This is a genomic window from Pseudomonas sp. GQ91, assembly GCF_059758795.1.
Genome location: NZ_JCAXED010000025.1, coordinates 1 through 42,543, shown reverse-complemented (window position 1 = coordinate 42,543; position 42,543 = coordinate 1). Strand labels below are relative to the sequence as shown.

The window sequence follows — 42,543 nt, the reverse complement described above, 5'->3', positions numbered from 1 at the left end:
AGCGGCGGCGCCGGCACCGTCGAGGCGATCCATGTTGGCTTCGGTGGCGTGGCCGGCGTTGGCGCCTTTAGTGGCTACTTCGCCTTCTTCTTCTTTGTCGAATTCGTCCCAGCTCAGCATGACGTGTCGTCTCCTGCGTGAGGGCCAAAGGTGCCCGTGTGAAACCGCGTGGTTGGGTGTTCACACGGCCCAGAGGCCGCGGTGGATCTTTAAGGAATCGTTTGTTGCAACAGCTAGCGCAGGCATTAAACGGAATAGGGCTACGGGTGTTCTGCTCGAGGCTTGAGGGGCGGAGCGATGCTTGCTGGCTCCAGCGGGGCCTCAGGTCTGGCTCTGTGTCCCATGTAAAGGGATATTGCAGGCCCGATTTACCCGCGCATTATAGGGAAAAATTCGGCTTTGTGTTGCGGCGGATGGCCTCAGTCGAGGGGCAAAATGCTGTCTTTTCGAGCCGGAGCGCGGGTTTACAAGGGTTTGCCGGAGCAGGATTTTTTTGACGGGCGGTGGGGGAGCGCCACGAATCAATATCGGACTACGGTCGTCGTGGTTGAACGGGGTGCCGAAGATCAAAATCAAAGGCACGGCGGCCTGGCAGCCGACCTGGTTTTTTGTGAACTGCAGGAGCGAGCGTGCTCGCGAAGAACGTTAACGATGATGCGGGCTATCTGACTCCCCGAGGCGCCCTCAGGGTTTTCGCGAGCAAGCTCGCTCCTACCTATTTAGTAGGCGGCGTTGCTCTGCACTGGTTTTTGATCGCCATTGCCATGGGGATTTTGCAGGTAGTCCCTGGCCGCAAGAACGATTTCTTGCGGCGTACAGCGCCAGGGCAAGTTTTAACTAACAACGTATTTAACCGTTAGAGCAACCATCACCCATGACTTTGTAATTGAGAATATGCCGCTGGCCTTGATGATCTTCATACTCCATGCGCGCCGGAACAACTTCACAGACATCCGGGATTGCACTCATGGAGAGTACTTTAGCGATATCCAAATGACTGGAGTAGGTGTATTCCTCGACTGCGGCAGTCTGCTGGCTGGCGACGTCAGTCGGGATCTCGTCGGCCAAAGCCGCGGTAGCGCATACGCTGGTAAGGACCATTACCCATAAAGCTTTCATTTCTATCATTACCTTTTTAGGCTCGAGTGGGATCACGGGGCCCTTGTGAGGCCGCGTGTGTAACTTGATTGGAGAGTTCGGATTAACGTGCCTTCGTGGGGGCTGCAACTTGGTTAATCACGGTGCCTTGTTGGCGAGATTGATTTTAGGCGCCTGTGTTTTATTCATATACCCGTGCTTTTGATAAACACTATTGGCGGTTTTTGTAACAATCACCTCGGCCGAAGGTATTTTTACTTTGCGAAAAAATGCTGAAAGCCGCGGAACAGAGCGGTGCGCAGGCAAGGTAGGGCAATTTGTAGGGGCTTGTTACTACCATCGTCGAATGGTTCTATAGGTCCGCCCCGGCTACAAAAGGGCCATACAACAACAACTATTGTCACCGAGGTAAGAAAGATGAGTGCGGCTTCCCTGTACCCCGTTCGCCCCGAAGTAGCAGCCAACACGCTGACCGACGAGGCGACCTACAAGGCCATGTACCAGCAATCGGTGGTCAACCCCGATGGTTTCTGGCGTGAGCAAGCCAAGCGACTTGACTGGATCAAGCCTTTCACCACGGTGAAACAGACTTCGTTCGACGATCACCATGTCGACATCAAGTGGTTCGCTGATGGCACCTTGAACGTTTCCTACAACTGCCTGGACCGTCACCTCGCCGAGCGTGGCGATCAGGCCGCAATCATCTGGGAAGGCGATGACCCTTCCGAAAGCCGTACCATCACCTATCGCGAGCTGCATGAACAAGTCTGCAAATTCGCCAACGCCTTGCGTGGCCAGGATGTGCACCGCGGCGACGTGGTGACTATCTATATGCCGATGATTCCCGAAGCCGTGGTCGCGATGCTGGCCTGTACCCGGATCGGTGCGATTCACTCGGTGGTGTTTGGCGGATTTTCGCCAGAGGCGCTGGCCGGACGTATCATCGACTGCAAATCCAAAGTGGTGATCACCGCCGACGAAGGCATTCGGGCCGGCAAGAAAATTCCGCTCAAGGCGAATGTTGACGACGCCTTGACCAACCCGGAAACCAGCAGCATCCAGAAAGTCATTGTGTGCAAGCGCACCAATGGCCAGATCAAGTGGAACCAGCACCGCGACATCTGGTACGAAGACCTGATGAAGGTCGCCGGTACCGTCTGTGCACCTAAGGAAATGGGCGCCGAAGAAGCGCTGTTCATCCTGTATACCTCCGGTTCCACCGGCAAGCCGAAGGGCGTGCAGCACACCACGGGCGGTTACCTGTTGTACGCGGCCCTGACCCACGAACGCGTGTTTGACTACCGCCCAGGGGAAATCTACTGGTGCACCGCCGACGTTGGCTGGGTCACTGGTCACACCTATATTGTCTACGGCCCGCTGGCCAATGGCGCGACCACGCTGCTGTTCGAAGGCGTACCGAATTACCCGGACATTACCCGGGTGGCAAAAATTGTCGACAAGCACAAGGTCAACATTCTCTACACCGCGCCAACCGCAATCCGCGCGATGATGGCTTCCGGCACCGCCGCCTGCGAAGGCGCTGACGGCAGCAGCTTGCGCCTGTTGGGATCGGTGGGTGAGCCGATCAACCCGGAAGCGTGGGATTGGTATTACAAGAACGTCGGTCAATCCCGTTGCCCGATTGTCGATACCTGGTGGCAGACCGAGACTGGCGGCAACATGATGAGTCCGTTGCCGGGTGCTCATGCACTCAAGCCGGGTTCTGCGGCGCGACCGTTCTTCGGCGTGGTGCCGGCGCTCGTGGATAATCTGGGCAACCTGATTGAAGGTGCTGCCGAAGGCAACCTGGTGATCCTCGACTCGTGGCCAGGTCAGGCGCGTACGCTGTTTGGCGACCACGACCGCTTCGTCGATACCTATTTCAAGACGTTCCGTGGCATGTATTTCACTGGCGACGGCGCGCGGCGTGACGAAGACGGCTATTACTGGATCACCGGCCGCGTGGACGATGTGTTGAACGTGTCCGGCCATCGCATGGGCACCGCTGAAATCGAAAGCGCCATGGTTGCTCACCCGAAAGTCGCGGAAGCGGCGGTGGTGGGTGTGCCGCACGACATCAAGGGTCAGGGCATTTATGTCTACGTCACCCTGAAGAATGGCGAGGAGCCTAACGAAGCGTTGCGCCTGGAATTGAAAAACTGGGTGCGCAAGGAAATCGGGCCGATTGCTTCGCCGGATGTGATCCAGTGGGCGCCGGGCTTGCCAAAGACCCGTTCGGGGAAAATCATGCGCCGTATCCTGCGCAAGATTGCCACGGCCGAATATGACGGGTTGGGCGATATCTCGACCTTGGCGGATCCAGGTGTAGTCGCGCACTTGATCGAAACGCACAAGACCATGAACGTCGCCTAAGGCGGGGTAGGTGGGACAGAGCCCCATTCGGTGTGAGCCGGGTGGGGCTTTTTGATAAGCCCTCAAAAACACCGAAGATCCAATGTGGGAGAGGGGTTTGCATGGCATACCCGCCAGCTCAATAAATATCGATTTCTTTGGTAGGAACCTTCTGAATGTTACCGAATGGTGCAAATGTGTAACCCTTTGCCCGAACATGGGGCAAAGTGCTACGTCCGGGCCCTTCAAACGCCCGTTTTAGGCACCTCTGTAAATAAGATCAAACGCTACACTTGCCGTGCCAGAAGGGTTTGCGAATAATAGGCCCGCAATTTGCAATGGTAAAAGGTTTAGTGTCTTTTGTCTCTGCATAAAATTCAGAGACTGTCAATGTGTTGGAACCGCTTTCTTGGTGCTTCTGTAAATTGTTGTCGCATTGAGGAAATATCGGCTTCTGGCCTGTCGTTAGAATGCCGATCACTCGCTCGTCGTCGCTGGTCAGGACGCAGCAGCGTTATTCGGTTTCACTCAGTCGCATCGTGGGCCCTGGCTCATACTGCTGTTTTTGCCCTATACCGATGGAGTCCCAAGATGAAGAAACTCGTGCTGTTGGGCGCCCTGGCGCTGTCCGTACTGTCCATGCAGGCTTTCGCTGAAGGCAAACCCCTGAAAATTGGTATCGAAGCGGCTTACCCTCCGTTCGCCTCGAAGGCGCCGGACGGCAGTATCGTCGGTTTCGACTACGACATCGGCAACGCCTTGTGCGAAGAGATGAAAGTCAAGTGCACATGGGTCGAGCAAGAGTTCGACGGCCTGATCCCGGCGCTGAAAGTGCGCAAGATCGACGCGATCCTGTCTTCCATGTCGATCACCGAAGACCGCAAGAAGTCGGTGGACTTCACCAATCGCTACTACCTGACGCCGGCGCGCCTGGTGATGAAGGACGGTACGGCGGTCAGCGAAAGCCTGGATGAACTCAAAGGCAAGAAGATCGGCGTGCAGCGCGGTTCGATCCACGACCGTTTCGCCAAGGAAGTCCTGGCTTCGAAGGGGGCTACCGTTGTGCCTTACAGCTCGCAGAACGAAATCTACCTGGATATCGAAGCGGGTCGCCTCGACGGCACCGTGGCCGACGCAACCCTGCTGCAGGAAGGTTTCCTCGATACGCCAGCCGGTAAAGGCTACGCGTTCACCGGTCCATCCTTCACCGACGTCAAGTACTTCGGCGACGGCATAGGCATTGCCGTGCGCAAAGGCGACACGGAAAACCTGGAACGTATCAACGCCGCGATCGCCGCGATCCGTGCCAACGGCAAGTACCAGACGATCCAGGACAAGTACTTCAAATTCGATATCTACGGCGCTGACGCCAAGTAAGTCATCGCAGTTGTCTGTCCATAATGGCGCAAGCACCAGGATCTCTGACGTTTGCGCCATTTTTTCATCCGCCTTTTCGAGGACCTGAATCATGTTGAAAGGCTACGGGGCCGTTATCCTCGATGGCGCATGGTTGACGCTTCAGCTCGCCTTGTCGTCCATGGCCTTGGCCATTGTTCTGGGTCTGATCGGGGTCGCACTACGCCTGTCGCCGGTGCGCTGGTTGGCCTGGCTGGGCGACTTGTACTCCACGGTGATCCGCGGGATCCCCGACCTGGTACTGATCCTGCTGATTTTCTACGGCGGTCAGGACCTGCTCAACCGCGTCGCGCCGCTACTGGGCTACGACGACTATATTGACTTGAACCCCTTGGCCGCCGGTATCGGCACCCTGGGTTTCATCTTCGGCGCCTACCTTTCGGAAACCTTCCGGGGCGCCTTCATGGCTATCCCCAAAGGCCAGGCGGAGGCGGGCATGGCGTATGGCATGAGTCCGTTCCAGGTGTTCTTCCGGGTCATGGTGCCGCAAATGATCCGGCTGGCGATCCCTGGTTTCACCAACAACTGGCTGGTGTTGACCAAGGCGACCGCGTTGATTTCCGTGGTGGGCCTGCAAGACATGATGTTCAAGGCCAAGCAGGCGGCAGACGCCACCCGCGAACCTTTTACCTTCTTCCTCGCAGTGGCGGCGATGTACCTGGTGATCACCAGCGTTTCGTTGCTGGCCCTGCGTTACCTTGAGAAGCGCTACTCGGTAGGCGTAAGGGCGGCTGATCTATGATCTTCGACTACAACGTCATCTGGGAGGCCTTGCCGCTGTACTTCGGCGGTTTGCTGACCACCCTGAAACTGCTGCTGATTTCGCTGTTCTTCGGCTTGCTCGCCGCCTTGCCCCTGGGGTTGATGCGTGTGTCCAAGCAGCCGCTGATCAACGGTGCGGCCTGGCTCTACACCTATGTGATTCGCGGTACACCGATGCTGGTGCAACTGTTTCTGATCTACTACGGCCTGGCCCAGTTCGAAGCGGTGCGCGAGAGTTTCCTGTGGCCGTGGTTGTCCAGTGCGACCTTCTGCGCCTGCCTTGCGTTTGCCATCAACACCAGCGCCTACACCGCCGAGATCATTGCCGGTAGCCTCAAGGCCACGCCGAATGGCGAGATCGAAGCGGCCAAGGCCATGGGGATGTCGCGCTACAAGCTGTATAGCCGGATCCTGCTGCCCTCGGCCTTGCGCCGGGCGCTGCCGCAGTACAGCAACGAAGTGATCATGATGCTGCAGACCACCAGCCTGGCTTCTATCGTTACCCTGATCGATATTACCGGAGCCGCCCGCACGGTGAACGCTCAGTACTATTTGCCGTTTGAAGCCTATATCACCGCGGGCGTCTTCTACCTGTGCCTGACCTTCATTCTGGTGCGCCTGTTCAAGTTGGCCGAGCGCCGCTGGCTGAGCTACCTGGCTCCTCGGAAGCACTGATATGGAACGTATCGATCACGTGTTGCCCTGGGGGCATTTGGGCTGCGAGCGCCAGTTGACGGTGTTCCGTTTCGGCGGCGGCGAGCGCAAGGCCTATATCCAGGCCAGTCTGCACGCCGATGAATTGCCGGGGATGCGCGCCGCCTGGGAGCTGAAAAAGCGCCTGGGCGAACTCGAACAACAGGGCGCCCTCAACGGTGTGATCGAACTGGTGCCGGTGGCCAATCCGATGGGCCTCGGCCAGTTGCTGCAAGGGGCTCACCAAGGGCGCTTTGAAGTCGGCAGCGGCAAGAATTTCAACCGCGACTTCGTCGAGTTGAGCGAGCCGGTGGCCGCACGCCTCCAGGGCGAACTGGGGGATGATCCTCGCGCCAACGTGCGCTTGATTCGCCAGGCGATGGCCGAGGTACTCAACGCCTTGCCGCCGGCTGCCAGCCAGTTGCAAGGCATGCAGCGGCTGTTGCTGAGTCACGCTTGCGATGCTGACGTGGTGCTGGACCTGCATTGCGACGCCGAAGCTGCGCTGCACATGTACGCCTTGCCTCAGCACTGGCCGCAATGGCGTTCACTGTCGGCGCACCTGAATGTGAAGGTCGGCTTGCTGGCGGAAGACTCCGGTGGCAGCTCCTTTGACGAAGCCTGTTCGCTGCCGTGGCTGCGTCTGTCGCGTGCATTCCCCGAGGCGCAGATTCCCCTGGCATGCCTGGCGACGACGCTGGAGTTGGGTGGTCAGGCCGATACCGGGCGTGACGAGGCGATTTTTCACGCTGAAGGCATTCTGGCGTTTCTCGCTGAACAAGGCCTGATCCGTGGCGAGTGGCCTGCCGCGCAATTCGAACCCTGCGAAGGCGTGCCGTTTGAAGGCACCGAGTTGCTGTTCGCGCCCCATGCCGGCGTGATCAGCTATCTGCGTAAAGCCGGTGACCGGGTGGAAGTGGGCGAGCCACTGTTTGAAGTCATTGATCCCTTGACCGACCGCGCCAGCACTGTTTGCGCGGGCACGTCCGGGGTGTTGTTTGCCGTTGAACGGCTGCGTTATGCCCAAGCGGGTTTCTGGCTGGCCAAGGTGGCGGGGCGCGAAGCGCTGCGTCACGGGCGCTTGCTCAACGACTGACCAACTGTTTTTGTGAGAACCGACCGCATGTACAAACTTGAAGTCCAAGACCTGCATAAACGCTATGGCAGTCATGAAGTGCTCAAAGGTGTTTCCCTGGCCGCCGCGGCGGGTGATGTGATCAGCATCATCGGTTCCAGTGGTTCGGGTAAAAGTACCTTTTTGCGCTGTATCAACCTGCTGGAGCAACCCCACGCCGGCAAGATTCTGCTCAACAACGAAGAGCTGAAACTGGTGGCCAACAAAGACGGCGCCATGAAGGCCGCCGACCCGAAACAACTGCAGCGCATGCGTTCGCGACTGTCGATGGTGTTCCAGCATTTCAACTTGTGGTCGCACATGACCGCGCTGGAAAACGTCATGGAAGCGCCGGTACATGTGCTCGGTGTTTCAAAAAAGGAAGCCCGCGAAAAGGCCGAGCACTACTTGGCCAAAGTTGGCGTGGGGCATCGTCAGGATGCGTTCCCCGGCCACATGTCCGGTGGCGAACAACAGCGTGTGGCGATTGCCCGGGCGCTGGCGATGGAACCTGAAGTGATGCTGTTCGACGAGCCCACCTCGGCCCTCGATCCCGAGCTGGTGGGCGACGTATTGAAAGTCATGCAGGACCTGGCCCAGGAAGGCCGGACCATGGTGGTGGTGACGCACGAAATGGGTTTTGCCCGCGAAGTATCCAACCAGTTGGTGTTCCTGCACAAAGGCATCGTCGAAGAACGTGGCAACCCGCGAGAAGTGCTGGTCAACCCGCAGTCCGAACGTTTGCAGCAGTTCTTGTCCGGTAGCTTGAAATAAAACGGCCGCTACTCACCCCCTGTAGGAGCGAGCTTGCTCGCGAAAAACCTGAGAACGCCAAGGGGTGCCAGGCATTCCGCGTTATTGTTGAAGATCTTCGCGAGCAAGCTCGCTCCTACAGGTGGGCCGGTGTTCATTGTTTTTGAGATTTGTGTTGGTTTACGGGCTAGCATTGGCCTTTGTCTTCATTACTGTTACTCGTTTCGGATAGCCCTCCATGACCGCCCATCGAATTGGTTTCCTGATTTGGCCCAGCACGAAAGCACTGACGCTTGCGCTGGCTGAGGAGGCCTTGCGGGTTGCCCAGCGGGTGCATCCGGACGTGGTTTACGAGGTATCGTTTCTGCAGGCCGAGCCGCCGGTCGAAGGTGACTGGAAATTGCCCGGCGAACCCTGGGCCGGCAAGCTTGAAGGTTTCCAGAAGTTGTTCTTGCTGGCCGACGAGCCGCCGACCGTCATTGCCTCGCCACTCAGTATTGCGCTCAAACAGCTGGTCCGTGCGGGCTGCGTGATTGGAGGGTTGTCGGCGGGTGTGTATCCGTTGGCGCAGCTGGGGTTGCTTGACGGTTATCGGGCGGCCGTGCACTGGCGTTGGCAGGATGATTTTGCCGAGCGCTTTCCCAAGGTCATCGCCACCAGCCATTTGTTCGACTGGGATCGTGATCGCCTGACGGCCTGCGGTGGCATGTCGGTACTCGATCTGCTGCTGGCGGTGCTGGCGCGTGATCACGGCGCCGAACTGGCCGGTGCGGTCTCGGAAGAATTGGTGGTGGAACGCATCCGCGAAGGCGGCGAGCGCCAGCGTATTCCGCTGCAAAACCGCCTGGGCTCGAGCCATCCCAAGCTGACCCAGGCGGTGTTGCTGATGGAAGCGAATATTGAAGAGCCGCTGACCACCGACGAAATCGCTCAGCATGTGTGCGTGTCGCGACGACAACTGGAGCGGATTTTCAAGCAATACCTCAATCGCGTTCCCAGCCAGTATTACCTCGAGTTGCGCCTGAACAAGGCACGGCAGATGTTGATGCAAACCAGCAAGTCGATCATCCAGATCGGCCTGTCATGCGGCTTCTCCTCGGGGCCGCACTTCTCCAGCGCCTACCGCAATTTCTTCGGTGCCACGCCGCGCGAAGACCGCAACCAGCGTCGCAGCAGCAGCCCGTTCGAACTGTCGTCGGTGCCGTCCGAACGGGGCTGATCGGCCTTATTCCTCCTGGGGTTGCGGAACCGGCACCGGCAACGGATTACCCTGTTCGTCGCGTGCCGCTTCAGGTACCTGAAAGTCCTGCCCGGTGCGTTGGTAGTACGTCCTGAGATGCTGCAGGCTTTGCGCCGACAGCGGGTTGCCACTTAGATCGCATTCATCGAGGAGCGTCGGGATCATTTCCAGCAGGTCGGGCGGGATTGTCGAGATCTGGTTGTTGCCCAGGTCGAGAAGCTGCAGGCGCGGGAGCCGGAATACGCCGTGTGGCACGCTGCTCATCTGATTGTTACGCAGTTGCAGCGCCAGCAGGTTGTTCAGGCCGCTGACATCGGGCGCCAGGCCCAGCGGGTTATGGTTCATCCCGAGAAACTCCAAGGCACTCAGCTCCGATAAGGTGCGTGCGGTGTCGGCCGTCAGGGTAATCGCGCAATGGCTCAAGTCGAGGTAGGTGAGCTTGGGCAACTTGAACAGCGCACGCGGTAGTGAACGCAGGTAACAATGCCGCAGTTTCAGCGTCTGCAGGTTGGGGAAACAGTCCAGGGTGGCGTCAACCGCGGTGGTGGTGCCGTTGCCGGTGAAATCGAACAGCGAAATATGCTCAAAACGTGCATTTATGCGCGGCAGTTCGCCCATGAGCGTGAGATCGACCGTCAAGCGATAGGTGAGGTCTTCGCCCGGGCTGCGAATGTCCTCTTCGCTTTCACGGCGCCATGCCTGTTCCAGCAGGCGCTTGAAATCGCGACGCCGCAATTGCTCCTCTGCGCGCGAGGGTTCATCCAGCGGCACATCCAGGACTGGGTGTCGGGCGGGCACGCTGAGCACCCATTGCTGCAGGTCAGCGCCCAACTGTTGGTACTCGGCCTCGAGACGCGCCAGGTAGGTGGTGACCTCGGCCATGTCTCCCGGCAGGTTGAAGATAAAGCGGTCGGCCGCGTTATCCGACAGGCGCGGGTAGAGGGCTTTGACTCTGTCCCGTTCTGCGCGGGGGGCTTGCGCGTTGAAAAATTCGCCCATGTCCTGGCAGTAGATTTTGATCCGCTCCAGGGTCTGGGGGGACAGCGGATTGGCACTGAGATCGAAGAGCTGGGTGAGCGTCGGCGGCAAGCTGAAGCTGAAAGCCGGCAGCTCCTCGATGGCGTTGTGGCTCAGGTTGACCGCGACAGGTCGGTCCTCGATCAGCAGTCCTTCGGGGACTTCGCGCAGGCCGGTGTCCTGCAGGGATACATGACTCAAGTTGCCCAGGCCGCGAAAATCCGGCACGTGCCCCAGCGGGTTGTGGCTCAGGTCCAGATGGTCGAGGTTGCTCATGTTGCCCAGCGCCACCCGGCTGGTTTCGGACAAGCTGATCATGCAATTGGGCAGGCTCAGGTCGGTGAGTTTCGGCAAGTCGAATATTGCGCCGGGAATATCCCCCAGGCGTGCCTGTTCGATGGTCAGTGTATCCAGCTCGGCAAAGCTCCTGAGAAAGGCTCCCGGTTGCAGTGTGAGACCGTTGCCGTCGAGCTTCAGGTAAGTGATGTGCTTGAACTGCGCACTCATCGCCGGCAACTCGCCGGCCAGCGCCGAAGACAGGGTCAACGCATGGATGAAATTCCCGTCGGGTGCGGTCTCACGGCGCCAGCTGCGTTCCAGTCGTTGCTGGACCGCCTGGCGCCTGGCCCGTTCGAGTTCGGCGAGCGTGGTGTCGGATGTCCAGGCTCCCAACTCTTGCTGCAGGGTTTCCAATTCGTTCGCCAGGCGTGCCAGTTCGCGCCGGCCGGCCTCGATATCACCGGGCAGGCTGAAGATGAACTGGTTGATGTCCTGATGACTCAGGGAAGGGAACAGCAGGCGCGCATCTCGCCGGTCGACGTCCGCCGCGTCGACGATCCAATAGGTCTGATGGCGCTGGTAGTAAGCCTTGAAACGCTCGAGGGTCGGCTCCGAAAGCGGATTGCCCGCGAGGTCGAAGCGCTCGCTGGCGGAAGGCGGCAATTCGAACAGTGCTGCCGGCAGCTCGCTAAGACGGTTGTCGCCCAACAACACCACTTCCAGCGTCGGCAACTGCAGCAGGCCGGCGGGCCACTGGTCAATCCCGGTCTCCGACAGGTCCAGGTCTTCCAGGCTGGTCATGGTTCGAATATCGGGCGCTCGGCCCAACGGATTCTGGTGCAGGTTCAGGCTTTCCAGACGATTCATCGCCACCAGGCGCGCCTCGCTCTCGGCAGTGAGAACGATCTGGCAGTTGTCTAGGCTCAAGGTGCGCAGGTTGGGCATGTCGCTGAGCGCCGGCGGCAATTCGCCGAGGGCAATCTCACGGACCTCCAGGTGGCGCAGCATGGGGAAGTGTTCAAGAAAATGTGTCACCCCCTGAGTGCCATCGACACCCGTCAGCGTCAGCAGCGACACATGCGGGAACTCGCTGTTCAGGGGCGGCAGCTCACCGAGGATCGGCCAGTCCAGTTTCAGCACAACGCCGTCGCGTGCGGGGTCGTTGTAGTAGTCGTCGATCTCGGTTTCCTGGCGCCAGCACCCTTTGAGGCGCGCGGCGAAATGGCGGCGATTCTGGCGTTGATATTGGCGCTGGCGGCGGGTGAAGGGGATGCCGCTGACGGGGTGGTTGGCCGGGACATCGTCTTGCCAGGTATACAGGATCGTCTCCAGTTGTTGATAGTCGTTCTCCAGCGTGGCGATCGCGACGAGGGCGCCGCCGGGCTGCTGTTGCAGGTTGTCGATCAACTGCTGCACCTGTTCGTCCCTGAGTACCGGAAACAGCGCGCGGGTTCGCTGTTGTAAGGTCAGCAGTGGGGGCGGGGGCTCAAGCTCGCCGACATAGCCTTCGCTGTTGCCCAGCAGGCGCAGCGTTTCCACGCGCACTTCCTGAGGTGTCGGCTCGTTGAGCAGGACGCGCAACTCTTCGCGTGGCAGTGGGCGCTTGGTCAGGCGCTCTTTAAGCACAGGCCCGTCATGAATGCCGATGTTCAGTGCATCCCGCTGGGCGTCCGGCAGCGCATGCAGGATGGCGGTATACAGATCGGTTTGCCCCGACAGCGCGTCGCTCGCATCGTGGGGTACATAACGACCTGAATCGAGGCGTACCAAGGTGCGCCGAATCGGCGCGTCAGCCGGACCGATGGTGTTCCAGAGCACGCCGTCGAAGCTGCGGTGCCTGGCTTCAAGCAGGACCTGGTCCGACCAGCCGGGCAGTAATTTCAGCGAGTTGAGCGCCAGCCGATCGGTATCGATGTTGCTTTGCGAGGTCATGTGCTGGCCCTCATACGCACGATTGACGCGTACTTCATCGAGAGCGGCGCGTGCCAGATCAACCAGGCGTGACGGCGTGTGGCCCTGGTCCAATATCTCCAGTTCCTCGCCGCTGGCATGCTCGAGCAAGGTCTCGGCCACGCTGACGGGCAGGCCTGGCGCTTCCTGCAGGATTTGCTGGGTCGGGGGCGTGGGGTCAGGCAGTGAGCCGTAGCGGGAATCGAACAAGGCGGCGCGGTGGCGTTCGGCCGTTTCCGCCAGCTTTTTGCGCAGGTTGTGGGTGCGGGTTTCCAGGCTCAGTTCGGGGTCGCCGATGCGCTCTGCGAATAGCGCGCGGATTTCATCCGGGCTGAGGGATTGCAGGAAGGACTTGAGCAGTTCGCCATTTTGCAGCTGGGTTTCGAGGATCTGCATGGCGGGTTGGTTCGGGTCGCCGAAGGTCCAGGTTACCTGTCCCTTTTCATCGAGAAACTGCAGCGAGCGGGTGGGTGGCCACACGTCCTGGGTCGTCAGCAGTTGCAACAGGGCCTGCGGCTCGATGCGTGGGTATACCGCCGAATCGTCGCTGCGCAGGTTGTCGATCAATTGCTGCAGGCCGCGGTCGATGCGCAGGCGCACCAGGGTGTCCTCAAGCAGCGGCGGCATGGGCTGGCTGTTGACGTGCATCTTGCGCAGGGCGTCTTCTTCCGTCCCGCTGATGCGCAGGGCCAGCTCGCGGTCCGCCGCACTCAGGCCCCGCACTTTGTGCCCCAGGCGGTGCAGCAGGGTGGGGCGGTCCCAATGCAGAGGGCGCTCCAGCTCGGTATGCCAGGCGCCGGCACCATTGTGGCGAACCGTGGGCCTGTAAGCGTCGGGGCGGGTCGGGTGTTTAATGCGGTAGTGCTCGCTGCCTTCGGCTTTTTCCAGCGCATACAACTGGTCTTCCAGGGCCAGCACCGATTCGCCCTGCAGGCTGTGCAGACCCTGCGCGTCGACGCGCGCGCGTGGCGGCAAGGTGCCGAGATGCCGATACGGGGTGAGGTCGGGTTTCCAGTAGCGCTTATTGCCGTTGGCCAGTGTCACCGGTTTGAATCGGTCAAAAAAGGCGACTACGTCCGCCGGCAGGAGCTTGCGCAACTCGGTCACGGCAATTTTGCCGCCGACGGCAAACGTCCCCAGTTGGACCAGTGACTGGAGAACGCCCATCAGGTGGGTAAAGGCTTCGCGCGCCTCGCCCTCGGCCCAGTCGATCACCCCTTCGAACACTTCATCGAGCAACTGGTAGGCCATATAACCCAGCATCAATTCACCCAACCCAGGCACCAGCGGGGTTGCCACCAGCAGCACGGCGTTGAGGATGGATGAGGCGACCTCGACGAAAGAATCCCACAACGCCCAACGTGCCTTGCGGTCGGCACTGGCGGTGGATACGGCTTGGGTGCGGGCGTCATTCAGCAGTTTGTTGAGCGCCTGTTGGTAGAGGTGCTGCCACAGATCGGCCTCGACAGCCGTGGCGAGGAACTGCAGCCTGGGGTTTTCGATGGGTTCCTGGCGCCAAGGCGCGAGGTTACTGTCCCGGGTCGGGGGATGCCAGGTGATGTGGGACAGACGCTGGTTCAACTGCCCGAAAAACACGCCGCGATGTTCGTGGGCGACGAAGCGACTGAAAAACGCCTGATAATCCTCGCTGCGCAGTTGTCGCACCAGTTCCTTCTGAAAGGCTATCGAGGAGGAGTAGCCCTTGAGCGGGTGCTCGGGATCATCGGGCACGTAAACCACCAAGCGCTGCACCCTGCTTGACTGATTGAGGTCGGCGGCGAACACCAGGATGCCGCTGAGCGGTGTTTCCATCAGACTCAGGTCGTGGCCTTTCAGGGCGAGGTCACTGCGGCCCGCGATCACCGCTTCGATCAACTGCACATCCGCCGGCTGGATGTCTTTTTGCAACTGTGCCACTTGCAAAGCGACCCGTAGCGCGGCTTTTTGGCTGGCGCTGACTTTTTGCTGCAACGCGGCGGCGACTGCCGGTTCGTCCATGCCCAGTTGTGTGCGCAAGTAGCTTGTGTAACGGGCGCCGATGTCGAGGTCGCGGCACAGGCGGGTAAAGACGGTGATGGGCAGGGCTTGCCGGATGGCGGGTAAGGATTGGAATTGGCCGGTGGCCGAAGGTTGGGTGATATAGGTGGAGGCTGGCTCGTAGGCGTCTTTCGCGGTTTCCTGATACTCAAAGTTGTAAAGGGCTGCGTCCAGCAGGGAAACCTTCCGGGTGCGCGCACCGCCGGAAGGGAGGGTAAGCCAGGGAATGTTTTGCGGGATATACAGGTGCAAATAGACGGACTCGCTGTCCAGGCGCAGGCCAAAGCGGGTGAGCAGTGCGTCTTCAAGGATCGGTTTGGCGAAGGCCTTGGCGTCTTGCAGGTTTTGCAGCGCGCTGTCGACACTGTTCAGCGCGTGCCAATGCTCGGCATTCAGTTGATTGAGTCGGGATCGCTGGGCGCCAGGCGCTTGTAGCAATGGGCCGGACAGCAACAGTTTGGCGTCTTTCAGCGCCTGGTGACGATGGGGCGCGGCTTGGCCTAGCCACGCGGGCAGGTTCAAGAGGGGGGCGTAGGGCTGTGTATCCATGGGGTTAATCTCCAGCGGTAGACAAAGGAGATCAGTTAATCACCCGCACAGGAGCGCTAGACGCTAGATAATTAGGCCGTGGTTGCGCGTCGATCTGTGGCCTTGGGCCCTGACGTAAAACGCCTGGGCAGTTTAAACTGCGCCATTGCGACGCTATTTGTCGCATTGGCGTAAACCCGCGAAAATCAGGGGTTGGCGCTATAAGAAGTTGTCGCTTGGCGGCAAGGCCGCGCTGAAAACTGTCCTTACAATCCCTGCATCGCCCGCCAGTTCCAGGCAGGCGTTCCTCTTCAGGAGACTCCGATGTCCGTTGAGCAAGCCCCGGTGCAACGTGCCGATTTCGACCAGGTCATGGTGCCTAACTACGCGCCTGCCGCCTTTATTCCCGTACGTGGCGAAGGCTCGCGTGTCTGGGACCAGTCGGGTCGCGAGCTGATCGACTTTGCCGGCGGCATCGCGGTTAATGTCCTGGGTCATGCGCATCCGGCGCTGGTGGGGGCGCTGACCGAACAGGCCAACAAGTTGTGGCATGTTTCCAACGTCTTCACCAACGAGCCGGCGCTGCGCCTGGCGCACAAGTTGATCGACGCCACGTTTGCCGAACGCGTGTTCTTCTGCAACTCCGGCGCCGAAGCCAACGAAGCCGCCTTCAAGCTGGCGCGCCGCGTGGCGTTCGACCGTTTCGGGACTGAGAAGTACGAAATCATTGCCGCGCTCAACAGTTTCCACGGGCGTACCTTGTTCACCGTCAACGTCGGCGGCCAATCGAAGTACTCCGATGGCTTCGGTCCTAAAATCACCGGCATCACCCATGTTCCCTACAACGATCTGCAAGCCCTGAAAGCCGCCGTCTCGGACAAGACGTGCGCGGTGGTGCTGGAGCCGATCCAGGGCGAAGGCGGCGTGCTGCCCGCGGAGCTTGCCTACCTGCAAGGTGCTCGCGAGCTGTGTGACGCGAACAACGCGCTGCTGGTATTTGACGAAGTGCAGACCGGCATGGGCCGCAGCGGCAAGCTGTTTGCCTACCAGCATTACGGCGTGGTCCCGGACATCCTGACCAGCGCCAAGAGCCTGGGCGGCGGTTTCCCGATCGCCGCGATGTTGACGCGTGAAGACCTGGCCAAGCACTTGGTCGTCGGCACGCACGGCACCACCTACGGCGGCAACCCCCTGGCGTGTGCGGTCGCGGAAGCCGTGATCGACGTGATCAACACCCCACAGGTGCTGGCTGGGGTCAATACCAGGCACGACCTGTTCGTGGCCCGTCTGCAGCAGATCGGCGAGAAGTACGGTATTTTCACCGAGGTGCGCGGCCTGGGCCTGCTGCTCGGTTGCGTGCTGAGCGATGCCTGGAAGGGCAAGGCCAAGGAGGTGTTCAACGCCGCCGAGCGTGAAAACCTGATGATCCTGCAAGCCGGCCCGGACGTGGTGCGTTTTGCCCCGAGCCTGGTGGTGGACGAGGCGGATATCCAGGAAGGTCTCGACCGTTTTGAACGTGCTGTAAAAACGCTTACGCAAGTCTGATTCGCTCCGCCTTTGCCCTGTAGGAGCGAGCTTGCTCGCGAAAAACTCAAGGATGCCGCGTTCATCGAGAATGCGCGCGTTATCGTTGACGATCTTCGCGAGCACGCTCGCTCCTACAGGGAAAGGCGGTGTTTTGGCCCCCTGTTTTTTATTCTGGATTTAAGGAGTGACACCATGCTGGTGATGCGCCCCGCGCAAATGGCTGATCTGGGCGAGGTACAGCGTCTGGCCGCGGACAGTCCGATTGGTGTCACCTCCCTGCCGGATGATGTCGAACGTCTGAGCGACAAGATCGCCGCAAGCGAAGCATCCTTCGCCGCTGAAGTCAGTTTCAACGGTGAAGAAAGCTATTTCTTCGTGCTGGAAGACAGCGTCACCGGCAAGCTGGTGGGCTGTTCGGCCATTGTGGCCTCGGCCGGTTACTCCGAACCGTTCTACAGCTTTCGCAACGAAACTTTCGTACATGCGTCCCGTGAGCTGAAGATCCACAACAAGATCCACGTCCTGTCCCAATGCCATGACTTGACCGGCAACAGTCTGCTGACCAGTTTCTACGTGGTGCCGGAATTGGTCGGTTCGCCGTGGTCGGAACTCAACTCCCGTGGCCGGCTGCTGTTCGTCGCCAATCATCCCGAGCGTTTTGCCGATTCGGTGGTGACCGAGATTGTCGGCTACAGCGACGAGAACGGTGATTCGCCGTTCTGGGATGCCATCGGCCGTAATTTCTTCGATCTCAACTACGCCGCGGCCGAACGGCTGTGCGGGCTGAAAAGCCGCACCTTCCTTGCCGAACTGATGCCGCATTACCCGATCTACGTGCCGCTGTTGCCGGACGCCGCGCAGGAAGCCATGGGCCAGGTTCATCCGCGGGCGCAGGTCACCTTCGACATCCTGATGCGCGAAGGCTTTGAAACCGACCACTACATCGACATCTTCGATGGTGGCCCGACGTTGCACGCACGGGTCTCGGGTATCCGCTCGATTGCCCAGAGCCGCGTGGTGCCGGTGAAGATCGGCGAGATGCTCAAGGGTGTGGGTCGCCAGTACCTGGTCAGCAATGGTCAGTTGCAGGATTACCGTGCGGTGATGCTGGAACTGGACTACGCGCCGGGTAAACCGGTGACGCTGGACCTGGAAGCCGCCGAAGCCCTGGGCGTCGGTGAAGGTGCCAGCGTGCGCCTGGTAGCGGTTTAAAAGAGAGTTTCACGGGTGGCTTGGAATCAGCGGCCCGCTTGAGGAGATAGCATGATCGTTCGTCCCGTACGCAGCAGCGATTTACCGGCCCTGATTGATCTGGCGCGCAGCACCGGCACCGGCCTCACCACCTTGCCGGCCAACGAAGAGCGTTTGGCGCACCGGGTCGGCTGGGCCGAGAAAACCTTTCGCGGCGAAGCCGGACGCGGTGACGCGGACTACCTGTTCGTGCTGGAAAACGATGACGGCCGCGTGGTGGGCATTTCCGCCATCGCCGGTGCCGTCGGCCTGCGCGAGCCCTGGTATAACTTTCGGGTCGGCCTGACCGTCAGCGCTTCCCAGGAGTTGAACATCTATCGTGAGATTCCGACGCTGTTCCTCGCCAATGACCTGACCGGCAACTCCGAGTTGTGCTCGCTGTTCCTGCATGCCGATTACCGCAACGGCCTCAACGGCCGCATGTTGGCCAAGGCGCGGATGCTGTTTATCGCCGAGTTCCCGCAGTTGTTCGGCAACAAGATCATCGCCGAGATGCGCGGCATGTCCGACGATGCCGGGCGTTCGCCGTTCTGGGAAAGCCTGGGCCGACACTTCTTCAAGATGGAATTCAGCCAGGCCGATTACCTCACCGGCGTGGGCAACAAAGCATTCATCGCTGAACTGATGCCCAAGTTTCCGCTGTACACCTGCTTCCTTTCTCCGGATGCGCGCAACGTGATCGGCAAGGTCCACACCGACACCGAGCCGGCGCTGAGCATGCTCAAGAGCGAAGGTTTCAGCTACCAGGGTTACGTCGACATCTTCGACGCGGGCCCGGCGGTGGAATGTGAAACCACCAAGATCCGTGCGGTGCGCGACAGTCAGGCGCTGGTGCTGGCCATCGGCACGCCAGGGGACGACGCCACGCCGTTCCTGATGCACAACCGCAAGCGTGAGGATTGCCGTATTACCGCCGCCCCGGCGCGGCTGGCGGCCGGCACCCTGGTGGTCGATCCGTTGACCGCCAAGCGCCTGCAACTGGTGGCTGGTGATCAAGTACGTGGCGTACCGTTGTCCGCAGCCCGGGAGTCGAAATAATGAATTCGCTGTATATCGCAGGTAGCTGGCTGGCTGGCCAGGGTGAACGGATCGAGTCGCTGAACCCGGTGACCCAGCAAGTACTGTGGGCCGGCAACGGTGCTTCGGTCGAACAGGTCGAGTCAGCCGTGCAGGCCGCGCGCCAGGCATTTTCGGCCTGGGCCAGGCGTCCGCTGGAAGAACGTATCAGCGTGCTCGAAGCCTTTGCCAATACGCTGAAAAGCCGTGCCGATGAAATCGCCCGCTGCATTGGCGAGGAAACCGGCAAGCCACTGTGGGAATCGGCGACAGAAGTCACCAGCATGGCCAACAAGATCGCGATCTCGGTACAAAGCTACCGCGAACGCACCGGCGAGAAGAGCGGCCCGCTGGGCGACGCCAGCGCTGTGTTGCGCCACAAACCACACGGCGTGGTGGCGGTGTTCGGCCCCTACAACTTTCCCGGTCACCTGCCGAACGGGCATATCGTCCCGGCCTTGCTGGCGGGCAATACCGTGCTGTTCAAACCCAGCGAACTGACGCCGAAAGTCGCCGAGTTGACGGTGCAGTGCTGGGTCGAAGCCGGCCTGCCCGCCGGTGTATTGAATTTGCTGCAAGGCGCACGGGAAACCGGGATTGCGTTGGCGGCCAACCCGGGTATCGACGGGTTGTTCTTTACCGGTTCCAGTCGTACCGGTAACCACCTGCACCAGCAGTTCTCGGGGCGGCCGGACAAGATCCTGGCGCTGGAGATGGGCGGCAACAACCCGCTGGTGGTGGACGAAGTCGCGGACGTGGATGCGGCGGTCTACACCATCATCCAGTCGGCGTTTATTTCCGCTGGCCAGCGTTGCACCTGTGCCCGTCGCCTGCTGGTGCCGCAAGGCGCGTGGGGCGACGCCCTGTTGGCGCGCCTGGTCGCCGTGAGTTCGACGATTGAAGTCGGCGCGTTCGATCAGCAGCCGGCACCGTTCATGGGCTCGGTGATTTCCCTCGGCGCGGCCAAGGCGTTGATGGACGCCCAGGCGTTGCTGCTTGCCAATGGCGGCGTGGCGCTGCTGCAGATGACCCAGCCTCAGGCGCAGGCGGCGTTGCTGACGCCAGGCATCATCGATGTGAGCGCTGTTGCCGAGCGTGCTGACGAAGAACTGTTCGGCCCGCTGCTGCAAGTGATCCGCTACAGCGATTTTGCAGCGGCGATTGTCGAGGCCAACAACACCCAATACGGTTTGGCGGCAGGTGTGCTTTCGGATTCCGAAGCGCGCTATCAGCAGTTCTGGCTGGAAAGTCGGGCCGGCATCGTCAACTGGAACAAGCAGCTGACCGGCGCGGCGAGCACTGCGCCGTTCGGTGGCGTCGGGGCGTCGGGCAACCATCGCGCCAGCGCGTATTACGCGGCGGATTATTGCGCGTACCCGGTGGCCTCGTTGGAGACCCCGAGCCTGGCAGTCCCGGCCACGCTGACGCCGGGTATAACGCTGATCTAAATGTGTGGGAGGGGTTTGCTCCCGATAGCTGTCTGTCAGTTGATGCATCAGGTGACTGATCCAGCGCTATCGGGAGCAAGCCACCTCCCACAATGAATCTGTGGTGTGCTGAAGATTGCCTATAAAAAACAGATGTTCGTGGAGCCTCGCCGATGAAATCCTGTGAAGTCAATTTTGACGGTCTAGTGGGGCCGACTCATAACTATGGCGGCCTGTCCTACGGCAATGTCGCGTCCCAGAGCAACAGCCAGCAATCTTCCAATCCGAAGGAAGCGGCGTTGCAAGGCCTGGCGAAAATGAAGGCCTTGATGGAAATGGGCTTCGTGCAAGGTGTGCTGGCACCCCAGGAACGTCCTGATGTGGCGGCCTTGCGCAACCTCGGTTTTGCCGGCACTGACGCACAGGTGATCGAGCAAGCGGCCAAGCAAGCGATGCCGTTGCTGGTCGCCAGTTGCTCGGCGTCGAGCATGTGGGTGGCCAATGCCGCCACCGTCAGCCCGAGCGCCGACACCGCCGACGGCCGTGTGCATTTCACCGCCGCCAACCTCAACTGCAAATACCACCGCAGCATCGAACACCCGACCACCAGCCGTGTGCTGGGGGCAATGTTTGCCGATCAGCAGCACTTCGCGCACCACGCCGCGTTGCCGGCCGTGGCGCAGTTCGGTGACGAAGGGGCGGCCAACCACACGCGCTTCTGCCGTGATTACGGCGAGGCCGGCGTCGAGTTTTTCGTGTTCGGACGCAGTGCCTTTGACACGCGTTACCCGGCCCCGCAAAAGTACCCGGCGCGCCAGACCCTGGAAGCCTCCCAGGCTGTTGCGCGGCTGCACGGTCTCAGCGATGACGGCGTGGTGTTTGGCCAGCAGAACCCTGCAGTGATCGATGCCGGCGTGTTCCACAACGACGTGATCGCGGTGGGCAACGGTGAAGTGCTGTTCTACCACGAGGACGCGTTCCTCGATACTGAGCAGATGCTGGCGCAATTGCAGGGCAAGCTCGGCAAGTTGGGAGGCAACTTCCAGTCGATCTGCGTGCCACGCTCCCTGGTGGGCGTCGAGGACGCGGTGCGTTCCTATCTGTTCAACAGTCAGTTGCTGACCCGCCCTGACGGCACGATGTTGCTGATCGTGCCGGAAGAGTGTCGCAACAACGAACGTGTCTGGCAGTATCTGCGAGGCTTGACCGCTTCCGGCGGCCTGATTCGCGAAGTCAACGTCTTCGACCTCAAGCAAAGCATGCAGAACGGCGGTGGACCGGCCTGTCTGCGCCTGCGGGTGGCGCTGAATGAAACTGAACTGGCGGCGGTCAATCCAGGGGTTATCATGACGCCACCGCTGTACGACACCCTGACCCAATGGGTCGACAAGCATTACCGCGACAGCCTGCGCGAGACTGACCTGGCTGACCCGCAGTTGTTGCTTGAGTGCCGGACGGCATTGGATGAACTGACGCAAATCCTTAAACTGGGCTCGGTTTATCCTTTCCAGATCAATTAATGCCCACCGGCTGAGAGCTATTTTATGACCGACACCCTGAAACTGATTCTTGAAGACACCGACGGCACGCAACTGGAAACCTCCTGCACCCGCGTCGCGGTGGTCTGGCAGGGCAAGGAAATCTGGATCCAGCACGACGGCCGTGGCCAACTGCTGATCGGTGTCGACGTGGAAGAAGGCGATGCCGAATACGCCAACCTGCTGATGCGCCCACTGGCCACCAACCTGATGAGCCTGCAGTTGGAAATGGAACCGGCCGACGTTGAAGGCGATGACGACGATCACGTCCACGGCCCAGGCTGCAACCACTAAGGAAGCTGCTTTATGCTCGCCCTCGGCAAACTGCTTGAACTGACCCTCGCCGGTCGCGAACCGGCGCAAAAAATTCAACTGACTGTCGACGGCGTGCAACTGCGCTGGCTCAGCGAGGGTGCGCTGGAAGTGCGGCCACCCGAGGCGCGGGACAACGGCAGCGACCTGCTGCTGTCGTCCGGCATCCATGGCAACGAAACCGCGCCGATCGAACTGCTCGACCGCCTGTTGCATGGCATCGCCCGTGGGGAAATCAAACCGCGTACCCGTATTCTGTTCCTGTTCGGTAACCCCGAGGCAATACGCCGCGGCGAGCGTTATCTCGAACTTGACGTCAACCGGCTCTTCAACGGTCGGCATGAAAAAAACATCGGCCCGGAAGCCATTCGCGCTGCCGACCTGGAGCAGTTGGCGCGCAACTTTTTCAGCCTGCCAGGCCGCAGCCGCTTGCACTACGACCTGCACACGGCCATTCGTGGTTCCAGAATTGAACAGTTCGCCCTCTACCCGTGGAAAGACGGACGCAAGCATTCGCGCCATGAACTGGCGCGTCTGCGCGCGGCCGGCATGGAAGCGGTATTGCTGCAGAACAAGCCCTCGATCACGTTCACGGCCTTCACCTACGAGCAGCTGGATGCCGAGTCGTTCACCCTGGAGCTGGGCAAGGCCCGGCCGTTCGGACAAAACCAGGGCGTTAACGTGTCCCGCCTGGAAACCCGTCTGCAACAGATCATCGAAGGCAACGAGCCGGTTACCGACAGCCTGGACGGTTTGCAACTGTTCAGCGTGGCGCGGGAAGTGATCAAGCACAGCGATGCCTTCCTGATGCACCTGCCGGTGGACGTGGAAAACTTCTCGCCGTTGGAGAAGGGCTATCTGTTGGCCGAGGATCTGGCCAAGACCCGCTGGGTGATCGAGGAGGAGGGCGCGCGAATCATCTTCCCCAACCCGAAGGTGAAGAACGGTCTGCGTGCCGGGATACTGATTGTGCCGACGACGGATGCCGGCCTGGTCTGAACTAAAGGTCGATCACAACCCAATGTGGGAGCGGGCTTGCTCGCGAATGCGCTGGATCAGTCAACCTATTCGGTGACTGACACCCTGCATTCGCGAGCAAGCCCGCTCCCACATGTGTTTGTCGGTGTTGCTTAAACCGCTACCGCCCGAGGCTCGTTGCGACGCAGCGCACGAATCTTGTTCAGGGTGTCGGCGCAGGTTCTTGCCGCTTCTTCGCCCTTGTGCACGAAGTGCTCGAAGAAGAAGGTCTGGTGCTCGACGCCCGCGTGGAAATGATGCGGGGTCAGGGACACGGAGAACACCGGTACTTCGGTCTCCAGCTGAACCTGCATCAGGCCGCTGACGACCGATTGGGCGACGAACTCGTGGCGATAGATCCCGCCGTCCACCACCAGCGCCGCGGCGACAATGCCGGCATAACGGCCAGATTTGGCCAGCAGCTTGGCGTGCAGCGGCATCTCAAAGGCGCCGCCGACTTCGAAGAAGTCGATATCCGACTCCTGATAGCCCTGGGCGATCATTTCGGCGAGGAAACCTTTACGGCTCTGATCGACAATATCCTTGTGCCAGCAGGCCTGGATAAACGCGACGCGCTCGCCGTGGTGGTTTTTGCTTTTACTGTCGATTGCGGTGGGTTGCATGTTCTGACTCCTGTTTAAGAAAAAAACAGGGCGTTATGAATCGAATGGGATTCAAGGGGGCGAATCACTGCGTCATGCAAGCATGCGACAGCGTGCGGCCCTTGGATGGCAATCCCGTTCTCTCTTCATCCGGACTATGACCGTCGGCCCCGGAATCACACCGGGTCTGCTGACCTTGGCGCCGTCCTGCACAAGCAGTTCGAGGTGCCAAGCGCTCGCGGGCTATGCGCATTGCGCGCAATTACCGCCGGTGGGGAATTACACCCCGCCCTGAGAACGTTGCCGCCAGAATCCTGGCAGCGGTGAGTTTTTAACACGCTTTTCAAAAAACTGCACGGCTGCCGTATCGATTAACTATATCGGTTTGTTTGGTGGGTATTCAGTTTTCCCTTGCGGGGGTGAGCTTGATATCGTGGGCAAAAGGGCTGACCGAAACCGTTAGAGGCAAGTGTGATGAGCGTGATTGACCTGCGTAGCGACACCGTGACCCAACCTACCCCCGGCATGCGCGAGGCCATGGCGAATGCCGCCAGCGGGGATGATGTCTACGGCGAGGATCCCAGCGTCAATCAGTTGGAAGCCGAACTGGCCCGTCGCCTGGGGTTTGCGAGTGCGTTGTTCGTCCCCACGGGCACCATGAGCAACCTGTTGGCGTTGATGGCCCACTGCGAGCGGGGCGAGGAGTACATCGTCGGCCAGCAGGCCCACACCTATAAGTACGAGGGTGGCGGTGCGGCCGTGCTGGGCTCGATCCAGCCCCAGCCTCTGGACGTGCAGGCCGATGGTTCGCTGGACCTGGCCCAGGTGGCAGAAGCGATCAAGCCCGATGATTTCCATTTCGCCCGTACCCGGCTGCTGGCACTGGAAAACACCATGCAGGGCAAGGTCTTGCCGCTGTCGTACCTGGCGGCTGCACGGGCGTTCACCCGCGAGCACGGCCTGGCCCTGCATCTGGACGGTGCGCGTCTGTACAACGCGGCAGTCAAGCTGGGTGTGGATGCCCGGGAGATAACGCAGCACTTCGACTCGGTGTCGGTCTGCCTGTCCAAGGGCCTCGGTGCCCCCATCGGCTCGGTGTTGTGCGGTTCCAGTGAGTTGATTGCCAAGGCGCGTCGTCTGCGCAAAATGCTCGGTGGCGGTATGCGCCAGGCGGGCTCGCTGGCGGCGGCCGGACTGTATGCGCTTGACCATCAGGTCGAGCGCCTGGCCGAAGACCATGCCAACGCCCAATGGCTGGGCGCGGAATTGCGCAAGGCCGGTCATACGGTCGAGCCGGTGCAGACCAACATGGTCTATGTACAGGTCGGGGATCAGGCTCAGGCCTTGCAACGCTTTGCCGCTGCGCGCGGGATCACGTTGAGTGCCGCCTCGCGCCTGCGAATGGTCACGCACCTGGACGTCAGTCGGGCGCAGATCGAGCAGGTTGTCGCGACATTCGTCGAGTTTTCCCGAAAATGACAGTGCAGACCGTCTAATTGACTGTTTCTATCGCATAAACACGCTGTACCACCGGCAAAGGGCCGATATAATGCGGCCCTTTGCCGTCGCTCCGTCTGATGATGTTGCGCACTGGCCTTTGGCCGCAGCCTCCGTGGAAGAACCTAATGAAAAGCGCAGAAATCCGTGAAGCCTTCCTTCGCTTCTTCGAAGAGCAAGGTCACACCCGTGTCTCCTCCAGCTCCTTGATCCCAGGCAATGACCCAACCCTGCTGTTCACTAACGCGGGGATGAACCAGTTCAAGGACTGCTTCCTGGGCCAGGAGAAGCGCGCCTATACCCGCGCCGTCAGCAGTCAGAAGTGCGTACGCGCCGGTGGTAAGCACAACGACCTGGAAAACGTCGGCTACACCGCCCGTCACCACACTTTTTTCGAAATGCTCGGCAACTTCAGCTTTGGCGATTACTTCAAGCAAGACGCGATCAACTTTGCCTGGACCTTCCTGACTGGCGTGCTGAAACTGCCGAAGGAAAAACTCTGGGTCACCGTCTACGCCAGCGATGACGAAGCCTACGACATCTGGACCAAGCAGGTCGGCGTCCCGGCCGAGCGCATGGTGCGTATTGGCGACAACAAAGGTGCGCCGTACGCTTCCGACAACTTCTGGACCATGGGCGATACCGGCCCGTGCGGTCCTTGCACCGAGATCTTCTATGATCACGGCGCCGACATCTGGGGCGGCCCACCCGGCTCGCCGGAAGAAGACGGCGACCGCTACATCGAGATCTGGAACAACGTGTTCATGCAGTTCAACCGCACCGCCGATGGCGTGTTGCACCCGTTGCCAGCGCCGTCGGTCGACACCGGCATGGGCCTGGAGCGGATCAGCGCGGTGATGCAACACGTTCACTCCAACTACGAAATCGACCTGTTCCAGAGCCTGCTGGCCGCGGCCGCCAAGGCCATTGGTTGCAGCAACGAAGACCAGGCCTCGCTCAAGGTCGTGGCTGACCACATCCGTTCCTGCGGCTTCCTGATTGCCGACGGCGTTTTGCCGTCCAACGAAGGTCGCGGTTATGTGCTGCGTCGGATCATTCGTCGCGCCTGCCGCCACGGCAACAAGCTGGGCGCCAACGGCAGCTTTTTCTATCAGATCGTTGCGGCCCTGGTGGCCGAGATGGGCGATGCCTTCCCGGAACTCAAGCAAAACCAGGCGCACATCGAGCGCGTGTTGAAGGCTGAAGAAGAGCAGTTCGCCAAGACCCTGGAGCAGGGCCTGAAAATCCTCGAGCAAGACCTCGCCAGCCTGCAGGGCAGCGTGGTGCCGGGCGATGTGGTGTTCAAACTCTACGACACCTACGGTTTCCCGATGGACCTGACCGGCGACATCGCCCGTGAGCGCAACCTGACCCTCGACGAGGAAGGTTTCGAGCGCGAGATGGAAGCCCAGCGTGTGCGTGCACGTTCGGCCAGTTCGTTCGGCATGGACTACAACAGCCTGGTCAAGGTTGACGTGGCCACCGAATTCACCGGCTACAAGGCCACCAGCGGTTCGGCCAAAGTGGTTGCCCTCTATAAGGAAGGCCAGTCGGTTGACGTATTGAGTGAAGGCGATGAAGGCGTTGTGGTCCTCGACCAGACCCCGTTCTACGCTGAGTCCGGTGGCCAGATTGGCGACTGTGGTTTCCTCAAGGCGGCTTCCGGGCGTTTTGATGTGCGTGACACCACCAAGACCGGCGGCGCGTTTCTGCACCACGGTGTGTTGGCATCGGGCAGCCTGACCGTTGGTTCGCCGGTGGAGACTCAGGTCGACGCTGACGTGCGCCACGCCACTTCGCTGAACCACTCGGCGACGCACCTGCTGCACGCCGCGCTGCGCCAGGTATTGGGCGAGCACGTGCAGCAGAAAGGTTCCTTGGTCGACAGCCAGCGCCTGCGTTTCGACTTCAGCCACTTTGAAGCGATCAAGCCTGAGCAGATCAAGGCCCTGGAAGACATCGTCAACGCTGAAATTCGCAAGAACACCGCCGTTGAAACCGAAGAAACCGACATTGAGACCGCCAAGGCCAAGGGCGCCATGGCGCTGTTCGGCGAAAAATACGGCGACAGCGTGCGCGTGTTGAGCATGGGCGGCGATTTCTCGGTGGAGCTGTGTGGCGGCATTCACGCCAACCGCACCGGCGACATCGCCCTGCTGAAAATCATCAGCGAAGGCGGTGTGGCCTCCGGTGTGCGTCGTATTGAAGCGGTGACCGGGGCTGCGGCCCTGGCCTATCTCAATGCGGCCGAAGAACAACTCAAGGAAGCGGCTTCGCTGGTCAAAGGCAGCCGCGACAACCTGATCGACAAGCTCTCTGCGGTACTGGAGCGCAACCGTCAGTTGGAGAAACAACTGGAGCAGCTGCAAGCCAAGGCTGCCAGCGCGGCGGGCGACGATCTGTCGGCTTCGGCGCTGGACGTCAAGGGTGTGAACGTCCTGGCTGCACGCCTGGACGGCCAGGATGGCAAGGCGCTGTTGGCCCTGGTCGACCAGTTGAAGAACAAACTCGGCCGCGCAGTGATCCTGCTCGGCAGTGTCCACGAGGAAAAGGTCGTGCTGGTTGCTGGTGTGACCAAAGACCTGACTGGCCAACTCAAAGCCGGTGATTTGATGAAACAAGCTGCCGCGGCAGTGGGCGGGAAGGGCGGTGGTCGTCCGGACATGGCGCAAGGCGGTGGTGTTGATGCCGGTGCCCTGGACGCGGCCCTGGCGCTGACCGTTCCGTTTGTCGAGGCAGGTATTTAAGGCGCTGTTAATCGGCCCATGGTCTAGTCATGGGCTCGATCGGCTGCTGGAAGATTTGTTTATTGGGCGCCCCTTTACGGGCTGAGGCGGCTTAGAAATGGCTTTGATCGTACAGAAATTCGGAGGCACCTCGGTCGGCTCTGTCGAAAGAATCGAGCAGGTGGCCGACAAGGTTAAGAAATTCCGCGATGCCGGCGATGACCTGGTAGTGGTGTTGTCTGCCATGAGCGGCGAGACCAATCGTCTGATCGATCTGGCCAAGGCAATCAGTGGCGATCAGCAACCGCTTCCTCGTGAACTGGACGTGATTGTGTCCACGGGCGAGCAGGTGACCATTGCCCTGTTGGCGATGGCGCTGAACAAGCGTGGGGTGCCGGCGGTGTCCTACACTGGGAGTCAGGTGCGCATCCTGACCGACAGCGCGCACACTAAGGCGCGCATCCTGCAGATTGATGATCAGAAGATTCGTGCTGATCTGAAGGAAGGTCGGGTCGTGGTTGTCGCCGGTTTCCAGGGTGTGGACGAGAACGGCAACATCACCACGCTCGGTCGTGGCGGCTCGGACACCACCGGGGTGGCGCTGGCGGCGGCTCTCAAGGCTGACGAATGCCAGATCTACACCGATGTAGATGGTGTTTACACCACCGATCCGCGCGTGGTGCCCGTGGCTCAGCGCCTGGACAAGATCACCTTCGAAGAGATGCTGGAAATGGCCAGCCTCGGTTCCAAGGTGCTGCAGATTCGTGCGGTGGAGTTCGCCGGCAAGTACAACGTTCCGCTGCGCGTATTGCACAGCTTCAAGGAGGGTCCGGGTACCCTCATTACTATTGATGAAGAGGAATCCATGGAACAGCCGATCATTTCCGGCATCGCTTTCAACCGCGATGAAGCCAAGCTGACGATCCGTGGCGTGCCAGACACTCCGGGCGTGGCCTTCAAGATTCTGGGTCCCATCAGCGGCGCGAACATTGAAGTCGACATGATCGTGCAGAACGTTGCGCACGATAACACCACGGACTTCACCTTCACCGTGCATCGCAATGAATACGATGCGGCGGAACGGATCCTGAAAAATACCGCCCGCGAAATCGGTGCCCGTGAAGTGGTGGGCGATACCAAGATCGCCAAGGTTTCGATCGTCGGTGTCGGCATGCGCTCCCACGCGGGTGTTGCCAGCCGCATGTTTGAGTCCCTGGCCAAGGAAACCATCAATATCCAGATGATCTCCACCTCGGAAATCAAGGTTTCGGTAGTCATCGAAGAGAAATACCTGGAATTGGCCGTGCGCGCGCTGCATACCGCGTTTGAACTGGATGCGCCTGCCCGACAGGGTGAGTGATGCAATGCCAGGAAGGCGCGGTTGATCCGCGCCTTTCATTTTTTTGCCGGGTGGGTGTAGGGACCTGTTCTTTTACGCGTGCTCGACAATACTTAGGCAGATAAGGCTATGACCGTCTGGTTGTAGGTCGAATGCCTTTTTTTTGCAGACTGTTGTCCCTGAACTGAAATGCGTGAGGAGAAAGGCATGCTGATTCTGACTCGTCGATGCGCAGAAAGCCTGATTATTGGTGATGGCGAAATCACCGTGACCGTGCTCGGCGTCAAAGGCAATCAAGTACGGATCGGGGTTAATGCCCCGAAAGAGGTGGCTGTCCACCGTGAGGAAATCTACCTGCGGATCAAGAAAGAGAAGGACGACGAACCAAGCCATTAATTTTTATCGTTTTTTATGTTTGCAAACGGGGATGAAGCTGGTTAATATACGCCCCGTGTTGCGGAGAGCTGGCCGAGTGGCCGAAGGCGCTCCCCTGCTAAGGGAGTACACCTCAAAAGGGTGTCGGGGGTTCGAATCCCCCGTTCTCCGCCATTATTTGCTTAGTACGTTGCAATCTGGGTTTTTTCGGTAAGTTGTTGAAATTACTAGAAAAAATAGCTTTACATAGAGATTGAACGGCCTATAATGCGCGGCAACAAATGCACTCGTAGCTCAGCTGGATAGAGTACTCGGCTACGAACCGAGCGGTCACAGGTTCGAATCCTGTCGAGTGCACCATTTAAGAGTTAGTTGCAGTGATGCAGGTAGCTTTGCTTCAGCCAGTTGTGATCTGGTATAAAAACACAACCTGCACTCGTAGCTCAGCTGGATAGAGTACTCGGCTACGAACCGAGCGGTCACAGGTTCGAATCCTGTCGAGTGCACCATACAAACAAAAAGCCCGCCTAGTGCGGGCTTTTTGCCGTCTGGAGTATTTGTTTGGCGGCGCTGGCGTTCGGTCAACAGCGTCGCCTGCCCAACACCGTCTTGTGGCAAGTCCCGGCCTTCACCTTTTTCTTGCGCGCCATGTGTTTTCTCCGGGGCCTGGGTCGTCGCAGTTTCATAAGTTTGAGCGAAACTCAGCTTTACTTCGCAAGCGCTTGTTCTTTCCAGTTTTTTAACGTTTAAAACGGCCGGGCGGTGTATCATTGCGCTCGTCAGCCCCGCCGGGGCTTGTGGAATACCTCCATGGACTTACCCAGTAGTTACTCAGTACCCCGTTTTACCAATCATGAATTGACTGATTGATCCTTCCGGCGTGCCCCGCTGCTGGGAGTGGAGTTCGCCTATGACCGAAGTAGAAGTAAAGAAAACCCAAGAAAGCCTGCAGGATCGCCTGGCTCAAGTCGTTGAGCTGCTGCAGCGCCAGCGTGTGGTTGAAGACCTGACCCATCGCCAGGAAGGTCCTCACCAGGATCGGGTCGAGAACCTGGTCCACCGGCAAAATCTCGTCGAGCTGCAGCGCAAGCTCGATGACCTGCACTCCGCCGACGTCGCCTATATCCTTGAAGCCTTGCCGCTGGATGATCGTCTGACCCTTTGGCAGTTGGTCAAGGCGGACCGCGACGGCGACATTCTCCTCGAAGTATCCGACTCGGTACGTGAAACGCTGATCGCCGACATGGACGATCACGAGCTGCTGGCGGCCGCCAAGGAAATGGACGCCGACGAACTGGCCGACCTCGCGCCTGAGCTGCCGCGTGATGTTGTCCATGAGCTGATGGAGACCCTTGACGGTCAACAGCGTGAGCGCGTTCGCTCCGCGTTGTCCTATGACGAGGATCAGGTCGGCGCGCTGATGGACTTCGAAATGGTGACCATCCGTGAGGATGTGAGCCTGGAAGTGGTTCTGCGTTACCTGCGTCGGCTCAAGGAGTTGCCGGGCCACACTGACAAACTGTTCGTGGTCGACTACGAAGGTATTCTCAAGGGCGTGCTGCCGATCAAGCGTCTGCTGGTCAATGACCCGGACAAGCAGGTCGCCGAGGTCATGGCCAGCGATCCGGTGAGTTTTCACCCGGATGAAGATGCCTATGATGCTGCCCAGGCGTTCGAGCGCTATGACTTGATCTCGGCCCCGGTGGTCGACAAGAACGGCAAGCTGATCGGTCGTTTGACCATCGATGAAATGGTCGACCTGATTCGTGAGGAAAGCGAAAGCGAAGTCCTCAACATGGCGGGTCTGCGTGAAGAGGAAGATATTTTTGCGTCAGTCTGGAAATCCCTGCGCAACCGCTGGGCGTGGCTGGCAGTGAACCTGATTACAGCATTTGTTGCTTCTCGTGTAATCGGCCTGTTTGAAGGTTCAATCGAGAAGTTGGTGGCATTGGCTGCGCTGATGCCGATCGTTGCCGGGATTGGCGGCAACTCCGGCAACCAGACGATTACCATGATCGTGCGGGCGATGGCGCTGGACCAGGTGAGTACGGGGAACACCTCGCGGCTGATGCGCAAGGAATTGGCCGTAGGCCTGATCAACGGTCTGGTGTGGGGTGGGGTGATCGGTGTGGTTGCCTACCTGCTTTACGGCAGTTGGTCCCTGGGAGTGGTGATGACGGCCGCGATGACCCTCAATCTGTTGCTGGCAGCCTTGATGGGGGTGTTGATCCCGATGACCCTGGCGCGCCTTGGTCGCGACCCGGCAATGGGCGCCAGTGTGATGATCACCGCTGTGACCGACAGCGGTGGCTTCTTCATCTTCCTCGGGCTGGCAACCATCTTCCTGCTCTGAACCCTTCCTGCGCAGCCGATGAGGCTGCGCAGTTCACGTGCCAGTCAAATTCCAGGCAAGAAAAAGCCAGCACAAGGCTGGCTTCAGCTTTCAATTGCCGGTTATTCGGCTTCTGCGGCTGCCTCAACGTCATGGGCAATCAGCGACACAAGCGCATTTTGCTGACGGTGAGAGAGCTGACGGAAACGTTGCAGCAGTTCGCGTTCATGCAGTGACAACTCCGGGCTGTCCAGTCGCATGCTCAACTCGTCGCCCAGCGCGCCTTCCTGAATAAGGCTTTGCTCCATGCGCGCGATGATTTCGGAGTTCATGCTGCGATGATGATTGCGAGCCACCTCGGCAATGCGTTCCCGCATTCCGTCTGGCAGACGTACGACGAACTTGTCAGCCGTACGGCTGGAATAAATTGCCTGTTTCAATGGGCGCATATATTTAACCGGTTAGTTCAGGGGAGCGGTTTTTGGGATTGGCCGCAACATGTGTGTTAGGACAAGGCTTGCTGCCAAATGTTCAACCCGAATTGCAAAGAGGCCGCATCATGCCTCAAATCCGCCGGTTCACTGGCGTCAATTCTGTGACAAATATTGAACCGGATACAGGCTTTATGCCAGCACTGCTTTTCAAATTTGCGGACTGGTTGGAAAATTTTTCGCGCGCTACTCGGCCGATGCTCGAGTCGCATGTGCCCAATCAGAAAGCGGGGCTGGGACGCCCATCGTATAGCAATGCCGACCTTCGTCTTTCATTTTAAGACTAGTGGCAAATTGCCGATTTGCTCGGGAGGGTGTCTTCAGGCAGGGCGCCGGAAGGGCAGGGTCCTGGCGGGAGAAAGCGATCAACGCAATACGGGATCGAACTTGAAGCGTCTCCCGGCGATGAGGGCCAGTACGCCAGTCGCAGCAAATATGCCGCTGGCCACAAAGGCAGCGATCTGCATGCCATGCGACGTTGTATCGAGGCCCAAAAGGCCGGTGGCCAAGGCTAAGGTAAAAAGCAGCCAGGCTGGCTTGGTCATGAATCGCTCCGGTAAAACAAAACGGTGTCAGAAAACCCAGTGTTCAGAAACATTCGCCGACGGTGTGCCGTGCGTCAGGCGCGTCGATGATCGATCATTGACGGTCATGATCGCCAGCTGTGGTCGCTGCTGGGTGTAGTGGCTGCCTGTCTGGCGGGTCTGTGCCATGTCGTCGCTGCCCGTGCCCTGGAAGTGGAAGACCAGCAAGGTGGCCAACGCCAGTGAATTCAGGAGCAGGAGCGTGCTGTTCATCGGTGTGGACCCCTTTTTATCGCATTGCCAGACAGTGGTGTAAGTATACCTATTGCAGCTGTCATGCCAGCGCATGTTTTTTTAATAAACCCTTTAAAAACAATAAGATATGTTGATTATAAACGCATGGCCCGTTGCAGTTTGCAATGAGGCTCACTTGGAGTAGTGCATTTTGCACGATGGCACCGTGCGCAGGCCTGATACCCAACCGTACGGCTCACCTGATTGATGTAAAAACCGACCTGCGAAAAGCTGACGGACGACATGACAAAACTCACCTTGGCCGTTAACATGCACGCCGTCTGTCGCAACGCCTGTGAAGGGCGCGACTGTCATTTGTCCCAGTAGCTCAATTGGATAGAGCATCCCCCTCCTAAGGGGAAGGTTGGCCGTTCGAACCGGCCCTGGGACACCATATTTTATGGGCTCTTCAGCTAAATCTGAGTTGCCCCAGCCAAGCCCGTGGGTGCATAGCGGGTGCAGCAGCGGACCTTTCAGGGCTCGTTTTGCGTCTATGACCCTTCCTCCATCGTCTTTGTAAACATTGCCTACACTCGAGATTGCCGAGAATGACCTCGCGCTCGATTGGGGTGTTTCCACGTTGACTATCAACATCGCGATCGCCACATACGACGCCTCGATGAACCCCCAATAGACGGGCTGCCTCTGCCACAGGCCTATGCTCTTCGGCAATCAGGTGTCGCGCATGACTGATCTGTTCCGGTGTGAGTAGCGGTTTGGCTCTTCGCTCATCCATGTCGGGACTGGCATTCGCCGGCCTTCTACATCCTTGACGCTTTTGGCCGGGATTCCAACTTCGGGCTTGTTAGCTTCGCTTGAGTGCGGTTCAGCTCATAAGGGCGGCCGTTGCCAGGGGCTCAGGGCATCGAAAAGGCCAGGGCCGCCGGCAAGTACCAGGGCCGGCCGACAGACGAGGATCTGCACAAGCGTGTGAAGGAGTTACTGGCGGCAGGTCTTGGAGTGCGCGCCGCAGCTCGACACGCCTCATGCTCAACCACGACGGAACCGGGGCCACAGTAACCCTTAAGAAAGCGGTAAGGGTGGAAGATTTGGAAATGATGGCGGTGACGGTAAAGGCGGTGGTGGCGGGCGATGCCCAAGCCTTATTGACAGTTCGCGTTGAGAAGAAGACAGCGCCGGCCAGATCATATGAACACTCGATAGCTTCATCTCTCGCAGGTCCTTTTTATGCTGATCACGCCGAAGGGCAACCTTGAAAAAAGAAGGGCTATGGTCGATGTCGATTTCAGCAATGCTAGGGATACCCTCTCTACTCAGCCTACACGGCTTGCCTCACTATGAAAGGGAGTCGTCATGGCCCAGTAGCACGACGTATATTGAACAACCGATTAAGCTACCTAGGCTAGACGTGCGAAATCGCTCGACCAGCACCGATCATGCATCCCGTAAAGCATCTTCGACCGCAAGATTGATCACTTGCTCGATCATACGGCCTTGGTTGTAATGCTCATTGCAAATGGCGAAAAGCGAGGGCTCCTCCCCCACCGCTTTGTAGATGTCCAGTAGCGTAACTGCCTCAAGATCGCAGGACCTGCTCAATTAGAAAATCAGCGACGATTTTCTGAGCGTTGGTCAGTACTCTGCCGGCCCCTATCAATGCCAGCTCTGTCGGAGGCGGGGCGCCAAGGCCCAATTCTGCAGAGACAATCCTATGGTCCGAACGTATCGCATTGCCAGGCAACAGGCTTAGGCCAATATTGGCGGAGACCGCGGCCTGAATGCTCGTCAAGCTTGGAGATGCGAACGCGATTCGCCACCGCTTGCCGGCAAGCTCAAGGGCTCGGATGGCCCGTTCTCTGTACAGGCATCCTGGTGCATACACCACTAGCGGAATGACTTCCTGCTCCAATAGCAGGTTAGCGCCAGCGACCCAGCTTAAATTCTCCGGCCATGTAGCAACTGCTTCCCCTTTCCCCATGTTGCGCTTCACCATGGCCAAGTCTAGCTCGCGGCGTTCCATCTGGGAGATCAGGTTGATGCTTAAACCATTCGATATGTCGAGCCTAATGCCCGGAAACCGCTCATTGAAGCCGGTGATGAGGCTGATTAGCTGATCAATCGGGAAATCCTCCGGGATGCCAAGGCTGACCACGCCGCGACTCTCAGCGCAACTCATCATGTCTCCAACTTCCCGAGCGAGCCCTACCAATCGCCGCGCGTAGCCCAGCAGACGCTCGCCGTCCTCGGTGAGTTGGATCGACCTACAAGCCCGTTGGCGAACGAGTAGCGCACGGCCGACCTGATCCTCCAGCTTCTTGATCTGCTGACTGACAGTCGATTGAGTGCGATTCACTCGATCACCTGCACGGGTGAACCCTCCCGAATCAACGACAGAGACGAAAGTTTGCAAAAGGGCGAGATCGATCATGGCTATTAATCCGATTCTTAAATTACTTTTCGAGAATAATTTAATTTTCAAATCTTTAAAAGCTCAGTGATGATGAACCGTTACCAACCACCTAGGATGCTATTTTTATGTCTCTTCAAGGTTTTGCAAAACCCGAGTGGCTTACCTTCGATTGCTACGGCACCCTGATCCAGTGGGACGAGGGACTGCTGGATTACGTCCGCGAGCTCCTCCGCCAAAAAGGGATTACTCAGCGTGAGGAGGAATTTCTGCGCATATACGATGAATACGAACACGGCTTGGAGCAGCAGCCATGCTTCTTGCGTTTCCGGCAGGTGGCCGAGGAATCACTTCGCAGCACCCTGAGGGATTTAGAAGTCAGCTACGAGGGAGGAGAGGCCAATGCGTTTGTCGAGCGAATCGGGCTCATGCCACCTTTTGCAGAGGTAGTGCCGACGCTCAGATGGTTTAAGGAGCAGGGCTTCAAACTGTGCATTGTCTCCAACACCGACGACGACATCATCGCCGGAAATGTCGCACAGCTAGAAGGGCTCATTGATAGGGTTATCACCGCTCAGCAGGCTCAAGCGTATAAGCCCAATCCGCGCCTTTTCGATTACACGCACGAGCAGCTTGGTGTGGAGCGCTCCCAAGTCCTTCACATCTGCGCCAGTCCCCATCTTGATCTGGTAGCGGCGCGAGATATGGGCTTCCACTGTATTTGGATAGACCGAGGCACGAAGCGTAAGCCCATTCCAGATTATCAACCTGACGCCGTTTTCCCGAAGCTGGATTCGGTTCGCAGTCTGTTTGAGCAGCTTGGTTGGGCTCGTTCCTAAGCTCGCGTTTATAGAGCGTCTAAACGAGGCTCTAGGCCGTCGGAAGAGAAGTTTCAATCTTGGCACCCATAATCAGTGCTGTTACTCCAGCCTCTGGGCTGTGACGCGTAAGGTCCTCTATATGTCCCCTATTGCACAACGCAATTTTCTAAGACAAGGCGTAGATACAACAAAAATAGATATTGGGCCATGCGCAATAACTAAAAGGCTCTTGTTAAGGGGCTAGTCTTATTCGGTGCCCCCCCCTTGAACTGCCTCCGCTAAACAACAATATAATGGAGACGACCATGGAAATTATAAATAAGCCCTCACACTTGAAGGGAGTACTTAAAACTAGACATGTAAGCATGCTAGCTCTTGGGAGCGCTCTCGGTGCCGGTCTGTTTGTGGGATCGAGTACGGTAATTGCTTCCACCGGCCCTGGTGCTTTCATTACCTATGCCTTGACAGGAATCATCGTGGCATTGGTGATGCGGATGCTCGGCGAAATGGCGGCAGCGCATCCTACAACAGGATCTTTTGTAGAATACGCCCGCTTGGCGTTCGGCCGTCCAGCTGCCTATATGACCGGTTGGTTGTATTGGTACTTCTGGGTAATTGTTGTTGGTTTCGAGGCCGTGGTGGGTGGCCAGATCATCAATGCGTGGCTGCCTGATATTCCAGTGTGGGTTATCGCTCTGGGCTTGATGATCGGGATGACCTTGCTCAACTTACTGTCTGTTCGCTCCTTTGGGGAAGCTGAGTACTGGTTTGCAGGCATTAAAGTTGTAGCTATCCTGGTATTCATAGGCGTTGTAATTTATTTCATATTCGGTGACAAGTCGAACTCGACCGTTAGCTTAAGTAATTTGACACAACATGGTGGTTTTCTACCTCACGGCGTTGGATCATTATTTGCAGGAGTGGTAGTAGTTATCTTTTCTATGACTGGCATGGAAGTTGCTACTCTTGCCGCAGCAGAATCAGACAATCCTTCGCGCAATATTCAAAAAGTCGCTAACGCCGTAATCTTCCGCATCATGATTTTCTATGTTTTAGCTGTATTCCTCATTGTTGTGGCGCAGCCCTGGACCGACATCACAGTGGGTAAATCTCCTTTCGTAACTACGCTTGAGCATATTGGCATCCCTGGAGCTGGCACTATACTCACCGCGGTAATTTTGGTGGCTGTGCTTTCAGTTTTAAATGCTGGTCTTTATACGGCTTCTCGTGTCTTGTTCATCTTGGCATCGAACGATGAAGCTCCTCGCTCAATGGCTACCCTTAACCGTAAGGGTGTTCCGGTCCGTGGCGTCATTGCGTCAACGTTGGTGGGATATGGATGTGTCATCATTGCGGCACTCTGGCCCGATACGGTTTTTCAGTTCCTCATCAACTCTTCCGGTACTGTGTTCCTCTTCGTCTATCTGATGATCTGTCTGTCTCAGCTGAAGTTGCGCAGTAAATGGGTGTCGCAGGGGACTCTTAAGTTTGCTGTATGGGGACATCCGTGGGTGCCTATGATTGTTATCGCGGCCATTGTAGCGGTCCTGGTAAGCATGGCATTGGACCCGGTTCTGCAGATCAGCCTCCTCCAATGTGGGATCACTATCGTTGCCTTGGCCGTCTGCTATCTAGTACGCGGTGGGAAAAAAAATCAGTTCTCGGTCGTTCCCGAAAAAAAGACTTAACGCAGCGAGCTAATAAGTCTTCACTAAACGCAAACTGGTTTGTAGTGTAACCGAAAATTACAGCGTGGAGCCGCCCTGTAGATTGTAAGAATCGGATGCCAGGAATGATGGGGTCGCGAGACCCCATAAATCGCTAGGCGACCGCCATTTCAGATCTTAGTGCGGCGATAGGTATGGTGGGACCAGTAAACTGATCATCATTTTACGTGCGCCATTGGGAAGTCGTTCAACAATGTATAACGGAGATGCATTATGAGAAATTCTACAGACCTTGGAAAAGAGATTTTTTTGGAAAGTAGCGTGGTTCAACTTAGGGGGGATCTAGCGCTCGCTCTTCGTGCCGCGGCATATCATGGCTTCGGCGAAGGGGTTTGTAATCACTTTAGTATTGCACTGCCTCATCGGCCTGACCTGTTTCTATTGAATCCCAGGGGTTTGATGTGGGAAGAGATTCAAGCGGATGACATCGTTATCGTTGACGGCGACGGGAATAAAATTGCGGGGCATCATGAAATCGAACCAACGGCGATGTTCATACATGCAGCTATTCATAGGATTACTAAAAAGTCATGTGTGCTTCATTCGCACATGCCTTACGCATCCGCACTTAGCTTAACCGTAAACTGTGGTTTGGATACCACTCTTTCTCAAAATGCTATGCGATTCCATAATAGAATAGTTATGGATAGAAAATACAACGGCTTTGCTTTAGATCATTCAGAGGGAGAGCGCATTGCAAATGCAATGGCCGGAGCAGACATAGTATTCTTAGGAAATCACGGCGTTGTAGTATGTAATAATCGAATTGATTACGCATATGACGATTTGTATTTTTTAGAAAGAGCTTGCAGCGCTGAGGTACTCGCACGCTCTACAAGACTCGATTTAGCGACGGTCAGCGAGGATATATGTGAAAAAGTCGCCATGCAGCTTGATAGCGAGCGTCTTCAGTCAGAGCTATTTTTCAAAGCATTAGGTCGAAAACTCAGCTAATAGCGCAGCGCTTCGCATTTGATAAAAGCCGGGGCAGCCCGGCTTTTCTATTGCCCCAGCTTCCATACGAGTAGAAATGTTCAGTATTTTTAGGTGAATCCGACGTTTTGAAGTAACAGGAGGGCTCTATGTGTTAACGCCAACGCTGAATTGACCCACGTGCTGACGTGGGATTAACCCAACCTCAAGTCAACAAAAATCCAGTAAAAGTAGCGGTTCGCAAGGAGTCTCCCCGGGTCAGTGATATCTCAGCAACTGGGTCAATTCGGCGCTGGCGCCAACACACAATATCGCCCAGGTCTTTGAGCTGCACGCTTTTCGCTGCGGCGACAATCGATTACCTTCCTATCGAAGCAGTCGATCATGGAGGACAGGTACACCTTTGCGCCGCATCCCCAATGCAGAGAGGATTTACTGATGATCAGATGTCCGTATCCGTTAGCGACAGAGAAGACAGCGTGCTCACAAAGCTTCCATTTTATACACCTCTTCCCACCCGCTCGACCAAGAAGTCGATGAGCGACCTCACGGCAGGAAGAAGACCTCGTGACGCAGTGAAAGCTAAGTAGATAACCTCTTCGGACACCTGCCAGTCTGGCCAAAGTTGGACCAGCTCTCCTGATTTAAGGTCCGACTCACACAGCTGTTCCAGCAACACAGCAACGCCGATGCCGCTGCGTGCAGCGGCGAGTAATGCCGGAACGCTGCGACATATCAGCCTGGGCTCATGCTCTAAAGAAAACGCGGTATTCCCAGGACCGGTAAATTTCCAGGCCTTATGCGATACCCATGCTACCAGCGGGTCCGCCATAGCAATGGTTGGCGCCTGCTCAAGCGATTTGATATCGCGCTTCAAACCCATTGTGGCAGCCAATGATGGGCTGGCTACGATGATTTTCCGGGTCTTTCCCAGCATCCGGATTTTCAGGCCAGTCTCTGTCTCGTCTTCTAGGCGGCCGCGCGAACGTATCGCCACATGAACGTGCTCGTCAACCAGGTCGACACGACGATTGGTCGCGAGCACATGAAGTCTTACCAGCGGATACCGCACGAGGAACTCGGGTAGCAGAGCACCTATGGAGACATCCAGTAGGCCGGTGGGGCAGCTCAGGCGAACGGTGCCTTCTGGTACAGATTTCGCTTTGCAGACGATCCCCTTCGCATTTTCTGCTTCCCGCAGCATTATCCGACAGCGATCGTAGAATGCCTTGCCTAGTTCAGTAACTTGAAACCGGTGCGACGTGCGCTCAATGAGGCGTACGCCTAATCGCTCTTCCAGCCGAGCAACACGGCGGCTCAACTTTGACTTTGGGGTCTGCAAGGCGCGGCCAGCGGCAGCATACCCGCCGTGCGCCACCACCTGGGTGAAATAAAAGTAATCGTTGAGATCATCCACAACACAAACTCGCAGCTTTGCGTTCCTTTTATAGAACGCTAGGATCGATTTATACCCCATTTCCCTCATTACGTTCCATAAGTATAGTTCCGCTGACCAACTGACGTTGGACCACCGTCGTGATCAGCTACTACTCATCTAGGACTTAATCATGTCGCACTGTTCAGATAACTCCGCCGGCTCCGCGCGAGCGCCATCAGAAAGTGAAGACACAAGCGCTTCTCCTGCTTGGGCTGCTGTTGGCTCGTTGGCCCTGGGTGTCTTCAGTATGGTGACATCTGAATTTCTACCCGCGAGTCTTTTGACACCCATCGCCCGTGACTTGGGAATTTCCGCCGGTGTGGCGGGACAGACGGTGACTGTCACTGCTCTCGTCGCGGCGTTGGCGGCTCCGCTGATCGTCCTAATGACGGCCAGACTCAACCGACGCTTTGTTGTTTGGGGCCTAACGCTGCTGATCGTGCTAGCAAACCTGCTGGCAGCAGTGGCTCCCAATGTAGGAGTGCTGTTGTTAGCCAGAGTGGGAATGGGAATCTCACTTGGGGGTACATGGGCCTTGGCTGCCGCATTGGTCATGCGACTGGTCCCCCCCAACCTGCTTCCCAGAGCGACCGCTCTTGTATTTGGTGGCATCGCCGCCGCAACGGTTTGCGCGCCATCGTTGGGTGCCTATTTTGGAGACCTATGGGGTTGGCGAGCCGCTTTCCTACTGGTGACATGTCTGGGCCTTCTTGCGCTCGTCATTCAACTATTTGCAATGCCTTCCATGGACCCCCAACCATCCGCAGGCTTCAGAACTTTTGGGGTGCTCCTACGTCGACGCGACATCCAGATTGGATTCATCACCGTATTGCTTGTCTTCTCTGGGCATTTTGCTGGGTTTACTTACTTGCGGTTATACCTGGAGCAAGTGCCGCGGCTGGAAATTAAAGAACTTTCTCTGGTGCTGCTGGTGTTTGGTATTGGAGGGCTGCTAGGCAACTTTGCGGGAGGATTTATCGCGGAACGTAGCGTCAGAATGTCTATTTTTCTGTCATCGATACTGTTGTCACTTTCTACTTTTACATTTCTTCCTTATGGATCATTAACCCCTATCGTTTTTGTTGCTGTCGGGCTTTGGGGTATCGCCTTTGGGGCTTTGCCTGTCGGTACTCAGATTTGGACGACGCAGTCAGGTGCCGATCATGCAGAGAGTGCGGGTGCTTTGCTGGTGACTACAACCCAGGGGGCCATCGCTGTTGGCGCAGTCATCGGTGGGCTCCTGGTCAATGGGCTCGGAATATATGCCGTCATCGGGTATTGCTCTCTCGCGGCCCTTATCGGCGGAATCACCATGTTCCTCGGCGGGCATCGACCGTTTGATAAGGTTGCCCCTTAATTCGGACGTTCGCAGCATGCTTGGCTAGGGCACGAGGCATAGGCGCAGGTCTTTGCCTCACTCATCGAGGCCTCCCTCCCTCTCGTCAAAATCAATTTGTCTCAGTGGGCAACAGCCAGGTTAGATTGGGAATTGTTCTGTAGTGTATGCCATGGTCATGACCTCGAAACCAAGCAGCAAAAAATTGACCCACCGATGACTCAGCATCAGTGTAAGCAATGCAGTCATACCTTCTCGAGGAATGAGGACGGCCAGCAATTCGCGCATGCAACCGTAGAATTTCTTGACTGATCATTTCATGCGCTCAAGGCTGTGCAGAAGACCTCAACAGCCCACCATGCAAACAGACTTT

The 42,543-nt window shown here is 58.0% G+C and carries 32 protein-coding genes, 4 tRNA genes, 2 pseudogenes and 1 riboswitch; of the genes and pseudogenes, 30 read left to right on the top strand and 8 right to left on the bottom strand.

Translation table 11 applies throughout. The annotated features are described in order from the left end of the window. Positions 1 to 629: 629 nt before the first annotated feature. A pseudogene (locus AC6CIA_RS25720) lies at positions 630 to 716 on the top strand (outer membrane lipoprotein carrier protein LolA); the annotation flags it as partial. A gap of 133 nt (positions 717 to 849) precedes the next feature. Here AC6CIA_RS25720 and AC6CIA_RS25715 read toward each other — a convergent pair. Continuing rightward, positions 850 to 1,119, bottom strand: a complete 270-nt coding sequence (locus AC6CIA_RS25715) for a DUF2790 domain-containing protein (RefSeq protein WP_498315896.1) — start codon at positions 1,117 to 1,119, stop codon at positions 850 to 852. 396 nt (positions 1,120 to 1,515) lie between these two features. Here AC6CIA_RS25715 and acs point away from each other — a divergent pair, with 396 nt between their 5' ends. The 7 genes from acs to AC6CIA_RS25680 all read left to right on the top strand — a co-directional run bounded on the left by acs (position 1,516) and on the right by AC6CIA_RS25680 (position 9,407). After that, on the top strand, positions 1,516 to 3,471 hold the full coding sequence (gene acs, locus AC6CIA_RS25710) for an acetate--CoA ligase (protein WP_498315894.1): 1,956 nt from the start codon (positions 1,516 to 1,518) through the stop codon (positions 3,469 to 3,471). A gap of 570 nt (positions 3,472 to 4,041) precedes the next feature. Continuing rightward, positions 4,042 to 4,827 carry an ABC transporter substrate-binding protein gene (locus AC6CIA_RS25705; RefSeq protein ID WP_498315892.1) on the top strand — a complete coding sequence of 262 codons (786 nt, stop codon included), beginning with the start codon at positions 4,042 to 4,044 and terminating at the stop codon, positions 4,825 to 4,827. Between the two features lie 91 nt (positions 4,828 to 4,918). Further along, positions 4,919 to 5,608, top strand: a complete 690-nt coding sequence (locus tag AC6CIA_RS25700) for an ABC transporter permease (protein ID WP_339528530.1) — start codon at positions 4,919 to 4,921, stop codon at positions 5,606 to 5,608. Further along, positions 5,605 to 6,303, top strand: coding sequence for an ABC transporter permease (locus tag AC6CIA_RS25695; RefSeq protein ID WP_339528531.1), 699 nt, complete (start codon positions 5,605 to 5,607; stop codon positions 6,301 to 6,303). The genes AC6CIA_RS25700 and AC6CIA_RS25695 overlap by 4 nt, the downstream gene beginning before the upstream one ends. A 1-nt stretch (position 6,304) precedes the next feature. Continuing rightward, positions 6,305 to 7,417: a succinylglutamate desuccinylase/aspartoacylase family protein gene (locus tag AC6CIA_RS25690; protein WP_339528532.1), complete on the top strand. Its 1,113-nt coding sequence runs from the start codon at positions 6,305 to 6,307 to the stop codon at positions 7,415 to 7,417. Between the two features lie 27 nt (positions 7,418 to 7,444). Continuing rightward, positions 7,445 to 8,209, top strand: a complete 765-nt coding sequence (locus AC6CIA_RS25685; RefSeq protein ID WP_339528533.1) for an ABC transporter ATP-binding protein — start codon at positions 7,445 to 7,447, stop codon at positions 8,207 to 8,209. A gap of 217 nt (positions 8,210 to 8,426) precedes the next feature. Beyond that, a complete protein-coding gene (locus AC6CIA_RS25680; RefSeq protein ID WP_339528534.1) occupies positions 8,427 to 9,407 on the top strand; it encodes a GlxA family transcriptional regulator in 981 nt (326 codons plus the stop codon). A 6-nt stretch (positions 9,408 to 9,413) separates the two neighbouring features. On the opposite strand, the gene AC6CIA_RS25675 is transcribed toward AC6CIA_RS25680, so the two are convergent. Then, positions 9,414 to 15,260 carry a dermonecrotic toxin domain-containing protein gene (locus tag AC6CIA_RS25675; protein WP_498315888.1) on the bottom strand — a complete coding sequence of 1,949 codons (5,847 nt, stop codon included), beginning with the start codon at positions 15,258 to 15,260 and terminating at the stop codon, positions 9,414 to 9,416. Between the two features lie 303 nt (positions 15,261 to 15,563). On the opposite strand from AC6CIA_RS25675, the gene AC6CIA_RS25670 reads away from it, so the two are divergent. The 7 genes from AC6CIA_RS25670 (at position 15,564) to astE (ending at position 23,349) form a co-directional block, all read left to right on the top strand. Next, entirely contained in the window at positions 15,564 to 16,784 is a 1,221-nt protein-coding gene (locus AC6CIA_RS25670) for an aspartate aminotransferase family protein (RefSeq protein ID WP_498315886.1), read from the top strand. Between the two features lie 174 nt (positions 16,785 to 16,958). Beyond that, positions 16,959 to 17,978 carry an arginine/ornithine succinyltransferase subunit alpha gene (aruF, locus tag AC6CIA_RS25665; RefSeq protein ID WP_498315885.1) on the top strand — a complete coding sequence of 340 codons (1,020 nt, stop codon included), beginning with the start codon at positions 16,959 to 16,961 and terminating at the stop codon, positions 17,976 to 17,978. 51 nt (positions 17,979 to 18,029) lie between these two features. After that, positions 18,030 to 19,055, top strand: a complete 1,026-nt coding sequence (gene astA / locus AC6CIA_RS25660; RefSeq protein WP_084379491.1) for an arginine N-succinyltransferase — start codon at positions 18,030 to 18,032, stop codon at positions 19,053 to 19,055. After that, positions 19,052 to 20,521 carry a succinylglutamate-semialdehyde dehydrogenase gene (astD, locus tag AC6CIA_RS25655; RefSeq protein ID WP_498315898.1) on the top strand — a complete coding sequence of 490 codons (1,470 nt, stop codon included), beginning with the start codon at positions 19,052 to 19,054 and terminating at the stop codon, positions 20,519 to 20,521. Before astA ends, astD begins: the two co-directional genes overlap by 4 nt. Before the next feature lie 152 nt (positions 20,522 to 20,673). Further along, entirely contained in the window at positions 20,674 to 22,020 is a 1,347-nt protein-coding gene (gene astB / locus AC6CIA_RS25650) for an N-succinylarginine dihydrolase (protein ID WP_498315883.1), read from the top strand. A gap of 24 nt (positions 22,021 to 22,044) precedes the next feature. Further along, positions 22,045 to 22,332 carry a hypothetical protein gene (locus AC6CIA_RS25645; protein WP_003175651.1) on the top strand — a complete coding sequence of 96 codons (288 nt, stop codon included), beginning with the start codon at positions 22,045 to 22,047 and terminating at the stop codon, positions 22,330 to 22,332. 12 nt (positions 22,333 to 22,344) lie between these two features. Continuing rightward, positions 22,345 to 23,349, top strand: a complete 1,005-nt coding sequence (gene astE / locus AC6CIA_RS25640; RefSeq protein ID WP_498315881.1) for a succinylglutamate desuccinylase — start codon at positions 22,345 to 22,347, stop codon at positions 23,347 to 23,349. Between the two features lie 131 nt (positions 23,350 to 23,480). On the opposite strand, the gene AC6CIA_RS25635 is transcribed toward astE, so the two are convergent. Beyond that, complete coding sequence (locus tag AC6CIA_RS25635; RefSeq protein ID WP_339528541.1) at positions 23,481 to 23,990, bottom strand: 6,7-dimethyl-8-ribityllumazine synthase; 510 nt, start codon at positions 23,988 to 23,990, stop codon at positions 23,481 to 23,483. A 112-nt stretch (positions 23,991 to 24,102) separates the two neighbouring features. Further along, a riboswitch (FMN riboswitch) is annotated at positions 24,103 to 24,272 on the bottom strand. Between the two features lie 171 nt (positions 24,273 to 24,443). On the opposite strand from AC6CIA_RS25635, the gene ltaE reads away from it, so the two are divergent. From ltaE to mgtE, 8 genes are all read left to right on the top strand, one after another. Beyond that, positions 24,444 to 25,448 (top strand): low-specificity L-threonine aldolase, encoded by a 1,005-nt coding sequence (ltaE, locus tag AC6CIA_RS25630; RefSeq protein ID WP_498315879.1) that lies wholly within the window; start codon positions 24,444 to 24,446, stop codon positions 25,446 to 25,448. 146 nt (positions 25,449 to 25,594) lie between these two features. Beyond that, positions 25,595 to 28,213, top strand: a complete 2,619-nt coding sequence (gene alaS, locus AC6CIA_RS25625) for an alanine--tRNA ligase (RefSeq protein WP_498315877.1) — start codon at positions 25,595 to 25,597, stop codon at positions 28,211 to 28,213. Between the two features lie 97 nt (positions 28,214 to 28,310). Beyond that, the gene (locus AC6CIA_RS25620; protein WP_498315875.1) at positions 28,311 to 29,552 is read left to right on the top strand and encodes an aspartate kinase; all 1,242 of its coding nucleotides are present in this window, start codon (positions 28,311 to 28,313) and stop codon (positions 29,550 to 29,552) included. A 186-nt stretch (positions 29,553 to 29,738) separates the two neighbouring features. Beyond that, positions 29,739 to 29,927 (top strand): carbon storage regulator CsrA, encoded by a 189-nt coding sequence (gene csrA / locus AC6CIA_RS25615; RefSeq protein WP_003178872.1) that lies wholly within the window; start codon positions 29,739 to 29,741, stop codon positions 29,925 to 29,927. Positions 29,928 to 29,989: 62 nt separating this feature from the next. Continuing rightward, positions 29,990 to 30,080 (top strand) — tRNA-Ser (locus AC6CIA_RS25610). Between the two features lie 109 nt (positions 30,081 to 30,189). Beyond that, a tRNA-Arg gene (locus tag AC6CIA_RS25605) sits at positions 30,190 to 30,266 on the top strand. Positions 30,267 to 30,338: 72 nt separating this feature from the next. Beyond that, a tRNA-Arg gene (locus tag AC6CIA_RS25600) sits at positions 30,339 to 30,415 on the top strand. 401 nt (positions 30,416 to 30,816) lie between these two features. Then, positions 30,817 to 32,259, top strand: a complete 1,443-nt coding sequence (gene mgtE, locus AC6CIA_RS25595) for a magnesium transporter (protein WP_339528545.1) — start codon at positions 30,817 to 30,819, stop codon at positions 32,257 to 32,259. 101 nt (positions 32,260 to 32,360) lie between these two features. On the opposite strand, the gene AC6CIA_RS25590 is transcribed toward mgtE, so the two are convergent. The 3 genes from AC6CIA_RS25590 to AC6CIA_RS25580 form a co-directional block, all read right to left on the bottom strand. Continuing rightward, positions 32,361 to 32,687 (bottom strand): Arc family DNA-binding protein, encoded by a 327-nt coding sequence (locus tag AC6CIA_RS25590; RefSeq protein WP_339528546.1) that lies wholly within the window; start codon positions 32,685 to 32,687, stop codon positions 32,361 to 32,363. Between the two features lie 407 nt (positions 32,688 to 33,094). Next, the gene (locus tag AC6CIA_RS25585) at positions 33,095 to 33,274 is read right to left on the bottom strand and encodes a PA3371 family protein (RefSeq protein WP_498315873.1); all 180 of its coding nucleotides are present in this window, start codon (positions 33,272 to 33,274) and stop codon (positions 33,095 to 33,097) included. A 27-nt stretch (positions 33,275 to 33,301) separates the two neighbouring features. Continuing rightward, on the bottom strand, positions 33,302 to 33,526 hold the full coding sequence (locus tag AC6CIA_RS25580; RefSeq protein ID WP_498315871.1) for a hypothetical protein: 225 nt from the start codon (positions 33,524 to 33,526) through the stop codon (positions 33,302 to 33,304). Between the two features lie 338 nt (positions 33,527 to 33,864). On the opposite strand from AC6CIA_RS25580, the gene AC6CIA_RS25575 reads away from it, so the two are divergent. From AC6CIA_RS25575 to AC6CIA_RS25565, 3 genes and pseudogenes are all read left to right on the top strand, one after another. Then, positions 33,865 to 33,941: transfer RNA gene (locus AC6CIA_RS25575), tRNA-Arg, on the top strand. Between the two features lie 461 nt (positions 33,942 to 34,402). After that, positions 34,403 to 34,567, top strand: a pseudogene (locus AC6CIA_RS25570) (recombinase family protein); the annotation flags it as partial. Beyond that, entirely contained in the window at positions 34,534 to 34,764 is a 231-nt protein-coding gene (locus AC6CIA_RS25565; RefSeq protein ID WP_498315869.1) for a hypothetical protein, read from the top strand. The pseudogene AC6CIA_RS25570 and the gene AC6CIA_RS25565, both read left to right, overlap by 34 nt. 320 nt (positions 34,765 to 35,084) lie before the next feature. Here AC6CIA_RS25565 and AC6CIA_RS25560 read toward each other — a convergent pair whose 3' ends face one another. Continuing rightward, positions 35,085 to 35,936 (bottom strand): LysR family transcriptional regulator, encoded by an 852-nt coding sequence (locus AC6CIA_RS25560; RefSeq protein WP_498315867.1) that lies wholly within the window; start codon positions 35,934 to 35,936, stop codon positions 35,085 to 35,087. Between the two features lie 107 nt (positions 35,937 to 36,043). On the opposite strand from AC6CIA_RS25560, the gene AC6CIA_RS25555 reads away from it, so the two are divergent. From AC6CIA_RS25555 to AC6CIA_RS25545, 3 genes are all read left to right on the top strand, one after another. Continuing rightward, a complete protein-coding gene (locus tag AC6CIA_RS25555) occupies positions 36,044 to 36,754 on the top strand; it encodes a haloacid dehalogenase type II (protein WP_498315866.1) in 711 nt (236 codons plus the stop codon). A gap of 287 nt (positions 36,755 to 37,041) precedes the next feature. After that, positions 37,042 to 38,424, top strand: coding sequence for an amino acid permease (locus AC6CIA_RS25550; protein ID WP_498315865.1), 1,383 nt, complete (start codon positions 37,042 to 37,044; stop codon positions 38,422 to 38,424). Between the two features lie 252 nt (positions 38,425 to 38,676). Further along, on the top strand, positions 38,677 to 39,417 hold the full coding sequence (locus AC6CIA_RS25545; RefSeq protein WP_498315864.1) for an aldolase: 741 nt from the start codon (positions 38,677 to 38,679) through the stop codon (positions 39,415 to 39,417). A gap of 478 nt (positions 39,418 to 39,895) precedes the next feature. On the opposite strand, the gene AC6CIA_RS25540 is transcribed toward AC6CIA_RS25545, so the two are convergent. Next, on the bottom strand, positions 39,896 to 40,813 hold the full coding sequence (locus tag AC6CIA_RS25540) for a LysR substrate-binding domain-containing protein (protein ID WP_498315863.1): 918 nt from the start codon (positions 40,811 to 40,813) through the stop codon (positions 39,896 to 39,898). Between the two features lie 151 nt (positions 40,814 to 40,964). On the opposite strand from AC6CIA_RS25540, the gene AC6CIA_RS25535 reads away from it, so the two are divergent. Further along, on the top strand, positions 40,965 to 42,191 hold the full coding sequence (locus AC6CIA_RS25535; RefSeq protein ID WP_498315862.1) for an MFS transporter: 1,227 nt from the start codon (positions 40,965 to 40,967) through the stop codon (positions 42,189 to 42,191). The last annotated feature ends 352 nt before the right edge of the window (positions 42,192 to 42,543 follow it).

Bases quoted from the DNA above. Each gene is read 5' to 3' on its own strand.
- AC6CIA_RS25635 (WP_339528541.1), bottom strand. From the start codon at position 23,990: ATGCAACCCACCGCAATCGACAGTAAAAGCAAAAACCACCACGGCGAG.
- astB (WP_498315883.1), top strand. From the start codon at position 20,674: ATGAAATCCTGTGAAGTCAATTTTGACGGTCTAGTGGGGCCGACTCAT.
- AC6CIA_RS25685 (WP_339528533.1), top strand. From the start codon at position 7,445: ATGTACAAACTTGAAGTCCAAGACCTGCATAAACGCTATGGCAGTCAT.
- AC6CIA_RS25695 (WP_339528531.1), top strand. From the start codon at position 5,605: ATGATCTTCGACTACAACGTCATCTGGGAGGCCTTGCCGCTGTACTTC.
- AC6CIA_RS25680 (WP_339528534.1), top strand. From the start codon at position 8,427: ATGACCGCCCATCGAATTGGTTTCCTGATTTGGCCCAGCACGAAAGCA.
- AC6CIA_RS25560 (WP_498315867.1), bottom strand. From the start codon at position 35,936: ATGATCGATCTCGCCCTTTTGCAAACTTTCGTCTCTGTCGTTGATTCG.
- AC6CIA_RS25675 (WP_498315888.1), bottom strand. From the start codon at position 15,260: ATGGATACACAGCCCTACGCCCCCCTCTTGAACCTGCCCGCGTGGCTA.
- AC6CIA_RS25590 (WP_339528546.1), bottom strand. From the start codon at position 32,687: ATGCGCCCATTGAAACAGGCAATTTATTCCAGCCGTACGGCTGACAAG.
- AC6CIA_RS25555 (WP_498315866.1), top strand. From the start codon at position 36,044: ATGTCTCTTCAAGGTTTTGCAAAACCCGAGTGGCTTACCTTCGATTGC.
- AC6CIA_RS25670 (WP_498315886.1), top strand. From the start codon at position 15,564: ATGTCCGTTGAGCAAGCCCCGGTGCAACGTGCCGATTTCGACCAGGTC.
- AC6CIA_RS25565 (WP_498315869.1), top strand. From the start codon at position 34,534: ATGCTCAACCACGACGGAACCGGGGCCACAGTAACCCTTAAGAAAGCG.
- AC6CIA_RS25535 (WP_498315862.1), top strand. From the start codon at position 40,965: ATGTCGCACTGTTCAGATAACTCCGCCGGCTCCGCGCGAGCGCCATCA.
- astA (WP_084379491.1), top strand. From the start codon at position 18,030: ATGATCGTTCGTCCCGTACGCAGCAGCGATTTACCGGCCCTGATTGAT.
- csrA (WP_003178872.1), top strand. From the start codon at position 29,739: ATGCTGATTCTGACTCGTCGATGCGCAGAAAGCCTGATTATTGGTGAT.
- AC6CIA_RS25580 (WP_498315871.1), bottom strand. From the start codon at position 33,526: ATGAACAGCACGCTCCTGCTCCTGAATTCACTGGCGTTGGCCACCTTG.
- AC6CIA_RS25715 (WP_498315896.1), bottom strand. From the start codon at position 1,119: ATGAAAGCTTTATGGGTAATGGTCCTTACCAGCGTATGCGCTACCGCG.
- aruF (WP_498315885.1), top strand. From the start codon at position 16,959: ATGCTGGTGATGCGCCCCGCGCAAATGGCTGATCTGGGCGAGGTACAG.
- AC6CIA_RS25645 (WP_003175651.1), top strand. From the start codon at position 22,045: ATGACCGACACCCTGAAACTGATTCTTGAAGACACCGACGGCACGCAA.
- ltaE (WP_498315879.1), top strand. From the start codon at position 24,444: ATGAGCGTGATTGACCTGCGTAGCGACACCGTGACCCAACCTACCCCC.
- mgtE (WP_339528545.1), top strand. From the start codon at position 30,817: ATGACCGAAGTAGAAGTAAAGAAAACCCAAGAAAGCCTGCAGGATCGC.
- AC6CIA_RS25545 (WP_498315864.1), top strand. From the start codon at position 38,677: ATGAGAAATTCTACAGACCTTGGAAAAGAGATTTTTTTGGAAAGTAGC.
- AC6CIA_RS25620 (WP_498315875.1), top strand. From the start codon at position 28,311: ATGGCTTTGATCGTACAGAAATTCGGAGGCACCTCGGTCGGCTCTGTC.
- AC6CIA_RS25550 (WP_498315865.1), top strand. From the start codon at position 37,042: ATGGAAATTATAAATAAGCCCTCACACTTGAAGGGAGTACTTAAAACT.
- AC6CIA_RS25700 (WP_339528530.1), top strand. From the start codon at position 4,919: ATGTTGAAAGGCTACGGGGCCGTTATCCTCGATGGCGCATGGTTGACG.
- AC6CIA_RS25705 (WP_498315892.1), top strand. From the start codon at position 4,042: ATGAAGAAACTCGTGCTGTTGGGCGCCCTGGCGCTGTCCGTACTGTCC.
- AC6CIA_RS25690 (WP_339528532.1), top strand. From the start codon at position 6,305: ATGGAACGTATCGATCACGTGTTGCCCTGGGGGCATTTGGGCTGCGAG.
- alaS (WP_498315877.1), top strand. From the start codon at position 25,595: ATGAAAAGCGCAGAAATCCGTGAAGCCTTCCTTCGCTTCTTCGAAGAG.
- acs (WP_498315894.1), top strand. From the start codon at position 1,516: ATGAGTGCGGCTTCCCTGTACCCCGTTCGCCCCGAAGTAGCAGCCAAC.
- AC6CIA_RS25585 (WP_498315873.1), bottom strand. From the start codon at position 33,274: ATGACCAAGCCAGCCTGGCTGCTTTTTACCTTAGCCTTGGCCACCGGC.
- astE (WP_498315881.1), top strand. From the start codon at position 22,345: ATGCTCGCCCTCGGCAAACTGCTTGAACTGACCCTCGCCGGTCGCGAA.